The sequence below is a fragment of the Streptomyces sp. NPDC002577 genome, from assembly GCF_053594815.1.
This window is the reverse complement of record NZ_JBSFWK010000021.1, coordinates 1-56,886: the sequence shown is the minus strand read 5'-3', so window position 1 is coordinate 56,886 and position 56,886 is coordinate 1. Positions and strand designations below refer to the sequence as shown.

The following is a 56,886-nucleotide window of genomic DNA, read 5'->3' as shown; positions in this document are numbered from 1 at the left end:
GTCCCGCTTGATCATCGACTCGCCGAGGTCGCCCAGCGTGGCGCTCGCCGCGACCGCGAGGCCGAGCAGCAGGCCCTGCCACCAGGTGCCGTCGTCGATCAGGAACTCCATGCACAGCGCGCCGGCCGCCATCGCGAACGTCACCGCGCCGATCAGGCCCTCGCGGGTCTTGCCGGGGCTGATGCGCGGCGCGAGCTTGTGCTTGCCGAAGCGCCAGCCGATCGCATAGGCCCCGGTGTCGCTGACCACGGTCAGCAGCAGGAACGTCAGCACGCGCCACGGCCCGTCGTCCGCGGTGAGCATCATCGACACGAACGTGGCGAGGAACGGCACGTAGAAGGCGGCGAAGGCACCCGCCGTGACATCCCTGAGGTAGCCGTCGGGCGGCTCCGTCATGCGCCATACGAGGATGGCGAGCGCGGTGAGCGCCATCGCGACCCAGGCGCCCTCGGCGCCCCGGAGGTATCCGGCGACGACCATCGCCGCGCCGCCGACCGCGAGCGGGACCAGGGGCGCCTTGATGCCCTTGCGCTCCTGAAGCCGCTTGGTGAGCTCCCACAGGCCGACGACGACGGCGATCGCTATGACGCCGACGAAGACGGCCTTGACGATGAACAGCGAAGCGAGGATCACCACGCCGAGGCCGACACCGACTCCTATGGCCGCGCCCAGATCGCGACCCGCGCTCTTCTTCTGCGGTGCGGGGACGGGCTGTGGGGCGCTGGGCATGGGCTCCTGCGGCTTCTGCGGCTGTTGCGGCTGCGTGTTCGTGTGTGGCGTCGGCGCCGCCACCTCGTCGCGGAACAGGGGGCCGCTCAGCCGCGCGGCCCCCCGGTCGTCATCCTGGTGGTCTCCGCCGCTCGCGGATACGTCGGGCACGATGGACATGGGCTGGGTTTCCAGCGGCTGGTGGACGCCATACGCATCGTACGCGGGCCCCGCCGGGGCGGCGCCCGGGACAGGCCCCCGGCCGGAAGGCCCCCCGTATCCGGCTTGTGGTGGCGGCGCTCCCCAGGAAGAGTCGTTCATCAGACCTCGAGCAGCTCTGCTTCCTTGTGCTTGAGCAGCTCGTCCACCTGAGCGACGTACTTCGCGGTGGTGTCGTCGAGCTCCTTCTCCGCACGGCGGCCCTCGTCCTCGCCGACCTCGCCGTCCTTGATCAGCTTGTCGATGGCGTCCTTGGCCTTGCGGCGGACCGAGCGGATCGACACCTTGGCGTCCTCGCCCTTGGTCTTGGCGACCTTGATGAACTCCTTGCGGCGCTCCTGGGTGAGCTCCGGGAAGACCACTCGGATGATGCTGCCGTCGTTGCTCGGGTTGACTCCCAGGTCGGAGTCGCGGATGGCCTGCTCGATGTTGCGCAGGGCGCTCTTGTCGAACGGGGTCACCACGGCCATCCGCGGCTCGGGCACAGAGAACGAGGCCAGCTGGTTGATCGGCGTCAGCGCGCCGTAGTAGTCGGCCACGATCTTGTTGAACATCGCCGGGTGCGCACGGCCCGTGCGGATCGCGGCGAAGTCCTCCTTGGCGACCACGACGGCCTTCTCCATCTTCTCCTCGGCCTCGAGGAGGGTCTCTTCGATCACCACTTGCTCCTGCGTGTCTTGAGTGGGCCCGGCATCCAGTGGGCGGCCGGCTGCGTCGCGTCTCTTTCCTGCACGGTGTCCGACCGGCAGGTCTTTGTCCATCCCCTCACGGGGTCGTCCGGGGATCAAGCCCGGACGCGTACCGGGTTCGGACCCCGGCGCGTCCGGGGTTCAGGCCCGGGCGTCTCCCGATCAGGCCCTGGCGCCCTGGTCGCCCACGAGCGTGCCGATCTTCTCACCCTTGACGGCCCTCGCGATATTGCCCTCCGTGAGGAGTTCGAAGACGAGGATGGGCAGCTTGTTGTCCCGGCACAGGGTGATGGCGGTGGCATCGGCGACCTTCAGGTCGCGGGTGATGACCTCGCCGTAGCCGAGGGCGTCGAACTTCACCGCGTCCGGGTTGGTCTTCGGGTCCGAGTCGTAGACCCCGTCCACACCGTTCTTACCCATCAGCAGCGCCTCCGCGTCGATCTCGAGGGCACGTTGGGCGGCGGTGGTGTCCGTGGAGAAGTACGGCATGCCCATACCGGCGCCGAAGATGACCACGCGGCCCTTCTCCAGGTGGCGCACGGCGCGCAGCGGGATGTAGGGCTCCGCGACCTGGCCCATGGTGATGGCGGTCTGGACGCGGGACTGGATGCCTTCCTTCTCCAGGAAGTCCTGCAGGGCGAGGCAGTTCATGACTGTGCCGAGCATGCCCATGTAGTCGGAGCGGGCCCGGTCCATGCCGCGCTGCTGCAGTTCGGCGCCGCGGAAGAAGTTGCCACCGCCGATGACGACGGCGATCTGGGCGCCGTCACGGACCACGGCCGCGATCTCCCGGGCGATCTTGTGCACCACATCGGGGTCGACGCCCAGTCCCCCTCCGCCGGAGAACGCCTCACCGGAAAGCTTCAGCAGAAATCGGCCGGGCACTTTGCCGTCGTCGCTCGTCTCGCCCTTGTCGGCCCTGGTGGTCATGGAGATCTCCTCATGGTGCACATACCAAGAAGGCCATTGCCGGTGGGGTGTTCGCATCCCATGCTCGGCAATGGCCTCCTCGTCAGCTCTGCTGTCGCCCGTCGCGCACGCGCGCGTGGCGTACGCGGACGACTGCTGTCGACCCTAGCGGGGTCTTCCGTCGATCGCGGTACGGACTCAGATGCCGACCTTGATGCGCGAGAAGCGCTTCAGGGTGACACCGGCCTCGTTCAGGACCTGCTGGACGGACTTCTTGTTGTCGAGCGCGTACGGCTGGCCCAGGAGGGTGGCCTCCTTGAAGAAGCCGTTCACGCGGCCCTCGACGATCTTCGGGATCGCGGCCTCGGGCTTGCCCTCGTTGCGCGTGGTCTCCTCGGCGACGCGGCGCTCGGCCTCGACGACCTCGGCCGGGACGTCCTCCTTGGCGAGGTACTTCGGCGCGAAGGCGGCGATGTGCTGGGCGATGCCCTTGGCGACCTCGGCGTTCTCCTTGTCGAGCTCGACGAGGACGCCGATCTGCGGCGGGAGGTCCGGCATCGTGCGGTGCATGTACGCCAGGACGTAACCGTCGGAGAACTGCGCGAAGCGGTCCAGGACGATCTTCTCGCCCAGGTTGGCGTTGGCCTCGTCGACGAACGCCTGGACGGTCTTGCCGGGCTCGATCTCGGAGGCGAGCAGCGCCTCGATGTCGGCCGGGGAGGTCTTGGCGACGTGGGCGGCCAGGGCGTTCGCGACGGCCTGGAACTTCTCGCCCTTGGCGACGAAGTCGGTCTCGCACTTCAGCTCGACGAGGACACCCGAGGTGTTGTCGTCGGCGATCAGGGAGACGACGGCGCCGTTCTCGGCGGAGCGGCCCTCGCGCTTGGCGACGCCCTTCTGGCCCTTGACGCGGAGAAGCTCGACGGCCTTGTCGACGTTGCCCTCGGCCTCGTCCAGCGCCTTCTTGCAGTCCATCATGCCGGCGCCGGTGAGCTCACGAAGCTTCTTGACGTCGGCGGCGGTGTAGTTCGCCATGAGTCTGTGAATCTTTCTCGAAGTCTGGAAGATCGAAGATCTGCGGGTTCTACGGGGTTCTACGGTGCCGGGATCTCCCTGCGTGTGCAGATCCGTGACTCGCCGCTGATCTACAGGTGAACGGCGGGGGCGATGGGGGTGCCTCCCATGCCCGTGGGGCCATGGGAGAGCTGTTCACCGCTCCCGCCGTCATCAACCCGACGTGGGTCAGGCCTGCTCGGCGTCCGCGGCCGGAGCCTCGGCAGCGGCCTCGACCGGCTGCTCAGCCTCGGCGGCCGGAGCGTCGGCCGGCTTCTCGGCCTCGGCGGCCGGAGCGTCGGCCGGCTTCTCGGCCTCGGCGGCCGGAGCCTCGTCGGCCTTCTTCTCGCCCTCGAGGAGGTCGCGCTCCCACTCGGCGAGCGGCTCGCCCGCGGCCTTCTCGCCCTTGGCCTCGGCGGCGACACCGGAGCGGGCGATGAGGCCCTCGGCGACGGCGTCGGCGATCACGCGGGTGAGCAGGGTGACGGAGCGGATCGCGTCGTCGTTGCCCGGGATCTTGTAGTCGACCTCGTCCGGGTCGCAGTTGGTGTCGAGGATGGCGACGACCGGGATGTTGAGCTTCCGGGCCTCACCGACCGCGATGTGCTCCTTCTTGGTGTCCACGATCCAGACGGCGCTGGGCACCTTCTGCATCTCGCGGATACCACCGAGGGTCTTCTCCAGCTTGGCCTTCTCGCGGGAGAGGACCAGGAGCTCCTTCTTGGTCAGACCGGAGGCCGCGACGTCCTCGAAGTCGATCTGCTCGAGCTCCTTGAGGCGCTGCAGACGCTTGTAGACGGTCGAGAAGTTGGTGAGCATGCCGCCCAGCCAGCGCTGGTTGACGTAGGGCATGCCGACGCGGGTGGCCTGCTCGGCGATGGCCTCCTGCGCCTGCTTCTTCGTGCCGACGAACATGACCGTGCCGCCGTGGGCGACGGTCTCCTTGACGAACTCGTAGGCGCGGTCGATGTACGACAGCGACTGGAGCAGGTCGATGATGTAGATGCCGTTGCGCTCGGTGAAGATGAAGCGCTTCATCTTCGGGTTCCAACGGCGGGTCTGGTGACCGAAGTGGACGCCGCTCTCCAGCAGCTCCCGCATCGTGACGACGGCCATGGCCGTACTCCTTGAGGTTCTCGGTTGTGCCGCGTGTGCCGGACGGCACTCGCGCCTGACGCCCGCTGTGCGCCGTGCCACGAGGGACCGAGGGGCGCTGACACCGGCTTCCTCTTTTGACGGAGGCGCTTGGTGTCGGGGCGTGCGAAGTCGACCCGGTGACCCGGATCGCCACCAGAAGTGTACGGGACCTTGGAGGCACCGGGTGACGCCGCTGTCCACAACCGGCCGGTAGTCCACAGATCCAGGCCATGATCCCCGGGATCCGCAGGGGTGCGACACGGTTCCCGCATGGGATGGACAAGCAGATTGTGGATGGCCGTGGCGGTGGTGCTGGCGGCTGCGGTGGCGGGCTTGCCGACCGCCGCGGCAGGGCCCGCCGCGGCGGTGAGAGGGGTTCAGCGAGCGGCTCCGGGGCCGGGGGGTGCGGCGGCTCAGGGTCGGGCCGGCCCCGCCGACCCGGTACCCGCTGTGGCGGCCCTGTGGCCGGTGGGCGTGCGCCCTGTGGTGGTACGCGGCTGGGAGCCCCCGGCGACGGAGTACGGCCCGGGCCACAGGGGCGTGGACCTGGCCGCTGCCGCCGGGGCACCGGTGCGGGCCGTCGCGCCCGGCCGGGTCTCCTTCGCGGGCCGGGTGGCGGGCCGGGGAGTGATTGCCGTGGAGCTGGACGGCACCGGCGACCCGCCGCTGCGCACGACCTACGAACCCGTACGGGCGCAGGTCGAGAAGGGCGACGAGGTGGCGGCCGGCCAGATCATCGGCACCGTGGAGGCGGGCGGCTCCCACTGCCCGGGCACGGCGTGCCTCCACTGGGGTCTGAGGAGAGGCGACCTCTACCTGAACCCTCTGTCGCTGCTGCCGCCGTGGCTGCTGCACAGGGGGCCGTCACGGCTGCTGCCGGTGGCGGGGGTCCCGCTGCCCGCGGGGGCGCGGTGGGCGGGCCTCCGCGGGCAGCGGCGCCTGCGTCGTACGCCCGAACACCCGCGCCCGGCACTCGGCAGACAGCAGACGGCAGACGGCAGACGGCAGACGGCAGACGGCAGACGGCAGACGGTGGTCAGCCTTGGACACCGCCGTGTACGCCGCGCAGGGCCATCCCCACCGCCGCCTCGGTGATCGCAGCGGGGCTCTCCGCCACGCCCAGCTCGATCCGGCGTACCGCGGCGTCGACGATCCCTTGAAGCAGCATCGCGGCCAGTCGCGGCTCCGCGTGCCCCATGTCGCCCAGTGCCTCCACGATCATGGCGACGAGCCCTCCGTGTGCGGCACGGATCTTCTCGCGGGCCCCCGCGTCGAGTTCGCTCGCGGAGATGGCGACGACGGCCCGGTGGCGCCGGTCGCCGACCAGGGCGAGCTGCCTGCGCACATAGGCCTCGACCTTGCCCTCGGGCGTGTCGGCCTGCCTCATCGCGGACTCGACCTCGGCCGCCCACACGGGGAAGTCGACCTCGCAGAGCTCTTCGACGACGGCGGCGCGGGAGCGGAAGTACTCGTAGACGGAGGACCTCGCCAGGCCTGTGCGCTCGGCGAGGGCGGGGAAGGTCAGAGCCTCCGTACCGCCCTCGGACAGAAGGGAGCGCGCGGCGTCCAGCAGGGCGCTGCGCTGCATCGACCGGTGCTCGGCCACAGAGGCCGCTCGAATCCTTGGCACCCGTCCACTGTACGGACGCCGCGCAAGGCAGGGGAGGCAGCGGTACACAGACGCCGCAGACGTGGCCTCGGGACGATCGGGCGCCCTCCGCACCGCGCCGTCACCGGCCGAAACTGGCCAGTTTCGCTCTCAGCTGGAGGACGGATTTCGTGTGGATCTGGCTCACCCGGCTCTCCGTCACACCGAGCACATTGCCGATCTCGGCCAGTGTGAGGCCCTCGTAGTAGTAGAGGGTCACCACGGTCTTCTCGCGCTCCGGCAGTGTGTTGATGGCCCGGGCGAGGAATCTCCGCAGCTCACGGTCCTCGGCCACCTCCACCGGATTGTCGGCCGCGGTGTCCTCGAGCGTGTCCATGAGGCTCAGGCGGTCCCCGCTCTCGCCGCCCACGTGCAGCAGCTCTTCCAGGGCCACCACGTTCGCCAGAGACAATTGACTGAAAACCGCGTGCAGTTCCTCCACGGCGATGCCCATCTCGGCGGCCACCTCGGCCTCCGACGGCGTCCGCCGCAGTTGCGCCTCGAGCGTGGCGTAGGCCCGCTCCACGTTCCGCGCCTTCTGCCGGACGGACCGCGGAATCCAGTCCAGCGCCCGCAGCTCGTCGATCATGGCCCCGCGGATGCGCGTGATCGCATATGTCTCGAACTTGATCTCGCGGTCGATGTCGAACTTCTCGATCGCGTCGATCAGGCCGAACACCCCGGACGAGACGAAGTCCGCCTGCTCCACGTTGGGCGGCAGCCCTACGCTCACCCTGCCCGCGACATACTTCACCAGCGGCGAGTAGTGCAGGATCAGCTGCTCCCGCAACCGCTCGTCACCCGTCGCCTTGTACGACCTCCACAGCTCGTCGAGCGACGAGGGAGCGGGAGGCCGCACGCTGCCGCGGGCAGCGGTCGGAACTGCCGCCCGGTCAGACCCGGAGGTGTGCTGGGGCATTCGTCGCCTTGTGCCGTTCTGCCGTGAACTGTGGGCCGGGCTGTGCCGGCCCGATTCTCAAGTAAGCATCTGAATCGGAGTCCTGAGCCGGAATCCTCGTGAGCGTAGCGTGACTGTGGTGTCGCGGTGCGCGAAGGCCAAGAGATCCCCCGCACGCAGGAACGTTCCGCCGCGCGTCCCGCAGAGTCACGCCCGTCGCAGTGCGTGACTGCCACAGAACGCCAACTGCGGTAAATCCCAAGGACATCCAGTGGACACAAGGCGAGCGGGGCACACTCCGTCACGAAAAACTGGGATTCGGAGAGACCGGCACGACCGCCTGGCGTGTCAACTGCCAGCCATCGCCGTGTCGTTCGACGAACCCCAGTGACCTGAGTTCGTACAACCTGGCGACTGCGTCATCCACGCTCGTGCCCGCCCCGCGGGCGATGTCTCCCACGGCCGCGGCCTGCCGGGCCGGCAGCGCGGACAGCACCCGTGCCGCGCCGGGATCGAGCAGGTCGCGCGGCAGAACCGGGCCGCGACGCTCCGGAGCAAGCTCACCGATGTCCCCGACGAGCTCGATCACTTCTGCGGCGTCCGTGACAAGGACCGCCTCCCCGCGGAGCAGCTCATGCACCCCGGAGGAGAGCCCGCTGGTGGCGGGACCCGGCACCCCCATCGTCGGGCGGCTCATGCGCTGCGCACTGCGTGCGGTGACGAGCGCACCGCTGCGGTACGCCGCCTCCACGACGACGGTGCCCCGGGTGAGCGCGGCGATCACCCTGTTGCGGAGGATGAACCTGCTGGGCGTGGGATGGTCGCCGGGCGGCAACTCGCCCACGACCAGTCCCTGTTCCGCGATGCGCCCGATCAACTGGGTGTGGCCACGTGGATAGGGCCGGTCGACCCCGCACGCCAGCACCGCGACGGTCGCCCCGCCGGCCCCGAGCGCCCCGCGGTGCGCTGCGCCGTCCACTCCGTAGGCACCGCCGGACACCACGACCCAGCCGCGCTCGGCGAGCCCGGCGCTCAGGTTCGCGGCCATGTGCGCGCCGTACTCGGTGCAGGCGCGCGCTCCCACGACCGCGACGGAACGCAGCGCCCATATCCGCAGCGAGGGCCGGCCGCGCACCCACAACCCGACGGGCCGGGTGTCCCCCAGGTCGTCCAGCTGCGCCGGCCACTCCACATCCCCGGGGCAGACGAACCGTGCGCCCGCTTCCCGCGCCACGGCCAGGTCCCGCTCCGGACACGCATGGGCGGCCCGCGACCGCAGCCCCGCCCAGCGCTTCAGGGACACACCGGGCAGCGGCTCCCCGCCGCCGACGATGCACCGCACCACAGACACGGCCCCGAACTCCCGCAGCCACCTGCCGCCTGCCTCGTCCCCGGGCTCGATGATCCGGGTGAGGGCGACTCTGGCCAGCCGCTCGTCGTCCGTCACGGCGCCGCCGCCCCCGCTCATCGCGAAACGCCGATCGCCATCGGTACCCCTCGTTGAATCCCGGTGCGCAGCTGCAGCGCCAGCGCCACGTCGCCGGCATCAGGACGGTCGTGTCCGGCCAGGTCCGCGATGGTCCACGCGACCCTGAGGACCCGGTCGAGTCCGCGGGCCGTCAGCAGACCGCGCTCGAGATCGCGCTCGGCCTCGGCCATTGCCCCGGGCAGGGCCCGCCATCTGCTGCGCAGCTCGTGCCCCGGCACCTCGCCGTTCGTTCGCCACGGAGTGCCCGCGAGTCTCGCGGCCGAGCGCTCCCGTGCCGCGCGCACCCGCTCTGCGACGGTGCGGGTCGACTCGCCCTGTGCCCCGGCCGCCGTCAGCTCGGAGCGGGTCACGCGCTCGACCGGCACTCTCAGGTCCACCCGGTCGAGCAGGGGGCCGGAGAGCCGGGCCTGATAGCGGCGGATGACGGAGGGAGGGCAGTCGCACCCGTCCCCCGCCACCGTGAACCTGCCGCACGGACAGGGGTTGGCGGCCAGAACCATCAGGAACTTGGCCGGCAGCCGCACCACGCCCGCGCTGCGCGCGATCACCACATGACCCGATTCGAGAGGCTGACGCAGGGCGTCGAGGGCGTGGCTGCTGAATTCAGGGGCTTCGTCCAGAAACAGCACGCCTCGATGGGCGAGCGACACGGCGCCGGGCCGGGCCACTCCCTGGCCGCCGCCGACCAGTGACTGCATGGTCGCCGAGTGGTGCGGGGCGCAGTAGGGCGGGCTGTCCACCATCGGCTTTCCCGGCGGCAGCATGCCGGCGACCGAGTGGACCGCCGTCACCTCCAGGGACTCCTCCCTGGTCAGCCTCGGCAGGATGGCCGGCATCCGCTCCGCAAGCATCGTCTTGCCGGCTCCCGGAGGCCCTTGCAGGAACACATGGTGCCCGCCGGCTGCGGCGACTTCCATCGCCGTACGTGCCGACAGCTGGCCCACGACGTCCGCGAGATCGTGACCGTGCTCCTGGTCGACGGCCCCGATGCCGCTCAGGCCCGTCCCCAGGCCCGCGCCGGGCATGCACAGACCCGCGAGCAGCGGATCGGGGCGGCCCTCCTCGTCCGGCTCCTCCTCGGGCACCGGCTCGTCCGTCAGCACCGCGATGAGCTGCCGCAGGCTCCGCACACCCAGCACCGAAAGCCCGGGAACCAGCATGGCCTCAGCCGCCGTGCACTCCGGGACCACCACCTGTTCGTAACCCGCGTCCGCCGCAGCCAGCACGGCCGGCAGGACGCCCCGCACAGGGCGGACCCGGCCGTCCAGACCCAGTTCTCCGATCATGACGATGTCGGAGAGCACCTGTGGATCGATCCGCTCGGCGGCCCCGAGGACGGCGCAGGCGACGGCCAGATCGAAGCCGCTGCCGCCCTTGGGCACCGAGGCGGGGCTGAGGCCCACCGTGAGTTTCTTCTGCGGCCACTCCGCGCCCGAGTTGACCACCGCGGCCCTGACCCGGTCCCGGCTCTCGGAGAGGCTCTTGTCGGGCAGGCCCACCAGCGTGAACGCGGCCACGCCAGGTTCCAGGTCCGCCTGCACCTCGACGACCACGCCCTCGACGCCCACCAGCGCCACCGAGCACGTACGCGCGAACCCCATCAGGCCGCCCCCCGCACATGCTCGACCACCGCGGCGCCCCGGCCGGGCAGCACGACCCCCACGAGATCGATGCGCACCCCTCCGGGCGGCGCGCCCCCATGGGCGTGGATCCATCGCTCGGCGAGGCCGCGCAGCCGCTCGGCCTTCACCGGCGTGACAGCCGCCATCGGATGCTCGAAGCACCCCGCTCTGCGAGTCTTCACCTCGCAGACGACCAGGACGTCACCGTCCCTGGCCACGATGTCGATCTCGCCCGTTCTGCCGCAGCGCCAGTTGCGCTCCAGGACCGTCATCCCGGCCTCGGACAACCGCCGTGCTGCCAGGTCCTCGCCGTACCTGCCGAGTGCGCTTCGTGCGTTCATGTCGGCACCACCTCCGGCGCCAACCGTCACGCATCCGCCTCCACCTATTGGATCTTGGTGGACAACCCGGCGGTTGTGGATAACTCCGTCACCCGCCCGAGGGGTTCTCCTCGGTCCGCATCACCGGCAGCGGCGGCACGAGCGGCATCCGCAGCATGAGCGGACTCACCCGCCCGGGAGCTCCAGGTCGCTCTTGTTCAGCTCTTCGATGTTCACGTCCTTGAACGTCAGGACCCGTACCTGCTTGACGAACCGGGCAGGCCGGTACATGTCCCACACCCAGGCGTCCGCCATGGACACCTCGAAGAACACCTCGCCCTGGACCGAGTGCACCTGCATCTCGTAGTCGTTGGTGAGGTAGAAGCGCCGTTCGGTCTCGATCACGTATTTGAACAGACCGACGACGTCGCGGTACTCCCGGTAGAGCTTCAGCTCCATCTCGGTCTCGTACTTCTCGAGGTCCTCGGCGCTCATGGCATGTTCCCCTTCAGCCGTGCGTCCCCCTATTGTCCACCAGCCCCGCGGGCCCCTAGACGATTTCGGTGTCAAGAACCTCGGGCCGGTCAGGAGGACCCTCGTCGAGCAGTCTGCGAAGCAGCCCGGCGAGCTTGGTCGGATACACCGTCTCATGTGCCTCGGTCAGTTCCTGGCACGTCCACCAACGGGCTCCGGCAACGCTGCGCCGCTCCAGCTCCGTGAGCCCGGCCGCCGTGGTCGCCGTCTGCGCCGTACGGCCCAGGTAGTACCACTCGTCCTGGTTCCAGCGCTGCCCGGCGAAGGGGAAGGAGCAGGTCCGCTGCCACAGCACCGGCCCCAGCTCGACCTCCGTGATGCCAGTCTCCTCCGCGAGCTCACGCCGTGCCGCCTGCTCGCGGGTCTCGTCGCCCTCCACGCCGCCACCGGGCGTGAACCACCAGTCGTCCGCAGGGTCGCCCGGCTCGTGACCGTGCAGCAGCAGGATGCGGTCCTGCGGGTCGAGCAGCACGACGCGTGCCACCTTCCGCAACGGCCCCGGCTCCCCACGCCCGGCATCGCCGGCCATGTCCGGCTCGCCCTTGCCCGATCCGGCCCTCACCTCAGCGGACACGCACAGGCTCCCTCCGCCCGGCACCACTGCGACCACGGCTGCGCCCCAGACGCGCGGCCAGCGACCCGAACGCGGCGCCGCCCAGCACGAGCACGGCCCCCGCCGCCACCGCGGCGAGCATGAGCCGCAGCGGTCCCTGCTGGGAGATACCGCCGGGCAGCGCCTCGAAACCCGTGGGCCGGGGCAGCATGCCGCCGACCGGCCAGGCCACCGCCTCGACGCGGGCGGCCACGGCGCTGCGCGGCACGGATCCGCTGCCCACCTCCTGGAGGTGGGCGGTCGAGTCCAGCGAGCCGCTGCGCTCGTCGCCCAGCAGGAAGAGCCGCCCCTTCGGCACGGTGATGGCCGGAATCCCGTTCAGTTCGGCCGCGGTGCCCTTGGCGAGATACGGCTCGTCGATCTCCTTGCCGTTGACCGTCAGCTTGCCGTCGGTGCAGCAGGCGATCTTGTCGCCGCCCACCGCCACCACCCGCTTGACCATGGGCAGGTCGCTCCAGGAGGCCTGGTTGAAGACGACGACGTCACCGCGCCGGACCTCGCTGCCGTCGATGCGCTGCGCCAGGACACGGTCGCCGGCGTTGATCGTCGGGGTCATCGAGTCGGTCGGCACGGTGTACGGCTGGTACACGATCGCGCCCCAGGCGAACCCTCCGAGGAAGAGCACACAGCCGAGGGCCACGGCCAGCCCCGACAGCACGCTGCCGAGCCGGCCGTGGCCCTCGCCTGTACGACTTGTCCTGCTCATCCCAGTGCTCCCCCAGGTCGGAGACTCGACCTCGCGGCACGGCGTCCGGACCGCGGAAGATCGGTGATCTGGGACGGCACCCTACCCGGCGGTACGCGCGCCAGAAACCCCGGAGTTACCGAAGGCAACCCGCCTGCGCCGCCACACCACGAGCGGCACGGCGCCCGCCAGCCCCAGAGCCCCCGGAGTCGCCCCCAGGGCGGCGCTCAGGCCCGGCTGATCGAAGGTGTCGGGAACCGGCAGAGTCGCCCAGCGGGTGGGCGGCCAGGCGATCACGACGGCACGGCCCACGACGTTGTCCACGGGGACGGCTCCGCCGCCGGAGTCGTTCTGGTGATAGCGGGAGTCCAGCGAGTTCTGCCGGTGGTCGCCCATGACCCAGATTTTGCCCTTGGGTACCGTGATCTTGAACTGGCCGCCCTGGTCGTCCACGCTGCACGGGGTGTTTCCCGCGTAGACGTACGGCTCGTTCAGCGCCTTGCCGTTGACCTTGAGCGGGCCCGTGCCCTCGCACTCGACGGTGTCGCCGCCCACGGCGATGACCCGCTTGATGAGGTCCTTCTCCTCGGCGGACGGCATCAGACCGATCCAGCCGAGGAACTTCTGCACCGGGTTCGGCGTGGGGGTCGGCTCGCCCGCCAGCCAGTTGTCCGGGTCGTGGAAGACGACGACCTCGCCGCGCTCCGGCTCCGAACCGAACCACGGGGTCAGCTTGTCGACCAGCACCCGGTCGCCCCGCTGCAGAGTGTTCTGCATGGAGTCCGAGGGGATCGAGAACGCCTGCACAAGGAAGGTCTTGATCAGCAGCGCGAGGACCAGCGCGATGCCGATGAGCAGCGGAAGCTCCTTCCAGAAGGAGCGCGGCTTCTTCGGCTGCCCGCCATGGCGGCCCGAGCCGCCGGGACGACCGCCGCCTCCGCCCTCGCCGCCGTTCCCGTCGTCGCCGTCACCACCGCCGCCGCCGGTCTCACTCCCGGGGATCACGCCGTCTGCCGCACCCGGTCGACCGGGACGACCTGGCTGATCCTCCGGGCCGTCGTGTCCGGACCGTGCGCCGACCGCCAAATCCCCCACATCCACTCCTCACTCCGTGCCGCAGCCTGCGTCCCATGCGACGCAGGCCCACCACTCCCATAACGAGCGGGAGTTCCGCAGGGCTCGGGAGCGGGATCAATCCGTTGAGATCCGCGGACGCCAGCCTATGCGACGGCCCGAGCGCGGTGGTCGATCCGCTGCTCGCGTCGGGCACGGATGCGTACGTCTCCGGCTCTTCCAGTCTGCGCCAGTGGTTCACGGGCCACGCGATGACGAGGGCCCGGCCGACCACCTCGTCCTCGGAGACGGTTCCGCTGAATGCCTCGTCCTGGTGGTACCGGGAGTCCGCGGAGTTCCCCCGGTGGTCGCCCATCACCCAGAGCCGCCCCTTGGGGACCTGCACCTCGAACTCCAGCGCCGACGGCTTGTCGCCCGGGTTGATGTACGGCTCGCTCAGCGGCACGCCGTTGACGGTGACCCGCCCCTGCGCGTCACAGCACTTCACCGTGTCTCCACCGACCGCGATGACACGCTTGATCAGGTCCCGGTCGTCGGCGGAGGGCAGCAGGCCGATGAAGGTCAGCCCCTGCTTGATCTGCTTGACCACCACGGGATCGTCCGTCTGCTGGCTCTGCTCCCCCTTGAGCCACTCACCGGGGTCCTTGAAGACGACGACGTCGCCACGCTGCGGCTTCGCGCCGAACCACGGGGTCAGCTTGTCCACGAGCACCCGGTCGCCGATCTTGATCGTCTGCTCCATGGAGCCCGACGGGATCACGAAGGCCTGCACGAGGAACGTCTTCAGGACGAGGGCTATCAGCAGGGCGACACCGACGAGGAGCGGGATCTCCTTCAGCGCGGAGCGTTGCCGGCGCCGCTTGACCTTGCGTGCGAGCTTGCGCCGTTCGGCACGGCCGGGCAGTACGGGGCCGCTGGTGGGCCGGGACCCGGTGGGCAGCCTGGTGTCGCCGCGGTGGTCGGCGCGCGGACGTCCGCGGCTACCCATGCGCACCGCCGGGAGCGGGCACGCGCGCGAAGACGTCCGGATGCCGCAGAGAGGTCCATCGGTCGAACGGCCAGCCGATCCAGTCGGCTCGTCCGATCACGTCGTCGACGGGGATCATGCCGCCGCCGGGCGATCCGAGGTGGTCGCGGGAGTCACTGGAGTCGCTGCGGTGGTCGCCGAGCACGAAGAGTCTTCCTTCGGGTACGACGACATCGAATTCGACCTGCGAGGGGGTGTCTCCCGGGTAGAGGTACGTCTCGTCCACCGACCGGTCGTTCACCTCGATCCTCCCCTGCTTGTCGCAGCAGACCACATGGTCTCCCCCTACGCCCACGACCCGCTTGATGTAGTCGGCGTCGCCGAAGTACCCGGTGCCGTCGAAGACCACGACGTCACCGCGGAGCGGCTCAGCACCGAAACGGTACGCCAACTTGTTGACGAGTACGCGGTCCCCCACCCGGAACGCGGGCTGCATGGAGCCGCTCGGGATCTGGAACGGCTGCATCACAAACCGGCTGAGAAGCAGCAGAAAGACCAGGCAGAGCAGCACGGTCAGAGTGAAGCGTCCGCCGGGCAGCCACTGCGTGATCCTGCCCACCAGCGCGGTGGGCCCCGTCGCGGTGGGCCCCAACGCAGAGCGCGACCGGCCCTCCGGCCCCTCGGGATCCGAGATCTCCTCGGACTGGGAAGGGCGGGAGGAGCGGTCGCGCTCCGTCGGCTGTTCTGCGGTGTCCATCGGGGCCAGATGGTATCCGGCCCCGCTGTGACGTCCGCTTACGCCTTGTTCGCGGGAGCTCAGCTCTCGCGCTTCTCCTTGATCTTCGCCGCCTTGCCGCGCAGGTCGCGCAGGTAGTACAGCTTGGCGCGGCGCACGTCACCGCGGGTGACGAGCTCGATCTTCTCGACGATCGGGGTGTGCACCGGGAAGGTGCGCTCGACGCCTACGGAGAAGGAGACCTTGCGGACCGTGAAGGTCTCACGGACACCGGAGCCCTGGCGACGGATCACAACGCCCTTGAACTGCTGCACACGGGAGCGGTTGCCCTCGATGACGCGGACGTGGACGTTGACGGTGTCACCCGGGCGGAAGGCCGGGATGTCGCTGCGCAGCGACGCGCTGTCGACGGAGTCGAGCAGGTGAGACATGATCGTCTGCTTTCTTCGCTGATGCCACAGGTCATCAACGGGATGTCGTTGATGGGAGTACGAGTGCCGCGGCCGTCGGGGCGGGCGTCGTGTCCCCCTGTGGCAGGGGCGCACGCCGGACGGCGCACAACAGCGGCCTATTCTTCCACGGCCTCTGGCCTGCGCCAAAATCGCCCGTGCGGCGCCCCCTCGGGGTCCGGTGCCCACCCCAGGATGGAGAGCATTTCGCGGTCCTTCTTGTCGAAGGCCGACGGGTCGCAGCGCTCGATCAGGTCGGGCCGGTTGCGCGTCGTACGCCGCAGCGCCTCGTCCCTGCGCCATCGCGCGATCTTGCCGTGGTGCCCGCTGAGCAGGACGTCCGGGATGCCGCGGCCGCGCCACTGGGGCGGCTTGGTGTAGACGGACCCCTCAAGGAGGTTGGCCATGGCGCCCGGAGCGAAGGAGTCGTCGCGGTGGGACTCGGCGTTGCCGAGCACGCCGGGCAGCAGCCGGGCCACGGCCTCCGTGACGACCAGGACGGCAGCCTCGCCGCCGGCCAGCACGTAGTCGCCGATGGACACCTCGTAGACGGGCATCCGGGTGGCGTACTCGTCGATGACGCGGCGGTCGATGCCCTCGTACCGCGCGGGCGTGAAGATCAGCCAGGGACGCTCGGAGAGCTCGACGGCGAGTTCCTGGGTGAAAGGGCGTCCGCTGGGGGTGGGGACGACGAGGACGGGTCCGCGGGAGTCCGTCTCGTAGCCGTCGGCGAGTATCTCGTCGAGTGCGTCGCCCCACGGCTCGGTCTTCATGACCATGCCCGGGCCGCCGCCGTACGGCGTGTCGTCGACCGTGTTGTGCCGGTCGTACGTCCACTGCCTGAGGTCGTGCACGCGGACGTCGAGCTGCCCACGCGCGCGTGCCTTGCCGACCAGGGAGACGTTCAGCGGTTCCAGGTACTCGGGGAAGATCGTGACGACGTCGAGCCGCATTACGCCTCTTCCCGAGACGAGGCGCTGTGCCCATCAGCGACTTCGTTGCGGTCCGCCTGGTCGTCGATCAGGCCGGGCGGCGGGTCGATGACCGCGCGCTGTTCCTCGAGGTCGATCTCGGTGACGATCTCCTCGACGAACGGGACGAAGACCTCGCTGCCGTCCGGGCGCTCCACGACGAAGAGGTCCTGCGAGGGCAGGTGCGAGATCTCAGTGATCCGGCCGACCTCCACGCCGTCCTTGGTGACCACGTCCAGATCGATCAGCTGGTGGTCGTAGTACTCGTCCTCGCCCTCGGGCAGTTCCTCCGGGTCGACCTCGGCGATCAGGAGTGTGTTGCGCAGCGCCTCGGCGGCGTTGCGGTCGGCCACACCCTCGAAGCGCAGCAGGAGGCGGCCGCTGTGGACGCGGCCCGTCTCGATGGTGAGCGGTCCGGTGGCGGCCGGGTCGGTGGCCAGGACGGCGCCGGGCGCGAGCCGCAGTTCCGGCTCGTCGGTACGTACCTCGACGGTGACCTCGCCCTTGATGCCGTGGGCGCGGCCGATCCGTGCGACTACCAGCTGCACTGTGCTTGATCTCCTGTCGGAACGACTGCGAGCCGAAGACGGCTCATACGGCTACGGGCCGGGGACGGCCCAGTGGCCCTCCCCGGCCCGAGCCGGTGCTGCGTTCTGCGTCAGCGGACGTTGTCGACGTCGACCAGGTCGACGCGGACGCCGCGGCCGCCGATGGCGCCCACGACGGTGCGCAGGGCGCGCGCGGTACGGCCGTTGCGACCGATCACCTTGCCGAGGTCGTCGGGGTGGACCCGGACCTCGAGCACGCGCCCGCGGCGCAGGTTGCGCGAGGCCACCTGCACATCGTCAGGGTTGTCGACGATGCCCTTCACGAGGTGCTCGAGAGCCTCCTCGAGCATGCTCAGGCCTCGGTCGACTCGGACTCGGCCGCAGCCTCGTCCTTCTTCTCAGCCTTCTTCTTCTGGGTGATGGCCTCACCCTTGCCCTCGTCCTCGCCGCCCAGGGCGTCGAACGACGGGCGCGTGGCCTTCGCCTCGGCAACGAGCAGCGGCGCCGGGGCGGGCTCGCCCTTGAACTTCTGCCAGTCGCCGGTCTTCTTCAGAATGGCCAGAACGGGCTCGGTCGGCTGCGCGCCGACACCCAGCCAGTACGCCACGCGCTCGGCGTCGACCTCGATGCGCGACGGGTTCTGCACCGGGTGGTACAGACCGATCTCCTCGATGGCCCGGCCGTCACGGCGGGTACGGGAGTCGGCGACGACGATGCGGTAGTGAGGCGAACGGATCTTGCCCAGACGCTTCAGCTTGATCTTGACTGCCACGGGAGTGGATTCTCCTGGTTTGACGTGGTTGGGCACAACGAGATGCCGCGTGGGGTTGCGGTACCCGATCGGCCCGATGGACGCGTCAGCCGGAGGAGAGAGGGGTCCTATGCGACTGTCGAGTACAGCTGACCATTGTGCCATACGCCAAGGACACGGCCGAACCGGGACCGGCGCCGCCATCAGGGCAGCCCGCATGGCGCCCGGACCCGGCGCCGTGCGGGCTCCGGAGCGGTTCAGCTCGCGATCGCGGCGACCGCCTCGGGGATGCGGAACGGCTTGCCGCAGCCCCCGCAGACGATCGGCGCCTGGGCCAGGACGGACGGGACGACCCGCACATTGCGCCCGCAGTCGCACACCGCCTTGACGCGGACGCCGCCCCCGGAGGAGCCGTGCCGGGCGGCCGGGCCCCGGAAGCTGCGCGCCGTGTCTCCCGCGGTCGCGGCGGAGTGCGCCTTCAGGGCGCGCTGCAGCCGCTCGATCGTGGGGCGGTAGCGCTTCTTCGCCTCGGGGTTGAGCGTGACCAGGGAGAAACCGCTGCTGGGGTGCGGCTCGTCCGGGTGGTCCAGGCCCATCTCCTCGGCGATCGCGAGGAATCTGCGGTTGTGGTAGCGGCCGGCGCGCGAGGTGTCGCGGATTCCGCGCGCGGCGGCGATGCCGTGGACTGCCTCATGGAGCAGTCGCTCGAAGGAGAGCTCGTGCCCGCAGGCGGACGACGACTCCCCGATCAGGGATTCGGGCTCGGCAAGATCCGGCAGCTCGGGGTGGTACCGCTGAATGTCGGCCCACGCCTGCGCCAGCTCTGCGGCGAGAACAGGTGGTGTCGTGCTCACGTCGTGAGAACGAGCCGGAGTGCCTCAGTGTTCCTATTCCGGGGCATCCCAAATAATTTGCACGTACCCGTCAGTCGTCGCTCATGCGTCCGGACGAGGGCGGGTGCGCTGATCTGCGGAGAAGTTTCACAGCTCACGCCAAGGTGGTACGTAGTGGCGCGTACGCCCCGGGGCGTAGGCACGGTAATCGCGCCGGGAAACCAGTAACCGTCCGGTGCGCAAGTGACGTTTCGGCCGGTGTTCGCGCGCTCCTGTGGGGACTCAGTATGCCTCCGCCGCTGTCGCGGCCGTACCCAGGGTTCGCGTCCGTCTCCGGCGCCGCCCGCTCGTCGGTGACCAGACAGCGTACGGTCACCCTTCTGCACGGTGAGCCCGGCCTCGCCGTCGGGCGCTCACCAGCGGCAGTCCGACGGCGCACGGGGGCGCACAGCGGTGGCACGCAAGCATTGGCCCGTAACCCCTGGACGCCGTGGCGGAAGCGGAGTTTTCTGGCATACGGGGGGTGCGGGTGCACTGCACGGGGAGCGGCGGAGCAGGCCACGGCAGTAACTCTCGGCGGATTGGGGCCACTTAATGACATCTACGCTCGTGCGACAAAATCAGCCCCACTCGGAATCGACGCCCCCTCTGGACCTGTGTGCACGCGCGCGTGACTGGGCGGAGATCCAGGAGCGGATGCTGGTTCCGCTCTACGAAGCGGTGTACGAGCGACTCGGGACCGGCTCGGGCACCCGGCTGCTCGGCCTCGGCTGCGGATCGGGACTCGCCCTCCTGATGGCGGCGCGGCGGGGGGCATCCGTCACCGGTGTCGATTCTTCGTCTCCCGAGCGGCTGGCCCTCGCCCGGCAGCGGATGCTGCCCGACGGTGCGCCGGGCACGTACGCGTGCGCCGGCGTCCGGATCGTCGACGGAGATCCCATGGACACGGCCGTCTCGGGCGGCCCCGCGTACAACCTCGTCACCGCGTTCCAGCCGATCGGCTGCCTGGCGGGAGACTCCGAAGGGCTCGTTGAGCTGCTTGCGGCCGCGGCTCCACTGGCCGAGCGCGGTGCCCAGGTCGTACTGGCGGGATGGGGGCCTCCGGAGCGCTGCACGACGTCCTCCGTGCTGCGCGTCGCCACCAAGCTCGCGGATCCACTGCACAGCACGGGCAGCTGGCGCTCCGCCGGGCGGGACGACCTGGAGGAGGTCGCCCAGCGCGCGGGGCTGAGGCCCGACGGTTCCGGACGGGTGGCCTGCCCCTTCGGATACGCCGACATGGAGAGTGCCGTGCGGGGGCTGCTGTCCACGGGACTGTTCGACGCGGCGGCCGAGGCGACGGACCACGTTCAGGTCGACAAGGAGCTCACAGAAGCGCTGCATCCGCATCAGCGGCCGGACGGCACCGTGTGGATGCCGAACGTCTTCCGCTACCTCATCGCGCGTACGGCCTAGCAGGCAACGGCCCGCGGACGGCGGCGCAGCAAGAAGTACGAGCCCCCGCCGACAGTCCCGCACCACCACTCCCGCGCCAACGGGTAAGGGGCGTCCGCCATTGCGGACGCCCCTTACGGCGAACGGACGGGACCGGCCGCCTCAGCCCATGAACTTCTTGAACTCGTCCGGCAGCTCGAAGTCCTGAGCTGCCTGCTGCCCGGCCGGCAGGCCGAAGGCGCCGCCCTGAGCCGCGGTCTGCTCGCGCCGCGTGGCCTCGTCCAGCTCCTGCTGCCTGCGCTTCATCGGGTTGCCCGAGCGCTGCTTGCCCTTGGCCTTCTTGGGCTGCTTCTTCTGCCGGCCGGGGCCGCCACCCATGCCCGGGATCCCGGGCATGCCCGGCATACCGCCGCCCTGGGCCATGCGGGACATCATCTTGCGCGCCTCGAAGAACCGCTCGACCAGGTTCTTGACCGCGCTGACCTCGACACCGGAACCCTTGGCGATACGGGCGCGCCGGGAACCGTTGATGATCGTCGGGTCCTGCCGCTCGCCCGGCGTCATCGACTTGATGATCGCGGCGGTGCGGTCCACGTCCCGCTCGTCGAGGTTGTTGATCTGGTCCTTGATCTGGTTCATCCCCGGCAGCATGCCGAGCAGCTTGGAGATGGAGCCCATCTTCCTGACCTGCTCCATCTGCGCCAGGAAGTCGTCGAGCGTGAAGTCCTTGCCCTTGGCGGACGCCAGCTTGGAGGCCATCTTCTCGGCCTCTTGCTGCGAGAAGGTCTGCTCGGCCTTCTCGATCAGCGTGAGCACGTCGCCCATGCCGAGGATGCGGGACGCCATCCGGTCCGGGTGGAACGCGTCGAAGTCGTCCAGCTTCTCGCCGTTGGAGGCGAACATGATCTGGCGGCCGGTGACATGCGCGATCGAGAGCGCCGCACCACCGCGGGCGTCACCGTCGAGCTTGGAGAGCACCACGCCGTCGAAGCCGACGCCGTCCCGGAAGGCCTCCGCGGTGTTGACCGCGTCCTGACCGATCATCGCGTCGACGACGAACAGGACCTCGTCCGGCGAGACCGCGTCACGGATGTCCGCGGCCTGCTGCATCATCTCCTGGTCGATACCGAGGCGGCCCGCAGTGTCGACGACCACGACGTCGTACTGCTTGGTGCGCGCGTACTCGATGGAGTCCTTGGCGACCTGGACCGGGTCGCCGACGCCGTTGCCCGGCTCCGGAGCGTAGATGCCGACGCCGGCGCGCTCGGCGACGACCGCGAGCTGGTTGACGGCGTTCGGGCGCTGCAGGTCACAGGCCACGAGCAGCGGCGCGTGCCCCTGCGCCTTCAGCCAGTGGCCGAGCTTTCCGGCGAGCGTCGTCTTACCGGCACCCTGCAGACCCGCCAGCATGATCACGGTCGGCGGCTGCTTGGCGAACCGCAGACGGCGGGTCTCGCCGCCGAGGATGCCGATCAGCTCCTCGTTGACGATCTTGATGACCTGCTGGGCGGGGTTCAGGGCCTGGGAGACCTCGGCGCCGGCCGCACGCTCTTTGACCTGCTTGATGAAGGAGCGGACGACGGGCAGGGCCACGTCCGCCTCGAGCAGCGCGATACGGATTTCGCGCGCCGTGGCGTCGATATCCGCCTCACTGAGGCGCCCCTTGCCGCGGAGGTTCTTGAATGTCGCTGCGAGGCGATCGGAAAGAGTATCGAACACGGCGGTCGTGGATCCTCGGGTCGGGTGCGGGAGCAGGTCGCCCTCCAGGGTATCCGCCCGGGCAAGCTGGTCACCCTCACCCGTCGTCAATACATGGGTGGGATGCCCCGATACCCGGGCAAGACGTCCCTGCACTGGGAGACGTCGGGGTCACTGAGGGACCTGCGGTCGCTGAGGCGCGTCCAGCACCGGAAGCACCTCAGCCGCAGGCACGTCCTCAGCCCCGCAACGTCTCCTCCAAGGTCCGGGCCACCGAAGCCGCCTCCTCCCCCGGCAGCGGCGCGCCCTCGGGTCCGGTCACGTAGAACGCGTCCACGGCGTTGGCGCCCAGCGTGCTGACATGCGCGCTGCGCACGCGTACACGGGCGTCCTCCAGGGCGCGCCCGATGCGGTGCAGCAGCCCGGGCGCGTCCTTGGCGCGTACCTCGATCACGGTCGCGAGCCGGGACGCCGCCGGGGCGACCGTGACCCGCGGCGGAGGCGCCACCGTTCCGCGCCGCCGCGGATAGGCGGCATCGCGTTCGGCGAGGCGGGCCGGGATGTCGAGGGACCCGTCGAGCGCACGTACCAGGTCGGCGCGCAGGCGGGCGGCCTGCGGCAGCGAGCCGTACTCGGCGGCCACGCGCCAGTCGAGCAGCAGCACCGAGTCGTACGCCTCGTCGTTCACCCCGTCGGGCAGCGGCAGCGCCCGCAGCTCGGCGGTGCGCACCGTCAGCCGGTGCATGGCCAGCACGCCTGCCACCGCGGGCAGCACTCCGGGCTGGTCGGGCACCGCGATGAGCAGCTCCACGCCCAGTGGCTCCGGATCGGCGGAGGGCTTGTCGGGGTCGGAGGCGGCGGACGTCTCGAGTTGCGGCTCGGTCTGCGCCCGCAGGGCGAGGACGGGTCCGCCGGTGCGGAACGCCTCGACGGCGAGTCGTTCCTGCTCCGCCGTGGGCGCCGCGGGCTCGGGCTCATCGGGGGCGTCGCCGGCGAGTACCGCCGAGACGCGTTTGACGAGGTCGGCCACCAGCGAACCGCGCCATGACGACCAGGCGGCCGGCCCGGTGGCCAGCGCGTCGGCCTCGGTGAGCGCGTGCAGGAGTTCGAGAGTGCTCTGGGAGCCGACCGCCTCGGCGACGGACCGGACCGTCGCCGGATCCTCCAGGTCGCGCCGGGTGGCGGTCTCGATGAGCAGCAGGTGGTGGCGTACCAGTGCGGCGAGTACGACGACGTCCGTGCGGTCGAAGCCGATCCGTGCGGCCACGTCGCGGGCGATGATCTCGCCGGCCACCGAGTGGTCGCCGGGCCAGCCCTTGCCGATGTCGTGCAGCAGCGCGGCGACCAGCAGGAGGTCGGGACGCCCGACGCGGCGGGTCAGCGCGGCGGCGCGCACGGCCGTCTCGACCAGGTGCCGGTCGACGGTCCAGGTGTGCACGGGATTGCGCTGGGGACGGCAGCGCACCCGCTCCCAGTCGGGCAGCAGCCTGGTGATCAGGCCTTCCGCCTCCAGGGCCTCCCACACCTCGACGGTGGGCCTTCCGGCGCCGAGCAAAGTCACGAGCTGCTCGCGCGCCTCGGCGGGCCAGGGGGTGGGCAGTGGCCGGGCGGCGCTCGCCAGTCGCCGTACCGCGTGCAGGGACATCGGCAGACCGGCCTGCGCGGCCGCCGCAGCGGCGCGCAAGGGGAGCACGGGGTCGCGTTCGGGGCGCGCGGTGCGCGCGAGCACAACCTCGCCGTCCTGCTCGACGACGCCCTCGGCGAGCGGGGACCTTTCGGGCGCCGGCTTGCTGCCGCCGCCCAGCATGGCGCGCAGCCGGGGCCGGGCGCCGCGCGACCGCAGCACACGCCCCACCTCACGCCATGTGACGTCACTTGCATACGAAACGGTGCGTGCCGCCTCGTACACCTGGCGGAGCAATGTGTCGGCGTCCAGGAGGCCGAGTTCCGCGGCGACCTGGTCCTGCTCCTGGAGGGAGAGGCGGTCGGTGGCGCGTCCGGTGGTCAGGTGCAGGGCGTCGCGTACGTCGAGCAGACGGCGGCGGGCGTCGGCGAGCCCCTCGCGCGGGGCGTCGGCGAGCCAGGAGGCGGCGACGGCGCGCAGGGCGGTGGCGTCGCGCAGACCGCCGCGGGCCTCCTTGAGGTCGGGTTCGAGGAGGTACTGCAGCTCGCCCTGGCGTTCGGCGCGCTCGGCGCAGAGCTCCTGGAGTTCAGGGAGGCGCTTGGGCGCCTGATTGCGCCAGTCGGCGAGGACGGCGGTGCGCAGGCCCGCGGTGAGGCCGAGGTCGCCCGCGATGTGGCGGGCGTCGAGCAGTCCCAGCTGGACCTTGAGGTCCTCGCCCGCGGTCTTGCGGGCCTCGCTCGGCGTACGGACGGAGTGGTCGAGGGCGAGGCCCAGGTCCCACACGGGGTACCAGATCCGGTCGGCCAGTGAGGCCACCGCACCCGAGTCCGCGCCGCCGTCGTGCAGGAGCAGCAGGTCGAGGTCGCTGCGCGGGGAGAGTTCGCCGCGTCCGTAGCCGCCGACGGCGACGAGGGACGCGCCCTTCACGTCTGCGGCTGCCGCCGTGAACAGCCCGCTCAGCCAGTCGTCGGTGAGGTCTGCCAGGGCGGTACGGCGCGGCGGCCCGGACTGCGACTCCTCCTGGAGGAGCTGCAGCCGGGCCGCCGCGTAGCCGCTGGGTCCCGAGTCTTCCGCTTCCGTCTTCACGTCCACACTCGTCACCCAGCGACTCCTGTTCTTCTTCTCGGTCAGAGCGCGTCTCGGTCAGAGCGCGTCGGGACCGCGCTCGCCAGTCCGCACCCGTACGGCCGTCTCGACCGGGATGCTCCAGACCTTGCCATCACCGATCTTGCCGGTGCGGGCGGCCTTCACGACGACGTCGATCAGCTGCTCCGCGTCGTCGTCCTCGACCAGCACCTCGATACGGATCTTCGGGACCAGGTCGACCGTGTACTCGGCGCCGCGGTACACCTCGGTGTGCCCGCGCTGACGACCGTAGCCGCTGGCCTCGGTGACCGTCAGCCCGTGGACCCCGAAGGCCTGGAGGGCTTCCTTGATCTCGTCGAGCCGGTGGGGCTTGACGACTGCCGTGATGAGCTTCATGCGTCCACCTTCTTGCTCTCCGCCGCAGCCGGGGCGGGCGTCGCCGTGCGAGAAGCCGCGCCGCCGCCGGCGCCGCTGAAGTCGTACGCGGTCTCGGCGTGCTCGACCTGGTCGATGCCGGCGACCTCTTCGTCCTCGCTGACCCGCATGCCCATCGTCTTGTCGATGAGGAAGGCGAGGACCGCGGAGGCGATGAGCGAGTAGGCGAGGATCGCACCGACACCGGCGCACTGCTTCCACAGCTGGGTCAGGCCGCCGCCGTAGAAGAGACCCGCGGCGTCGGACTGGCCGCCACCGGTGGCGAAGAAGCCGATGAGCAGGGAGCCGATCACACCACCGACGAGGTGGACACCGACGACGTCGAGCGAGTCGTCGTAGCCGAACTTGTACTTCAGGCCGACGGCCATGGCGCAGAGCAGACCGGCGATGGCACCGACGGCGATCGCGCCGAGCGGGGAGACCGCACCACCGGACGGGGTGATCGCGACCAGACCCGCGACCGCACCGGAGGCGGCACCCAGCGTGGTGAACGCGCCGTGGCGGATCTTCTCGTAGAGCAGCCAGGCGAGCATGGCGGCGGCGGTGGCGATCTGCGTGTTGATGAACATCAGCGCGCCGACGCCGTCGTCGTTGCCCAGCCACGAGCCGGCATTGAATCCGAACCAGCCGAACCACAGCAGACCGGCGCCGAGCATGACGAGCGGCAGGCTGTGCGGCCGCATCGGGTCCTTCTTGAAGCCGACGCGCTTGCCGATGACCAGGATCACGCCGAGCGCCGCGGCACCGGCGTTGATGTGGACCGCCGTACCACCGGCGAAGTCGATGACGCCGAGGTCGAAGGCCCAGCCGCCGGTCCCCCATACCCAGTGGGCCACGGGGAAGTAGACGACGATGGCCCAGAGCGTGATGAAGAGGGACCACGCCGTGAACTTCACACGGTCCGCGAGCGCACCGCTGATCAGAGCGGGCGTGATGATCGCGAACATCAGCTGGAAGACGGCGAAGACATAGATCGGGATGGTGTAACCGGGCCAGAGCTCGGTCTTTCCGATGCCGCTGAGCCCGATGAAGTCACCGGACCAGCCGATAAGGCTGCCGTGGTCGGTGCCGAACGCCATCGAGAAGCCGAAGAGCACCCAGAGAATGGTGATGATCCCCAGGCTGATGAAGCTCATCATCAGCATGTTGAGGGTGCTCTTGACGCGGACCATGCCTCCGTAGAAGAAGGCCAGGCCCGGTGTCATGAGCATCACCAGGGCAGAAGACAGAAGCATGAATCCGGTGTTAGCGGCAGACAGCGTTGGAGCGTCTGCGGCAAGCGTGATGGCTGATGCCATCGGCGTCTCCTCGTCGTAGTACGGCCCCGTGCGGGCGAAGCCTGATCGGGCGGAGGGGTGGGCCGGTTATGCGCCAGAGGTTTTCGCAGCGCCGTTTCGACGGAAGCCACTCGATGTTTCGCGGCAGTGACGAAGGCGATGTGGGTGTTACGGATACATGAACTGCCGGATCTCGGGCCGCGCGATCGTTATCGTGGCGCAACCTTCCAGCAGAAGGACGTAAAACTCGCCCGCTGCGGCAGCAGCCATCGCGAAGAAACCCCACAGCCGATCGAGAAACGCCCATGGCGCCCCAGCCCGGCCCGCGCCGGCCCCGGTGGAGGGAACGATCCGGCCGCGGCGCGGTCGTCCCGGGGACCTGGCGTGGGGGTGCCGAGTCGGGCGGATCGGGACGGCCGGCCGCGGCCGGGGTCTTCCAGGGGGCCTCGGGTACGGGGCGCGGGCTTCTAGACGGCCTCTGCGTTCTCGGGCAGGTGGACGGCGAGCTGCTCGGTCAGATCGACCACCTCGGCGACGTCCCCGAAGTCACGCACGGCCGTGTCCACGGTCTTGCGGATACGGGTGTTCACCCGCTCCGAGCGGACCTTCTTGGCGATGGTCATGGCCGTCCCGGCCATGGCGGCGCTCTCCTCGGGCTCCCTGCGCAGCAGGTGCACCGTGGCCATGCCGATCAGGTTCAGTGCGTACGACCGCTGGTGCTCGGTGTCCTGGCCGAACAGCTCCACGGCCCTGGCCATGTGGGGTTCGGCGAGCGACGCGTACGCGGGACTGCGACCGGCCACATAGGCGAGGTCCCGGTAGGAGTGGGCGTTCTCGCCGTTGAGCTCGGCCTCGGAGAAGAACCGGATCCAGTCGGGCTCGGGCTCGTCGAACTCGAGGGCGTCGGCGAAGGTGTCCTCGGCCATACGGACGGCTCGCTTGCACTTGCCGGGCTGGCCCATGTTCGCGTAGGCGCGCGCCTCCATCGCATACAGCATCGCCTGGGTGCGCGGTGACGCACAGTCACGACTTCCGTACTGCGCGAGATGGATGAGCTCCAGGGCGTCGTCCGGGCGGCCGAGGTGGATCATCTGGCGGCTCATGCTGGAGAGGACGAACGATCCGAAGGGCTTGTCGCCCGCTTCCTTGGCGGCGTGCAGGGCGAGGACGAAGTACTTCTGCGCGGTGGGCTGCAGGCCCACGTCGTAGCTCATCCAGCCGGCCAGCTCGGCGAGCTCGGCGGCGACCTTGAACAGCCGCTTGGCGGTGGCCGCCGGCTGGGGCTCCTGGAGCAGGTCCGTCACCTCGTGAAGCTGGCCGACGACCGCCTTGCGGCGCAGACCTCCGCCGCACTGGGCGTCCCACTGGCGGAACATGACGGTGGTGGACTCGAGGAGGTCGAGCTCCGGCCCGGAGAGCCGGTTGCCGCGACGGGAGGACGACGCCGACGACGACGTCTCGGGTTCGCCCAGCTGCGTGGCGGGCGCGGGCACCAGCCAGCGCTGCAGGGGCTCGACGAGGGAGGGGCCCGCGGACAGGGCCAGCGAGGTCCCGAGGAAGCCGCGCCGCGCCAGCATCAGGTCGCTGCGCGAGAACTCGCTGATCAGCGCCACCGTCCCCGGGCCCGTCCAGGGCAGGTCCACGCCGGACACGGAGGGCGACTGGTGCGCGGCGCGCAGACCCAGGTCCTCGACGGCGACCACGCAGCCGAAACGCTCCGAGAAGAGCTCGGAGAGGATGCGCGGGATCGGCTCGCGCGGATTCTCGCCGTCCAGCCAGCGGCGCACCCGCGAGGTGTCGGTGGAGATGTGGTTGGCGCCCAGCTGGCGGGCGCGCCGGTTCACCTGGCGCGCAAGCTCGCCCTTCGACCAGCCGCTGCGCACGAACCACGAGCTCAGCAGCTCGTTCGGGCGCTTCTCAGCGTTCGCACCGGTTCCACCGTTGCCGCCCACTGGAACGCCCCCATCCTTCAAGCAACTTGTGTCCGCGGGTATGCCGCAAGCCCCCAGGATGCCGTGCGCCGCGGTCGCACGTCCGGTGATTGTCACCCGCCGTACAGGAACCGACTTGCCTCCGGCATACCCACAAGCGCGCACATCCCCAGGACTCGTGTACTCAAAGTAATCCTACGATCACCCCTCCGGCGAGGCCCTTCCAGGAATCGCCACCATTCGCCACCCCTTCGAATGAACTCCGTAGCGGTTGCAGACGGTTGACTTGACGTCAGGCGAGCGGAAATGTCGTAGCGATGCGTGTTGGGGCGCACGGAACCTGGCGCGCCACCCGCTGTGCAGCCGGACGCCGCCATGACCGGAGAGTCACGGAGGCCGAGAGCGGAGAGTCACGGATGACGACCTCCTCGTAACCACCCGCCGACCGGACCCGTTGGAGGGGGCATGGGCTTCACAATCGGCAGCAGCCGGGCGATGCGCGAGATCCGGCCCGGCTCACGGCGTCGCGGCCGGGCGTCCGAGTGCACCGCGGTGGCGGAGTTCACCGGCCTGTGGGGATGGGACGTCGCCCCCGGGGCGCGAGCTGCCGACGGCACCTGCTCATGCGGCAGGGCCGGCTGCCCGGCTCCCGGCGCTCATCCCCTGGATTTCGCTTCCACCGTCCCGGCGGGGGCCACCCTCGGCGAGGTCACCGAGGCCTGGGGCGAGTATCCCGGCGCCGCGGTGATGCTCCCGGTGGGGCGTGCCTTCGACGTGCTCGAGGTGAGTGAGGCGGCCGGCCGGCGCGCGCTCGTGCGGCTGGAGCGCATGGGGATTCCGGTCGGCCCGGTGACGGCCACGCCGGACGGCCGGGCGCACTTCTTCGTCGCTCCGGGCACCACGGCGGAGCTTCCGGCGCTTCTCTACCGGACGGGCTGGGACGACGCGACGCTCGACCTGCGTGGGCTGGGCCCCGGTGATCACATCACGGCCCCGCCCTCCGACCGCGGCGGCCTCGGCCCGGTCCGCTGGCTGCGCTCCCCCGCGCTCGACTCGGCCGACGATCCACCCCAGGCGCGACTACTACTGGGGACGCTGGCGTATGTGGCGCACCGTCTCTGCGCCTGAGGCACGCGCCTGAGGCACAGAACCTTGCGCCTGACGCACATACGTACGAACTTTGCGTCTGTGGCATGCACGAGGGGCTCACCGCGGTTCAGTACCGCGGTGAGCCCCTCGTCTGCGCAGGTGACTCCGTAACCCGCTCATTCCCCGATGAGCGCGTCCACGAACGCCTCGGGCTCGAAGGGGGCCAGGTCGTCGGCGCCCTCGCCGAGGCCTACGAGCTTGACCGGCACGCCCAGCTCCCGCTGGACCGCGACGACGATGCCGCCCTTCGCCGTGCCGTCGAGCTTGGTCAGCACGATCCCGGTGATGTCGACGACCTCGGCGAAGACACGCGCCTGGACCAGGCCGTTCTGGCCGGTGGTGGCGTCCAGGACGAGCAGGACCTCGTCGAGCGGCGCGTGCTTCTCGACGACGCGCTTGACCTTGCCGAGCTCGTCCATCAGTCCGGTCTTGGTATGCAGCCGGCCCGCGGTGTCGATCAGGACGACGTCGGCGCCCTCCTCGATGCCCTCCTTCACCGCGTCGAAGGCAATGGACGCCGGGTCGCCGCCCTCGGGACCGCGCACGGTACGGGCACCGACGCGCTCGCCCCACGTCTGCAGCTGGTCGGCCGCGGCCGCACGGAAGGTGTCCGCGGCGCCGAGCACGACGGACTTGCGGTCGGCGACGAGCACGCGCGCGAGCTTGCCGGTGGTCGTGGTCTTGCCGGTGCCGTTGACCCCGACGACCATGACGATGCCGGGCGTGTCCAGGGCGGACTCGGTGTTGACCGTGCGGTCGAAGTCGGTGCCGATGAGCTTCAGCAGCTCATCGCGCAGCAGACCGCGCAGCTCGTCGGGCGTACGGGTGCCGAGCACCTTGACGCGCTCGCGCAGCCGCTCGACGAGCTCCTGGGTGGGCGCGACGCCGACGTCGGCGGTGAGGAGGGTGTCCTCGATCTCCTCCCAGGTGTCGTCGTCGAGATGCTCGCGCGAGAGCAGCGTGAGCAGTCCCTTGCCGAGCGCGTTCTGCGAGCGGGAGAGCCGGGCGCGCAGGCGCACCAGCCGTCCCGCGGTCGGCTCCGGGATCTCGATCTCGGGGGCGGCCGGGGCCTCGGGCTCCTCGACCACGACGGGGGCGGACGCTCCCGGCTCGACGAGCGGGAGGTCGACCTCCTCGATCGTGCGGCGGGTTTCGTCGCGCGGTGTCTCGGCCTCTTCGCCGACATGCGGCTCGGCCGGAGGGGCGGTGATCTCGGGCGCGGTGGGCGGCGGGGGCAGCTGCTTCCTTCTGCGGCTGCCGACCACGAGCCCGCCGAGCGCGCCGATCACGACCACGGCGATGACTACAGCAAGGATGACGATGTCCATAACGCGTCCAGTATGCGTGACCTCCCCCTCGGACTGTTCGCTCGTTGAACAGGGCAGCGTGCCGTACGGGCCGGGCCGGTCCGCCGCCTGGTCACTCTGATCGCCTTCGTCGCCGGTACGTTCCTGATCAGCGGCCTGGGCCGCAAGGTGCCGCACGGCTGCAGCACCTGGTCGACATATCTCTTCGCCTCGCCAGGCCCTTCGGATCCACGGCGATGATCGTCGTCGGCATCGGCAGCCGACGAGGCCGAGCCCCCGGTGTCCGAACCCGGTCCGGCACTCGCCTGACCCTGTTCATCTGACGCTCCGTCAGCTACCGTCCCCTTCGCCCGCCCATGGTGAAGGGGGACGTCGTCATGCCCGTCACGGTCGTACGTTTCAATCTCGTCGATCCCGCCGCCACACCCGCGTCGCTGAGCGCCCGCTATCGCGCCGCGGTGGAGATGGCCGCGTATGCCGACGGCCGCGGTGTCACCACGGTGCAGACCGAGGAGCACCACGGCGTCGCGAACAACTGGCTGCCGTCGCCCTTCGCCTTCGCGGGGGCCGTCTTCGGCGCGACCCGGCACATCGCCGTCACGGTGTCCGCGGTCATCGGCCCGCTGCACGACCCGCTGCGGCTCGCGGAGGACATCGCCGTACTGGACCTGCTCAGCGGCGGGCGGCTGGTGACCGTGGTGGGGATCGGCTACCGGCCCGAGGAGTACGCGGCCTTCGACGTCGAGTGGAAGCGGCGCGGCCGGCTGCAGGACGAGCTGCTCGAGACGCTGCTCAAGGCATGGACGGGCGAGCCCTTCGAGTTCCGCGGCCGCACGGTCCGGGTCACCCCGCGCCCGTACAACGAGCCGCATCCGCTGCTGCTGGTCGGCGGCTCCTCGCGGGCCGCCGCGCGCAGGGCCGCACGCCTCGGGCTGCCGTTCTTCCCCAGCGCGCATCTGCCGGAGCTGGAGGCGTACTACCAGGAGCGGTGCGCCGAATACGGCACCGAGGGGTTCTGCATGATGCCCGCCGCCGAGACTCCGCTGTTGCACATAGCCGAGGACCCGGACCGGGTGTGGGCGGAGTACGGACAGCACTTCCTGCACGAGGCGCGCACCTACGCGTCCTGGCAGTCACCGGACATCAAGTCCGCCGTGCGCTCGGCGGCGACGACGGTGGACGAACTGCGCGACGAGGGCGTCTACCGCGTCCTCACCCCGGACGAGTGCGTGAGCCTGGGCGTGGACAACCACGTGCTGCATCCGCTCTGCGGCGGCATGCCGGTCGACGAGGGGTGGCGCAGCCTGCACCTCTTCGCCGAGCAGGTGCTTCCGCGGCTGAAGGACTGAGCGGCGACCGTCGTCCCGCCGTGGACGCGCCGCCCCGGCCCGGGCAGAGGCCGGGCCGGGGCGGCGCAGGTTCGAGGAGAGGGGCAGCGGGGACTCAGCCCATCTCCTCCAACGCCTTGCCCTTGGTCTCCTTCACGAACTTGAGTACGAAGGGGATCGAGAGCGCGGCGAAGATCGTGTAGATGATGTACGTCGCGGAGAGGTTCCAGTCCGCAAGGGACGGGAAGGTCGCGGTGATCAGCCAGTTGGCGATCCACTGGGCGGAGGCGGCCACGCCGAGCGCCGCGGCACGGATCTTGTTCGGGAACATCTCGCCGAGCAGGACCCAGACGACCACACCCCAGGAGAGAGCGAAGAAGAGGACGAAGATGTGGGCCGCGATCAGGGCCACCCAGCCCTGGGTGGCCGGCAGCTTGCCGTCCACGAGGTCGTAACTGAAGGCCCAGGCCTCCAGTGCGAGACCGACGACCATGCCCGCGGAACCGATGAGCGCGAGCGGCTTACGGCCGATCCTGTCGACGAAGATCATGGCGATCACGGTGCCGACGATGTTGATGATCGACGTGGTGAACGAGTACAGGAACGAATCCGCCGGGTTCACACCGACCGACTGCCAGAGGGTCGCCGAGTAGTAGAACGCCACGTTGATGCCGACGAACTGCTGGAAGACCGACAGCCCGATGCCGATCCAGACGATCGGCTTGAAGAAGTAGCTGCCGCCGAGCAGGTCCTTGAAGGTCGGCTTCTCCTGCCGGCGCATGGCGTGCTTGATCTCCCCCATGCGGGCATCGAGATCGACACCCTTGCCCTCGACCTCTTCGAGCACCTTACGGGCGCGTGCGTCGTGGCCGGCTTCGATCAGATAGCGGGGCGACTCGGGGATGGCGAAGGAGAGCAGGCCGTAGAGGACGGCCGGGATGACCATGACGCCGAGCATGACCTGCCAGGCCTCCAGGCCGATCACCTGGCCGCGCTGGTTGCCGCCCGCGGCGGTCAGGATGGCGTAGTTCACCAGCTGTGAGATGGCGATGCCGATGACGATCGCGGCCTGCTGGAAGGAGCCGAGCCGTCCGCGGTACGCGGCCGGGGCGACCTCGGCGATATAGGCGGGGCCGATGACGGAGGCCATACCGATGGCGAAGCCGCCGACGATCCGCCAGAAGGCCAGGTCCCACAGGGCGAAGGGCAGGGCGGAACCGATGGCGCTGATGGTGAAGAGGACGGAAGCGATCTGCATACACCGGATGCGGCCGATGCGGTCGGCGATCCGTCCCGCCGTCGCGGCACCGATGGCGCAACCGATCAGCGCGATCGCGATCACCTGGGCGAGGGTCGCGGATCCGATGGCGTAGCGATCCCGGATGGCCTCGACGGCGCCGTTGATCACGGCACTGTCGTAGCCGAAGAGGAAGCCACCCATCGCGGCGGCGGCCGCGATGAAGACGACATGGGCTAGATGCTCCGGATGAGCTTCCCTTGCTCCGGATGTCGGAGCCTTCTCTGTGCTGGTCACGTGAGTACTCCTAGGGCCACCGGCAGCGTTGCCGGGGGTGGTGCAGGCCCTTCCAGTGGGGCACAACTTCGCGCGGCCCACCACCTGAATGTAAAAGCAACGCTGCAGAGAGTGTGCATTCAAGTTTTGAAGTCAAACGCGGAGTCGGCACGGCCTAGCCCGCACAGACAATGAATGCATCTTCAAGGATTGAAGAATGCCGGGCGGCGACCCCAGCAGACCCAAGATCTCGCAGGTCAGCAGTGGGTCGGCAGTGTCCCTCCGCGGTCAGCGAAGCCGCTGGCTGATCACCTTCGAGACGCCGTCGCCCTGCATCGACACGCCGTAGAGCGCGTCCGCGACCTCCATCGTCCGCTTCTGGTGCGTGATCACGATCAGCTGCGAACTCTCCTGCAGCTCCTGCATGATCCGGATCAGCCGCTGCAGGTTGGTGTCGTCGAGTGCGGCCTCGACCTCGTCCATCACGTAGAACGGGCTCGGTCGCGCCTTGAAGATCGACACCAGCAGCGCCACCGCGGTCAACGACCGCTCGCCTCCGGACAGCAGGGACAGGCGCTTGACCTTCTTCCCCGGAGGCCGTGCCTCCACGTCGACGCCCGTGGTGAGCATGTTCTCCGGATCGGTCAGGATCAACCGGCCCTCACCGCCCGGGAACAGACGTGAGAACACTCCTTCGAACTCCCGGGCCGTGTCCCGGTACGCCTCGGTGAAGACCTGCTCGACGCGCTCGTCGACCTCCTTCACCACCTGCAGGAGATCGGCGCGCGTCTTCTTCAGGTCCTCGAGCTGCTCGGAGAGGAACTTGTGGCGCTCCTCGAGCGCGGCGAACTCCTCGAGCGCCAGCGGATTGACCTTTCCCAACTGCTGGTACGCCCGTTCGGCTGACTTGAGCCGCTTCTCCTGCTCGGCGCGTGCGAAGGGCCGGGGCTGGTTGCGCGGGTGCTCGGGGTCGTCGGGCAGTTCCTCGCCCTCGGCGGGGGGCGAGGGCGGCACGAGCTGGTCGGGGCCGTACTCGGCGACAAGACCGGCCGGTTCCACACCGAGCTCCTCCAGCGCCTTGGCCTCCAGCTGCTCGATCCGCAGCCGCTTCTCCGCGCCGAGTACCTCGCCGCGGTGCACTGAATCCGTCAACTTGTCGAGTTCGGCCTTGAGATCGCGGCCCGTGTTGCGGGCGGCGGTCAGCTCCTGCTCCCGGTCGGCCTTGGCGCGCTCGGCGAGGGCGCGTTCCGCCTCGGCCCGCGCGAGGGACACCTCGACATGGGCGAGCAGCTGGCGCGCGCCGGAGCCCACGGCCTCGGCCACCGCGGCCTCGTGGCGCAGCCGGGCCCGCCGCTGTTCGGCACGCGCGCGTGCCTCCCGTTCCGCGCGGGCGGCACGGTCGAGGGAATCGGCCCGCCCGGCAAGCCCTTTGACCCGCTCCTCGTGCGTACGGACCTGGAGGCGGGCCTCCATCTCGGTCTGCCGGGCGTTGGCCCCGTCCGCCGCGAGCCGGTCGCGTACGTATGTGTCGGGCTCCTCCTCGACCGGCATCTCCTCGGCGACGGCCAGCCGTTCGGCGAGCTCCTCGGCCTCCGCGACGGCCTTCTCCAACGCCTCCTGGGCCCTTGCGGCAGCGGCGGCGCTCCGCTCGGCCTCGCCGGCGGCCCCGCGCGCCTGCCCGGCGAGCCGTCCGAGCTGCTGCGCGACGGACGACTTCTCGCGGTCGGCGGCCCGCCGCCGTTCGCCGAGCTCCTCGACGAGCGCGGCGCACTCCGTGCGCCGTTCGGTGGCCCGATGCTGCTCGTCGGCCAGCTCTTCGCAGCGGACGGCGAGCTCCTCCAGCTCGGCCGCGGCCTCGTCGACCTGTGCCTGCACCTCCAACAGGCTGGGTGCGCCCGCCGAACCTCCGTGCGCGAAGTGCGCGCCCAGCACGTCGCCTTCGGCGGTGACGGCGATCAGCTCCGGGTGTGCGTAGACGAGATCCTCGGCGTCGTCGAGGGTGCCGACGACGACCATGTCCCGCACGAGCCGCCGCACGGCGGGCAGCAGGTCACCGGGGCCGCGGATCAGTTCGGCGACGGTGACCAGGGGCGCACCGCTGGGTCCGCCCGCCCATGATTCGTCCGTCGGCGCCCCGCCCGCCGTCGCTCCGGGCCGGGCCGACTCGGTACCGGGCGTTCCCGTCCCCTGTGCCGTAGCACCTATGTCCGCCGACGGCCCGGCCGCCGCCCACGTGGTCCCGTCCCGCGCCGCCGAGGCCGCCGACGTCGCGTCGGCCTGGGCTCCTCGGTCCGTCGGTGCCTCCGTACCATCACTCCCTCGGGCATCGGCCGCCGCGGCCGATGCCCCGTACGTCGACAGGCCCCCGTCACCGCCGACGCGTCCGCCGGATCCCTGCGGCTCCGAGCCCACGGCGCCCGCGGGCGCGCCGCCACGCGTGCGTGCCGCAGCCGGGGCCACCGGCTCCGGCGCCCCGCCCAGCAGCATCGCCGCACGGCCCGCGTCCTGCTTGCGCAGCAGGCGGATCGCTTCTGCTGCTGTCGACGGATTGGCGACGGCCACCGCGTTCGCGGCCGCACCGAGAGCGGCCGCCACCGGCACCTCGAACCCGGTGGACACCGACAGCAGTTCCGCTGCAGGGCCCAGCAGCCCCGTCAGGCGGTCCTTCGCCCCGAGCAGCGCGCCCGTACCGTCCTTGCGCCGCAGCCCCAGCGCCAGGGCCTCGTGCCGGGCGGCAAGGGCGGCGCGCTTGCGTTCGGCGGCGGTGGCCGCCTCGCGCGCGGCGGTCAGCGCGGCCTCCGCGTCGGCGAGCGCCCGACGGGCTGCGTCGTGCTGCTCGGCGAGAGCCGCGTCGCCCTCGTCGAGCCCGTCGACCTCGGCCTTGAGCTGCTCGTACTCCTCCTGGGCTGCGACCGCACGTTCCTGGGCCCCGTCGCGGGCCGCGGCCAGCCGGTCGATCTCGGACTGGGCGGCTGCGGCGCGCGAACGGGCCGCGTTGACCTGACCGTTCAATCGGGCGAGGCCCTCACGCCGGTCGGCGATCGACCGCGCCACGTCCTTGAGGCGCCGCTCCTCGACGGCCAACTCGCGCTCGAGCTCCGCCCGGTGGGCGACCGTGTCCTCGAGCGCCCGTTCGGCCGCCTCCAACGCGGCTTCGAGCTCCGCTTCCTGCTCACGGATCCGGGCGGCCTCGCGCTCCATGTCCTCGGGGTCCCTGCCGCGGCGCTCCTCCGCGGGCACGGATGTGGCGCTCTTGACCCGGGCGTCGGCCAGCGAGATCGTGCCGCGCACCCGCTCGGCCAGCTGCGACAGCTCGTACCACGTCTGCTGGGCCTGCTGCAGACGCGGCGTCAGGCGGCGTACCTCGTCCTCCAGGTGCGCCTCCCTGGTGAGCGCGGCCTTCAGCTCGGCCTCGGCCGCCTCCTTGCGCTCCTTGAGCGCCGCCTCGTCGGCGACCTCGGTCTGCAGCGCCGTGCGCAGGCGCACGAGATCGTCGGCGAGCAGCCGCAGCCGGGCGTCACGGAGATCGGCCTGGATGACGGCGGCCCGGCGGGCGACGGCGGCCTGCCGTCCGAGTGGCTTGAGCTGGCGGCGCAGTTCGTCGGTCAGGTCCTGGACGCGGGCGAGGTTGGCCTGCATCGCGTCCAGCTTCCGCAGCGCCTTCTCCTTGCGCTTGCGGTGCTTGAGGACACCGGCGGCCTCCTCGATGAACGCGCGGCGGCCCATCGGGTCGGCGTGCAGGACGGAGTCGAGCTGGCCCTGCCCGACGATGACGTGCATCTCGCGGCCGATACCGGAGTCGGACAGCAGTTCCTGGATGTCGAGCAGTCGGCAGGTGTCGCCGTTGATCTGGTACTCGCTGCCGCCGTTGCGGAACATGATCCGCGTGATGGTGACCTCGGCGTACTCGATGGGGAGTGCGCCGTCGGAGTTGTCGATGGTCAGGGACACCTCGGCGCGGCCGAGCGGGGGCCGCCCGGTAGTGCCGGCGAAGATGACGTCCTCCATCTTGCCGCCGCGCAGCGACTTGGCGCCCTGCTCACCCATGACCCAGCTGAGCGCGTCCACGACATTGGACTTGCCGGAGCCGTTGGGGCCGACGACACAGGTGATGCCGGGCTCAAATCGCAGCGTGGTCGCCGAGGCGAACGATTTGAACCCGCGGAGGGTCAGGGCCTTGAGGTGCACGCCGCTGGACTCTACCTCTCTCCTGCCTCGCGACACCGCTCTTGCACCAGGTCGCTCCGCCAGGCACTCGTGTGCGGCGACACCGCGTGCCCGGACCCGCTCAGCGCATCACCCTCCGCGATCGCACCGTCTCACTCCATGAACTTGCATGAACTTGCGGTTTCATCGATGAAGGTGCAGGGCAATCAGACGTTAAGAATGCCGTCGGATGTGCGGGGGACATCCGTACGAACAGTACGAAGGGACGCCGAAGCGTCCCTTGAGGTTTGACAAGCGGTTGACACGGACACCCTGACCAGCTTGCTCATCAGGTGTGGTCAGGTGAGCGCAGGCTCCGCCTGGGGTACGTCGATGCTCTCCAGAAGATCGTCGCCGTGGTGGTGAGAAGCGGCAGCCGCAAGCGAGTCGTTCTCCGCCTGGATCCGTACGAGCTCGGACTCCAGGTCCTGGACGCGCTGCTGAAGCCGTCGCATCTCGGCGAGAAGTCGCGGGTCAGAGCCGCCGACGTAACCGAGAAGCGCCTTTGCCATGATGGATGGTCCTCCACACTGAGTGACCGACCGAAACGGTGTGGGTCGATGGGTCGTGAGGGATTCGCACCCGCGGTGCTTGACACTTTTCAGTTCAATGCTGCCGTTCTTACATGCCAAACAGCTGAGGTGCGCGGGGCTTCCAGCGTCTCACCAAAAAGTTTGACGGTCAACACGATCACGCCCGTATCGGCGGGCAGCCCGGGGGCACACGGCCGTAGGGCTTACGGCACTGCCTCACTGCGGGGCCCTGGGGGCGTGCAGATCATCCTTGCCTGCGGAGCGTTCCATCGCAAGCGATTCTTGGCAACCACCAGGTCATTTCTGTCCGGCGGGGGCGCCGGGAACATGTCACGCGACGCCGGTCCGAGGTTCCGCCTCAGCGCACGGCGAAGCTGTCGTAGCCGCCGCGCGGCGTGTCCCAGATCTCAGTGACCCCGTCGACCCTCCCGGGTGTGTCGCCGTTCCTCAGCCAGTCGAGGAGTTGCTCGCAGTCGGCCCGGCGGCCCTCGGCGACGACCTGGACCCGTCCGTCGCCCAGATTGAGGGCAAAGCCGCTCAGGCCGCCGATCTCCAGCGCCTTGGCCCGCGTGAACCAGCGGAAACCCACTCCTTGCACTCGCCCGCGTACCCATGCGGTGAGCCGGACATCTTCGTTCATGGGTGCACGCTAACCGGGCAATTGCTCAGGAGGCACTTCGCCCTCTCATCTCTTCCGGTAGCGTCCCGACCCGTTGAACCTCACCCGTTCGGGTGATCACGTTGACCGCGAGCACGAGGAAGGCCAGGGCATGGGACGCCACCGACGCTCCGCCGCCGGCCGCGCCGCCACGGGCCGCGCACCAGCGGGCACCAGTCTGTACGCGGACGCATACGCCGACACGGCAGCCGACACCACGCGCGACCGCTCCGGCGGACGGTCGCACCGCCGCAGGAAGCGGGCCGCGGCCCCGGTCCGCACCGGGCTGCTCGGCATCTCCGCGGCCGTCGCCGTGGGCGCCGTCGCGGTGGCCTCCGGCGTACTGCCCGGCGGCGACAACTTCCGGCTCGGCGGGGGCGGCTCCGACAAGGTGGAGGCCGCCGAATCCCCGTCGGAACTGGCGCCGCAGGGCGGCGAGAGCGTGAGCGCCGACGACCGCGAGACGGGCAACACGGGCCGCGGCACCGAGCGCTCCACCTCGCCGTCACCGTCACCGTCGAGGTCGTCGGCGAGACCCTCCACGACACCGTCCGAGAAGCCGTCGGCCGCGAAGACCGGCGCGGGCTCGACGGCGACCGCGGCCCCGACGCGTACCGCGAGCGCCGGGGCCGGGGCCGGGACAGGGACAGGGCAGGCTTCCTCGGGCTCCGGCGAGCAGTCCGCCGAGACCGCCGCCGAGGCCGAGGTGCTGACACTGGTCAACAAGGAGCGGGCCGAGGCCGGGTGCAGCCCGGTGCGCGCGGACAGTGCGCTGGCCACGCTCGCCGAGGACTTCAGCGAGGACATGGCCGAGCGCGACTTCTTCTCGCACACCGACCCGGACGGGGACACACCCTGGGACCGTGCCGAGGCGGCCGGCATCTCCGACCTCGGCGGCGAGAACATAGCCCGCGGCCAGGCCAACGCCCAGTCCGTGATGGACGCCTGGATGAACAGCCCCGGCCACCGCGCCAACATCCTCAACTGCGCGTACAAGACGATGGGCGTCGGCACTGTTTTCGGCTCGGACGGCCCGTGGTGGACGCAGGACTTCGGCTTTTGAGATTTCCGCAGGTCAGAGCCCTATGAGCTCTCCTGGGCCGTGCCTGGGCCGTCATCCGTAGCCCCTTCGTTCCCGAAGACCGCATCCACGGCGGCCCGCGTACGGGTCTCGCTCGACGGCATCAGGTGCGTGTAGGTCCGCAGCGTGAAGCCAGGATCATGGTGGCCGAGGTACTCACTTAGGGCCTTGATGCTCTCCCCCGCGTCGAGGAGTACGGACGCGTAGAAGTGCCGTAGGGCGTGCATGCCGTTGTCCCTGCCGGTGGGCACACCAGCAGCGCGGAGAGCGGGGCGCCACTGTCGATCATTGAACCGGTTGCGGTTCAGCGATAGCCCCTCAGGACTCCGGAAGATCAGAGTCGCCGTGACGGGCGGACCGTCCAGAGTTTTCCAGGGCAACGTCACCTCAGCCGCCGGGAAGTGCGTCAGGTGGCCAGCGAGCGCGAAGGCGATCGACTCAGGTAGGGGAACATCCCGCTCCTTGCCTCCCTTCGGCGGTGCGAAGACGGGCCGGTTCCGCAGCAGCTTCACTTGCCGGACCACATGCACCACGCCGACGAGGAAGTCCACATCCTCCACGGCCAGGCCGAAGACCTCACCCTGACGGAGTCCACATCCGGCGGCCGGGTCGACCAGCGCTCGATAGCGGTCGGGCAGGGCAGCACGTACCGCCTTCACGCGCGTGGCAGGCCACGGCTTGATCTTGCGCGGATCGAGGCGAGGAGCCTTGACCGAGCGAGCGCTACAGGGGTTGGCCCTGATGATCCGGTCTTCCACCGCGGCCGTGAAGACGGTCGAGACGTGCGCGAAGATGCCGCGCCGGTAGGCAGCCGACAGCCCCGCGTCCTCCAGGGTTCGCATCCAGAGGCGCAGGTGCGTGGGAGTGAACGAGCCCATCGGCCGCTTGCCAAGGTGCGGGATCGCGTGCAGCCGGAGCCGCATCTCGACGGATTCCCGCGTGGCCGGGTCCGTCATCTGAGTCAGGGCAGAGGCCGGGCCGGATGCCAGCGGGCCGGTTAACCGAGACGAGATCAACGCCATCCACTCCGAGATTCGACAACTTGCCGCTCGAGTGGCCGAGTTGGAGAAGCGCGCTGAGTCCCCGAGCGGTGCCTGACTGGTGATCCACCATGCGTGTCCATGCCACGGAGGCACTAGGGACAGGCGTGGTGTCACCTGGGGACAGCCTTGGTGCCAGCCCCTTGTCACCCCCCGTGTCACCAGCTCCCTGAATGTCAGACTCGAAGCAAGCACCCGACGGGAGGGCAGCACATGAGCGACGAACGTCCGGCTTGGGCGCGACGGCTTGCTTCCGAGCGCGAGGCCCGGCAAGGTCACAGGCAGAAGTAGTGGCCGCGCTGCGCGCACACGCGCCGAAGCCGCTGCCCGAAGGCTCGAGCATGGTGCGCCAGTGGAAGCGCTGGGAGTCCGGCGAGGTCATGCCGAGCGACTTCTACCAACCGATCATCGCGGCCACCTTCGGCACCGTGACTCATGCGATCTTCCCGGTTGCCGGGCAGCGGGACGGGAACGCCGAGATCGCAGCCGTCAGCGGCATGGAGACGCTGGACATCATCAGCCGTTTGCAGGCATCCGACGTCGACAATGCCACGCTCGATGCCCTGCGGATCACCACCGATCGGCTGTGCTCGGAGTACCCGTATCTCCCGAGTGCCCAGCTCGCCGCCGAGGGCAGGCAATGGCTCAAGCGGGTCGCCGGACTGCAGTCCCAGCGGCTCACGCTCGCCCAGCACCGCGAAGTGCTCGCCCTGTCCGGGTGGCTGGCCCTCTTGATCGGATGCGTCGAGTACGACATGGGCGACCGCGCCGCAGCCGAGAGCACCCGGAAGGCTGCCCTGTCTTTAGCGCGTGAGGCCGACAACTCGGAGATCTCCGGATGGGCCCACGAGATGCGAGCGTGGTTCGCCTGACGACAGGGGACTACCGCGGAATCCTCACGGCCTCGCAGGCCGGAACCGAGTCCGCACCCGCACACGGCGTGGCAGTACAGCTTGCCGCCCAGGAGGCGAAGGGGTGGGCACGGCTGGGCGACCGGCGTCAGACGGAAGTGGCGCTGGACCGAGGGCGCAAGCTGCTTGAAGGGATGCCGTACCCCGAGAACCTCGATCACCACTTCATGGTGGACCCGGCGAAGTTCGATTTCTACGCCATGGACTGCTACCGGCTGCTCGGAGAGGACCGCTTCGCCGAGAACCTCGCCAAGGAGGTCATCCGAGCGGGCACGGACTTCGACGGCTCCGAGCGATCCCCGATGCGCATGGCTGAAGCCCGCATCACCCTGGCCGTGGTCGCAGCCCGGCAAGGCGACTTGGACCAGGCCGTGAACTACGGCGAGTGGGCGCTGCAAGGCGACCGGCAGTCTCTGCCGTCCCTGCTCATGGTCAGCCGCGAGCTTGCGGCCATCGTCAACCGGGACTTCGCCAACGTGGCGGCAGGCCGCGAATACCTGGATCACCTGACCGCGCTCAGCCGCGCCAGCTAGAGCCTGTTACAGGTTTCTCTACCTCATCAAGGCCCGCGCACGGCGCGGGCGCGCGCCGCCATTCCGGCGCGGACGGCCTCCTGTCTTCGCCCCGCCGGCCGCGCCCGGCGGCGCGCTACGTGCAGCGGTCGGAGGAGGGAAACCCGCTGTGGCTGGGGCGGTCGGCTCCACGACTTTAGCCAGCCACTTTGGCGCGAGCCTCGAAGATCATGGCCCCAACGTCGTGCTTTAGCGGGCAGGTCAACAGACTGCCCGACGCGCCGGAAGCTTACGGGGCCATGATCACTCGCGCCAAAGCAGCTCCCGGCCAAAGTCGTTCCGCCGACCGCGTGGTCCAACGACAGAAGCGATGTCGCGCAGGGAGCGACTATTCGCCAGGGTGCGCCAGGGTGCGCCACTTGCATGCCACTTTCGCCACCCCCCAAGCTGAGGTGCATTGAAGCCCGCCAGCCCTGTGGGCCGTTAACTCCTGAGCTGGCGGGCGGGTGACGATCCCGAAGGAGCATCTGTATGAGTCTGACTCCCCTACCCCGTCGAGTGCCAGCCGCTTGGCCACCAGTCTGGGTCGTGGTGGTCATCGTTCTGGCTTTGGTCGTGGATCCGTCCAGCGAAGCAGTCACCGCAGCAGTGACTGCTCTCACATCGCTAGCGGTTTCATCGCCGAGCTTCGACATCATCGTGTGGCAGCACTCTGCATCGCCGTGACATGCGGAAGGGCGACGCGCTGCTGTACAGCAGCGAAGTACAGCAACGCTGGCAACCACAAGTGACTGTCCCGTGCTGCTAGCGTCCCTGTGACCAGGTCGGGAGACCTCTGTGACCCTCGTGCCCGTAGTTCGCATCGAGGGGCGCACACCACAGCACCCCCGCTCGGGCCGTCCCTGGGCCGTGCGGGGGTGCTCAACGGCGACCAACGCTGACAACCGTTGACGGCCCAGCCACAGGTCACAGCGTTGATCGGTTAGGCGACCGCAGGTCAGACACCCGGCGGGTCACTTCTTCGGCTTCTGAGCGACGCCTGAGTCGCTAACTTTTTGATAGCGCACGCCTCTGGCCAGCGCTGTGCGGGAGTATGGTGGCTTCATGGAACCCATCGCGCAGGCCGAGTGCGCTGTGGACGGCCGGGACCTGGCGTACGACGTGTTCTCCAGGCAGTGCCCCTCGCGCGGCACGCTCGAGCATGTCACCGGTCGCTGGGGAGGGCTCACCCTCAGTGCCCTGCACGAGGGCAGCTTCCGCTTCAACGAGCTGCGCCGCCGCGTGGACGGCGTCAGCGAGAAGATGCTGTCGCAGACACTGCAGGCACTGGAGCGGGACGGCCTGGTGCACCGCGAGGCGCAGCCCACCAATCCGCCGCGTGTGGACTACGAGCTGACGCCGCTGGGCCGCGAGGTGGCCGACCGCCTGATGGCTCTCATCCACTTCGTCGAGGGCCGGATGGACGAGGTGCTCGGGGCGCGCACGTCCTACGACAGCAAGCGCGGCGCGGACGCCCGTAGCGCCTAGGAAAGACGCCGCCTGGCGACGGGCAGGCGCTGGCAGCGCGGGCAGAAGTAGCTGGAGCGGTTCATCCAGGGGCGCCGGCGCATGACGGTGCCGCAGCGCCGGCACGGCTCGCCCTCCCGCCCGTATGCGTCCAGGGACCGGTCGAAGTAGCCGGACTCGCCGTTCACATTGACGTAGAGGCTGTCGAAGCTGGTGCCTCCGACGGCCAGAGCCGCGTTCATGACGTCGCGGACATGGCCGAGGAGCTCGGTGGTGCGGGGCCGGGTGAAGGTCGCGGTGGGGCGGTCGTAGTGCAGTCTGGCCCGCCACAGCGCCTCGTCGGCGTAGATGTTGCCGACTCCGCTGATCAGTGACTGGTCGAGCAGGGCGCGCTTGATCGTCGTACGGCGGCGGCGCAGCGCGGTGTGGAACGCGGCCTCGTCGAACTCGGGGTCCAGGGGATCGCGCGCGATGTGGGCGATGACGTCCGGGAGACCGGAGGGGGTGTTCTCGTGCAGCGAGAGCCCGCCGAAGGTGCGCTGGTCGACGAAGCGCAGTTCGGTGCCCAGGTCGTCCGCGAACCGGATGCGGATCCGCAGATGCTTCTCGTCCGGGGCCTCCGAGGGCTGGACGAGCAGCTGTCCGCTCATGCCGAGATGGGCGAGTACGGAGGTGTTCGTGTCGCCGAGCGGGAGCCACAGGTACTTGCCGCGGCGGCTCGGGGTGCCCATGCGGTGGCCCTTGAGGCGGTGCGTGAAGTCGTCCGCGCCGCCTATGTGGCGTCGTACGGATCGGGGGTGCAGGACCTCGGCGTCGGCGATGGTGCGGTGGGCCGTCCAGCGGGCCAGTCCGCGCCGTACGACCTCTACTTCGGGCAACTCTGGCACGGGTCTCCTCCGGAGGGGCTTGCCGACGAGTGGGGCGCCGGCCCGCGTTTCGGCGCACCGTACGTCGTGGGTTGTGCTCACCCGCCCACAACGGTGGGGAGGGTGCAGCGACACACGGTCGCGGCACCCTGCCCGTCAGGCCGACGTGACCTCGGGGGCCCCTTCGGGGCCGGTCGTCGCCTCGGCCTTGGCTCGCTCGTCCGCCGCCGCGCGAATCGCGCGCCACGCGGACTCCGCGGCCTGCTGCTCCGCTTCCTTCTTGCTGCGGCCGGTGCCGGTGCCGTACGAGACGCCCCCGACGCGGGCGGCAGCAGTGAAGGTCTTCTCGTGATCGGGGCCGGTCTCCGTGACCAGGTACTCGGGTACGCCGAGGCCTTCGGTCGCGGTGAGCTCCTGGAGACTGGTCTTCCAGTCCAGGCCGGCTCCGAGGTTCGAGGACTTCTCGATCAGCGGATCGAAGAGGCGGTGCACGAGCTCCGCCGCCACGTCCAGACCCTGGTCGAGATAGACCGCGCCGATCACCGCTTCGAGCGTGTCGGCGAGGATCGATGCCTTGTCCCGGCCGCCCGTGCCTTCCTCGCCCCGGCCAAGCCGGATGAAGGCACCGAGGTCGAGCCCGCGACCCACCTCCGCCAGCGCACGAGAGTTGACCACCGCGGCCCGCAACTTGGCCAGCTGGCCTTCGGGCAGGTCGGGGTGGGTTCGGTACAGCGTGTCCGTGACGACGAGCCCGAGCACCGAGTCCCCGAGGAACTCGAGCCGCTCGTTCGTCGGCAGACCGCCGTTCTCGTACGCGTAGGAACGGTGGGTCAGCGCGCGCACCAGAAGGGCGGACTCGAGCTTGTATCCGAGCCGCCCTTCCAGAAGCGTGTGGGACGAGGCCGTGTTGTCCGCCGGGACGCCCCCGTCGGCACGGGAACCGTTCTTCCTGGCGTCATCCGCATTCTTGGGGATGGACACAGCGCCTCTCACCAGCCGCTCAGACCTCGAGGACCTGGCGCTTGTTGTAGGTGCCGCAAGCCGGGCACGCGATGTGCTGCTGCTTGGGCTCGTGGCAGCGCTCGCACGCAACCAGGGTGGGGACCGCAGCCTTCCACTGCGACCGGCGGTGGCGCGTGTTGCTGCGCGACATCTTCCGCTTCGGAACAGCCACGGCTACTTCTCCTGCTTCTCGTCGACGCCCGCTTCGGCGCCGCTCATCTCGTCCTTCTCGCCGCCCTGAACGGTCTCGGCGAGTCCCTGCAGTGCCGCCCAACGGATGTCGACGGCGTCGTGGTGGTGGTCCGGGTCGTCCGCGAGCCGCTCTCCACACTCGGAGCACAGGCCCGGGCAGTCTTCCTGGCACACCGGCTGCATCGGCAGTGCGAGCACCACCGCATCACGCAGCACAGGCTCGAGGTCGAACAGGCCGTCCTCGAGAAAGAGCCTGTCCTCGTCGTCCTCGGCGTCGTCGCCCGGTTCCGCGATCACGCGGCCCCGGTCGTCGGCGTCAGGGTACGAGAACATCTCCTGGAAGTCCGCGTCGAGCTCCAGCTCGAGCGGCTCCAGACACCTTACGCACTCCCCCTCGGCGCGCGCACGGGCGGTCCCCGTGACGAGCACCCCTTCCATGACCGACTCCAGCCGGAGCTCGAGCTCCACCGGGGCGCCCTCGGGCACTCCGATGACGTCCTGGAGACCGAAGTCCTTGGGAGCATCGATCGTGCGGGTCAGACGCTGAAGCGCACCAGGACGTCGCCCCAGCTCGTGCGTGTCGAACACGAGGGGGTTGCGGTGGTCGAGGCGGGCGTTCAGAGCCGTTCCTGCTTTCGATCGTCGAAGGTCGGGGGTGAGCCACTCCGTCGCGGCCTCATCGGAATGAGAGCCGACATACGAGCAGCCTGGATCACGGGCGCTCTGCGAAATCAGCGCAGCGGATGCCCGGCCGAAGAGCCAGGATACTGGACCTTTCGCTTTCGGCCCAATCCGCGGCGGATGCCCTGTCCGCGCCGGGCAGCAACCGTACGACATGCACCGCTGTGCACGAGCGTCCGCCCGCGACCGCACAGCCGCCGCTAGCGCCCCTGTTCGTACTGGCGCAGCTGTTCCGCGCTGATCATGCTCGTGTCGAAGAGGCTGGTCTCGTCGAGTGCGGCGGCCCCGCCCTGCGGCCGCCCGTAGCCGTACGCCTGCTCGTCGCCCTGTCCCGGGTCGTACGCCTGCTGCGGCTGCTGCCCGGTCTGGTCGTAGCCCTGCTGGTAGCCGTACGGGTCCTGCTGCCCGTAGGACTGCTGGTACGCGTACGGATCGGCCTGCTGGTACCCGTACGGGTCCTGCTGCTGGTACGCGTACGCCTCCTGCTGCCCGTAGGGCTGCTGGGCCGGGATGTGGGCGTCGGCCGCCGGCCCGGACTCCACGGGGGCGGAGCGGGGGGACGGGAACGCGTCCTGCTCGGCCGGGTCTGCCAGCTGTGCGAGGTCCGCCAGGTACTCGGCGTCGCTGGTGTGCTGGTGCGCCATGCCGTCCGGGCCGAGCGCGCCCAGCTCGTCGGTGGCGATCCGGCCGTGGAGCTTCTGCCGGCCGCGGCCGACGGCCTCCAGGGTCTTGGCGAGCACAGCCTCGAAGGCACCCAGCTTCACGTCGACGTACTCATCGGCGGTGCGACGCAGGGTCTCGGGGTCGTGGCTGCGCTCGGGGGCGTCCTCGTCCTCGTAGCCCTGCTCGTCGACGCCCGGTCCGGTGCCCAGCAGCTTCTCGCGACCGCGGCCGACGGAGCCGAGGGTCTTGGTCAGCACCACCTCGAAGTTGGCGAGCTTGGAGTCGACGTAGTCGTCGGCCTCGGCGCGGACCTCCTCGGCCGCCTTGCGGGCCTCGTCGAGGATGCGCTCGGCCTCGGCCTGCGAGCGCTGGGCGATCTCCGTGCCGGAGATCAGCGAACCACGCTCGGCGTGCGCGCCCTCGATGATCCGCTCGGCCTCCTGGCGGGCCTGCTCGACCATCTGCTCGCGGTCGCCGATGAGCTCCTGCGCCTGGGCGAGGGAGCCGGGCAGCGCCTGACGTACTTCCTCGAGCATCGAGAGCAGCTCGGCGCGGTTGATCACGCACGAGGCCGACATGGGCATGGAGCGGGCGCTGCCGACCGCCGCGACGATCTCATCGAGCTTCTTCTGCACGTCCACCGGGCGCTCGCCACTCTCTACAGCTGTGTTGAAGACGGACAAGGTGACTGTACGGGCAGTCCCCCGCGGCCCGACACCGGGTGACGGACTGTCAGGAACTCAGTCCTTGCCGAGGCGCTTCTTGAGGGCCTCCAGGACCACCGGCGGCACCAGGTGGGAGACGTCGCCGCCCCAGGTCGCGACCTCCTTGACGAGCGAGGAGGACAGGAAGCTGTAGGTGGGGTTGGTGGGGACGAAGAGCGTCTCGACGCCGGTGAGGCCGTTGTTCATCTGGGCCATCTGCAGCTCGTAGTCGAAGTCGCTGACGGCTCGCAGGCCCTTGACGATGGCCGGGATGTCGCGCTGCTTGCAGAAGTCGACGAGGAGGCCGTGGAAGGACTCGACCTCGACGTTGCCGTATTCGGCGGTGACCTCGCGGATCATCTCGATCCGCTCCCCGATGGTGAACAGGCCCTGCTTGGACTGATTGATCATCACCGCGACGTGCACCACGTCGTAGAGCTTGGAGGCTCGGGCGATGATGTCGAGGTGTCCGTTGGTGATGGGGTCGAACGACCCCGGACAGACGGCGCGGCGCAACTGAATTCCCTCGCTCTCCGGTCCGGTCATGGTGCGTCTTCGCACGTAGAGGCGGCGCGACCGTACCAAAAGGTCCCCTCGCCGTAACGACGGGCCCTGATCGCTTCAAAACCGTCCGGCCACCTGAATTCACCGCCCCTGGTGCTGCGCTCCACGGTGACGACGGCATCGGCGGCGAGCCAGCCCCCGGTACGGAGTGTGAGCAGGATCTCGCGAAGATCGTCGTCCGAGACGGCGTACGGCGGGTCGAGAAAGACCAGGTCGTAGGGGTCGGCCGGGGCCGGACCCGCGATGATCTGGGCGGCTTTTCCGGTACGCACGTCTGCTCCCGGAAGTCCCAGAGTGCGCACGTTCTCGCGGACGGTGCGGGCGGCCCGGCCGTCGGCCTCGACGAGGAGGGCGTGCGCGGCTCCGCGGGACAGCGCCTCGAGGCCGACCGCCCCCGACCCGGCGTACAGATCGGCTATCCGGACGCCGTCGAGCGGGCCGAGGAGGGCCTCCCAGGTGGAGAAGAGGCCCTCGCGCGCGCGGTCGGATGTGGGGCGGGTGCCGTTGCCCGGCGGTACGGCAAGGCGGCGTCCGCCGGCCAGGCCGCCGATCACGCGGGTCATCTCTGTCCTTGTCGGAGTACGTGCGCGTTGGTCACGCCTTCAGTTTCCCAGCCCCCGTGCCTCCATTCTGTCAGCCGCCGCCCGGGTGCGGCTCCGTCAGCCCTTGTCCAGGTACTGCTCGCGCTCCTCGTCCAGCAGTGCGTCCAGGGCCGTCCGCAGGCCGGGGAGGTGCTCGAGCTCCGGGTCCCCGGCGACGACGGCTGCCGCCTCCTCGCGGGCCTCGGCGATGATCTCCTCGTCGTCGATGACCGTGAGCACCCGCAGGGACGAGCGGACGCCGGACTGGGCCTGGCCGAGGACGTCGCCCTCGCGGCGCTGCTCCAGGTCGATACGGGAGAGCTCGAAGCCGTCCAGCGTCGCAGCGACGGCGCCCAGGCGAGCCCTGGCCGCGCTGGCCTCGGGCATCTCGGAGACCAGCAGGCACAGGCCCGGGGCCGAGCCGCGGCCGACACGGCCGCGCAGCTGGTGGAGCTGGGAGACGCCGAAACGGTCGGCGTCCATGATCACCATCGCGGTGGCGTTCGGGACGTTCACGCCGACCTCGATGACCGTCGTCGCGACCAGGACGTCCGTCTCACCGGCGGCGAAGCGGCGCATCACGGCGTCCTTGTCGTCGGGAGGCATACGGCCGTGCAGGATCTCCACCTTGAGGCCCTTCAGGGGGCCCTGCGCGAGCTGCTCGGCCACGTCCAGGACGGCGAGCGGCGGGCGCTTCTCCGCCTCGTCCTCGGCCGATTTCTTCTTGCCCTTGGCCTCGGACTCCTCGTCGCCGATGCGCGGGCACACCACGTACGCCTGGTGACCCTGGCCCACCTCCTCACGCACGCGTTCCCAGGCACGCGCCAGGAAGTGCGGCTTGTCCTGGGCCGGTACGACATGGCTGGCGATCGGCGAGCGTCCGGCGGGGAGCTGGTCCAGGACCGAGGTCTCCAGGTCGCCGAAGACCGTCATCGCGACCGTGCGCGGGATGGGTGTGGCGGTCATGACGAGGAGGTGCGGCGTCCGCCTTTCCCCCTGGGAGTGCCCCTTGCCTCGAAGGGCGTCGCGCTGCTCCACGCCGAAGCGGTGCTGCTCGTCGACCACGACCAGGCCGAGGTCGTGGAACTGCACCTTGTCCTCGATCAGGGCGTGTGTGCCGATGACGATCCCGGCCTCACCGGTGATCAGGTCGAGCAGGGCCTGGCGGCGGGCCGCGGCGCCCATGGAACCGGTGAGCAAGATCACTTTGGTGGCCTGCTCCGCGCCGCCGAGCATCCCTCCCTCGGCGAGCTCACCCATCATCTCGGTGATCGACCGGTGGTGCTGCTGGGCCAGCACCTCCGTGGGCGCGAGCATGGCCGCCTGGCCGCCGGCGTCGACGACGGCGAGCATCGCGCGGAGGGCGACCAGGGTCTTTCCTGAACCGACCTCGCCCTGCAGCAGGCGGTGCATCGGGTGCTCGGTGGCCAGGTCGTCGAAGATCTCCTTGGAGACCTTCTGCTGACCCTCGGTGAGCGTGAAGGGCAGCCGGGCGTCGAAGGCGGTGAGCAGGCCGTCCGGGCTGGGCCTGCGGGGCACGGCGGGGAGCTGGGTGTCCGCGAACCGCCGCCGGGCCAGGGCGACCTGGAGCACGAACGCCTCGTCCCACTTCAGACGCGCGCGGGCGTCCGCGATGTCCGCCTTGGTGGACGGCCGGTGGATCTTGAGCAGGGCTTCGGGGAGCGGGACGAGTCCGCGCCCCTCGCGCAGGGCGGGCGGCAGCGGATCGACGGCCTCCTGCGCGCTGGGCAGCACCGTGTCCACCGACTTGGCGATCTTCCAGGACTCCAGCTTCGCCGTGGCCGGGTAGATCGGGATGAGCGCTCCCGCCCACGAGTCCACGGTCTCGTCGTCCTCACCGCCGCGCAGCAGCTGGTACGCGGGGTGGGCGAGCTGCAGCTTGCGGTTGAAGACGGAGACCTTGCCCGCGAACATCGCGCGTGTGCCGGGCAGCAGGTCCTTGTGCGGCTTGTGGACGCCCTTGCCGAAGAAGACCAGCTGCAGCTGGCCGCTGCCGTCGGTGATGACCACCTCGAGCCGCTGGCCGCTGCCGCCTCTGAACGTGAGGATCCGGGCGCTCGCGACCTGCGCGACCACCGTCACGTGCTCGTCCAGCGGGAGGTCGGCGAGGCGCGTCAGCTCACCCCGCTCGGCATACCGCCGGGGGTAGTGGTGCAGCAGGTCGCCGACCGTGTGCAGGCCGAGGTGCTCGGCCATCACCTTCGCTGTGGCGGGGCCGATCACTTTCTTCAGGGGTTCTTCGAGCACGGGCACGAGATCCATTGCACACCACGGCACTGACAATGCCGAAGAGGTCCGGGGAATCGGGCCTGCTCGGCGCTTGCTCCCTACTCGATGCCTACTCGACGCCGATCAGCATCAGAGCCGACTGCCGGCCGCCTCGGTACACGACCGTGTCGACGGCCAGGTGGTGGTCGCGTACGTGCTGTTCGAGGCCGTCGGCCGTGGCGTCGGGCACGCCGTCGCCGAGGACGAGCGTGACCATCTCGCCTCCCGCGGCCAGCATGCGGTCGAGGACCGTCTCCGCGACGGCCGCGACCTCGGAGCCGATGACGGCGACATCGCCGTCGATGAGGCCGAGCACGTCGCCGGCCTGGCAGATGCCGGCCATGGTCCACGACTGCCGCTCGGCGACGGCGACCTCGGCGTACCGGGTCGCCCCGGCGGCCGAGGTCATGGCGACGACGTCCTCGTCGAAGCGGCGTTCCGGCTCGTGCACGGCGAGTGCGGCGATGCCCTGGACGGCGGAGCGCGTGGGGATCAGCGCGACGCGCATGCCCTCCGAGCGGGCCTGCTCCGCTGCCGCCGCCGCGGTGTGACGCAACTCGGCGTCGTTGGGCAGCAGCACCACCTCGCGCGCGTGGGCGTGCCGGATCGCGTCGACGAGTTCCCCGCTCGCGGGCAGCTCCCCCGGGCGCACCGGCACCGTCATCGCGCCGCAGTCGGCGTACAGGTCCCGCAGGCCCTCTCCCGGCACGACGGCCACGACGGCGCGCTGCACCCGCTCCCGGGACGGCTGCGCGGCAAAGGCCACGGACGCCGAGTGCGCGTCCTCGGCGCCGAAGTGCGTGATGCGGATCCGGTGCGGCCGCCCGGCCTCGACACCGGCCTCGACGGCGGCGCCCGCGTCGTCGACGTGCACGTGGACGTTCCACAGGCCGTCGCCGCCGACGACGACGAGCGAGTCCCCGAGGGCGTCGAGCCGGGTGCGCAGCGTGGCCACGGCCGCGTCGCCGGCCTCCAGCAGATAGATCACCTCGAACGCCGGGCCGCCCCCATTGCCGGGTCCCTCCGAACATGCCCCTGTCGAGGACAGGCCGCCCACGCGCGCGTGCAGCGCGTCGGCAGGCGTCGGCGGCTCCCCGGTGAAGGTCTGGACGAGTGCGCCGAGGACCTCCACGAGCCCCCGCCCGCCCGCATCGACCACGCCCGCCCGCCCGAGCACCGCCAGCTGCCCGGGGGTGGCGTCGAGCGCCGCCAGCGCCCCCTTGTAGGCGGCTCGCGCCACCGTCGTGCAGTCGCCGTCGGCACCGTCGGCCGCGTCCGCCGCCGCCGACGCCACCGTCAGCACGGTGCCCTCGACGGGGTGTGCCACGGCCTCGTACGCGGACTCCGCCGCCCGCCGCAGCGCGAGCCGCAGGCCGGAGCCGTCGGCGTGAGACGCCTCACTTCTTGCGGCCCCTGCAAGCTGGCCGCCCGCGGCCAGCACCTGGGCCATTCCGCGCAGCAGCTGCGCCATGATCGTGCCGGAGTTGCCGCGGGCCCCGAGCAGCGCACCGTGGGCCATCGCGCGCATCGCCTCGGCCGTGGAGGGCTGCTGCGGTTCGAGGCCCCTGAACGCCGCTTCGACGGCCTGGGCGGCCGACTCGACGGTCAGATACAGGTTCGTGCCGGTGTCACCGTCCGCGACCGGATAGACGTTGATCGCGTCGATCTCCTCGCGGGCCCGTCCGAGGGCCTCCAGGGCCAGACTGCACCAGGCGCGCACAGCGACAGCGTCGAACCTCTGCGGCACCTGCGGCACCTACGCCTCCTCGTCGAGCAGCGGGAATGGGACGCAGCGTAGACCCCGGACGGCCCCCTTCCGGAAGAGGGCGTGGGCCGGGGGGCCTGGGACGGAGACCCGGCCGGCCATGGTAGTTTCGTTGTACCGAGGCAGCCGTTGTATGCTGCTCAGGTTGCCCGATACGTATCGGGCCATTACCCCTGGCAACGCCACTCAGATCACTGATCCCGGCATGCCGGGTTTCAACCGTAAGTGCATCTGAAGTCTTTGGAGTGACCCGTGGCTGCCAACTGCGACGTCTGCGGCAAGGGGCCGGGCTTCGGCAACAACATCTCCCACTCGCACCGCCGTACGTCCCGTCGCTGGAACCCCAACATCCAGCGCGTGCGTGCCGTGGTCGGTCGGACGCCGAAGCGGCTCAACGTCTGCACCTCGTGCATCAAGGCCGGCAAGGTCTCGCGCTGACGTTAGTGCTAGCGCGGCCACCTCGCTGGTTGCTGCGAAGCCGGTTCCACCTTCTGGTGGGACCGGCTCTTTGCATGCCCGCGCACAGCTCGGCCGTCCGCTTCGGGCCCGAGCTTCGGGCGCGAACTCACCGGCAGCGCGTACCGGTTGGCCATCGCGTACCGGTCGGCTGGGCCCTGAACCGCCAGCCGTGATCCACGGGCCCGATCCCGCGCCCCAGCGCGAACCCGGCGGCGATCGCCCCGGTGACGTACTCCTTGGCCGCCGCGACCGCTTCCGGTACCGGCTGTCCTTTCGCGAGTCCCGACGCGATCGCGCTGGCAAGGGTGCAGCCCGTGCCGTGCGTATGCCGGTTGTCGAGCCGCGGGGCGCGCAGCCAGTGCTCCTCCGAGCCGTCCGTCAGCAGGTCCACCGCGTCCGCCGGCTCACCGGTGAGATGGCCGCCCTTGATCAGCACCCAGCGCGGTCCGTACGCGAGAACCGCGGCCGCCGCGCGCCGCATGTCGTCCTCCGATCCGACGCGCACTCCGGTGAGTTGGGTCACCTCGTCGAGGTTCGGGGTGGCCACGGTCGCGGCCGGCAGCAGCTTCGTACGCACCGAGTCGAGCGCGGATTCGGCCAGCAGCGGGTCGCCGTGCTTGGAGATGCCGACGGGGTCGACGACCACCGGGGCGTCCGTGTCGTTAAGGAGTTCGGCGACGGTCTCCACGAGCTCGGCCGACGACAGCATGCCGGTCTTGACGGCCTGGACGCCGATGTCGTCGACGACGCTGCGGTACTGGGCGCGCACGGCCGCGGCGGGCAGCTCCCAAGAGCCCTGGACGCCGAGGGAGTTCTGCGCCGTCACGGCGGTGACCACGCTCATACCGTGCACACCGTGGGCGAGCATCGTCTTCAGGTCCGCCTGGATGCCCGCCCCGCCACCGGAGTCGGACCCGGCGACGGTGAGCACCCGAGGAAGCGCCCGGGGTGGTGTGTCCATGGGACGAACGCTACCGGCCGCCCTCGATGTCCCCGAAGTGGTCCCAGCCTCCCGTGCTGGTCCAGGGCGCCCCGTCCACCGTCACATGGGGCATGGCCGACGGGCCCCGCACCTCGCCGATCACCTTCCAGCGGGCCGGCAGCTTCACGTCCGGGGGGAAGGTCGCCACGATGGCGTGGTCTTCGCCGCCGGTGAGCACCCACTGCAGCGGGTCGACGCCGACGGCCTGCCCGATGTCGTTCATCTGCGAGGGGATGTCGAGCGCGGCGGAGCGGACGTCGATGCGCACCTTGCCGGCCTCGGCGATGTGCCCGAGGTCGGCGATCAGGCCGTCGCTGACGTCGGTCATCGCGGTGGCGCCGAGCCCGGCGGCCGCCGGGCCCGCGTGGTACGGCGGCTCGGGGCGGCGATGGGCCTCGACGAAGGCGCGGGGCGAGCGGAAGCCGCGGGACAGCACGGCGTACCCGGCGGCGGACCAGCCGAGCCAGCCCGTCACGGCGACCACGTCACCGGGCTGCGCTCCGGCGCGGGTCACCGGCTCGTGGCCCCGCATGTCGCCGAGCGCGGTGATCGCGACGGTGATGGTGTCGCCGCGTACGACGTCGCCGCCCACCACGGCGGCGCCCGCGACCTGGCACTCGTCCCGCAGCCCGTCCATCAGCTCGACCGGCCAGGCGGCCGGGAGCTCGGCGGGGACGACCAGGCCGAGCAGCAGTGCGGTCGGTACGGCGCCCATGGCGGCGATGTCCGCGAGGTTCTGCGCCGCGGCCTTACGGCCGACGTCGTACGCGGTGGACCAGTCGCGGCGGAAGTGCCGTCCCTCCAGCAGGACGTCCGTACTCGCCACCACCCTGCGGTCCGGTGCCGCCACCACCGCCGCGTCGTCGCCCGGCCCGAGCCGCACTGCGGGGGTGGTGGTGAGCCGCGAGGTGAGCTCCCTGATGAGCCCGAACTCCCCCAGCTCGCCCACGGTTCCCTTCACCGTGTCTCACCTTGCCCTTTCATGCTGAAAGCCCCGTTCACTCCGAAAGCCCCGTCCCTGCGTTCCTGGTGCGGTCGCGGTCCGTCACCGCCCTGGGTACCGTCGACATGTCCGCCCACCTGTGCTGTCCGTGCACCACCGGTGTGCACGCCACAGCCTCCGCGGGTCTCGCCGCAGCGAGCAGCGACGCGATACCGTGGCGTCTCTTCTCTCCACATGATCCTCGTGGCCGCCCTGGAGGTTCCGTGGTACAGGCGTACATCCTGATCCAGACGGAGGTCGGCAAGGCCTCGACCGTCGCCGAAACGATCTCCAAGATCCCGGGGGTGATCCAGGCCGAGGACGTGACCGGACCGTACGACGTGATCGTGCGAGCGCAAGCAGACACAGTCGACGACCTCGGTCGCATGGTGGTCGCGAAGGTCCAGCAAGTGGACGGCATCACCCGCACCCTGACCTGCCCCGTCGTGCACCTCTAGCCCCCGTCTACCCTTGGCCGGTGAACATCTTCCGTCACCGGCCCCGCATCTTCATAGGACCGCCCGCTCTCGCACTGCTGATCGCCGCCGCGGGCTGCTCCTCAAGCGACGATGGCGCCCGCGCCACGGTTCCCCGCCCGGGTACGAAGGTCACCAAGCTGTGCCAGAACCTGGACAAGGCACTGCCGTCGAAGGTGGACGGTCAGAGCCGCAATGATCCCGAGCCCGCCTCCGCGCTGACCGCGGGCTGGGGAAGCCCGGCGATCATACTGCGCTGCGGTGTCGAGCAGCCTCCGAAGATGATCGATCCGAAGGTGGCAGAAGGCGGCGACCCGGATGCCGTCGCCGGCGGCGTCAACGGCGTCGACTGGCTGATGGAGAAGCAGGACGACGGGTCGTACCGCTTCACCACCGCCAATCGCAGCGCGTACGTCGAGGTCAGCGTGCCGACCGAGTGGGACACCTCCACGGTCCTCGTCGGCCTGGCTCCGGCCATCAAGAAGGCGATCCCCGAAGGGATCGCCTAGGAGGCCGATGAAGATCTTGCTCCGACCACCCGGCTCGCCCCGGATTGCCAGTAAATGTCAATCGTCATGAACCGATGCAAGCCGGGCGC

At 70.2% G+C, this 56,886-nt stretch carries 54 protein-coding genes and 1 pseudogene (1 of these 55 only partly in view); 11 read left to right on the top strand and 44 right to left on the bottom strand.

Annotated features, from left to right (window positions below; genetic code table 11):
• The 5 genes from ACWD4J_RS24785 to rpsB all read right to left on the bottom strand — a co-directional run.
• Positions 1-1,029, bottom strand: partial view of a phosphatidate cytidylyltransferase gene (locus ACWD4J_RS24785; RefSeq protein WP_451397612.1) — the 5' portion only. 126 nt of this gene lie to the left of the window's left edge; the window shows 1,029 of its 1,155 coding nt (coding positions 1-1,029); its start codon is at positions 1,027-1,029; the stop codon falls past the left edge of the window.
• Entirely contained in the window at positions 1,029-1,586 is a 558-nt protein-coding gene (frr, locus tag ACWD4J_RS24780; protein ID WP_451397611.1) for a ribosome recycling factor, read from the bottom strand. The genes ACWD4J_RS24785 and frr overlap by 1 nt, the downstream gene beginning before the upstream one ends.
• 192 nt (positions 1,587-1,778) lie before the next feature.
• Positions 1,779-2,546 carry a UMP kinase gene (gene pyrH, locus ACWD4J_RS24775; RefSeq protein WP_451397610.1) on the bottom strand — a complete coding sequence of 256 codons (768 nt, stop codon included), beginning with the start codon at positions 2,544-2,546 and terminating at the stop codon, positions 1,779-1,781.
• Positions 2,547-2,723: 177 nt separating this feature from the next.
• A complete protein-coding gene (gene tsf, locus ACWD4J_RS24770) occupies positions 2,724-3,560 on the bottom strand; it encodes a translation elongation factor Ts (protein WP_451397609.1) in 837 nt (278 codons plus the stop codon).
• A gap of 207 nt (positions 3,561-3,767) precedes the next feature.
• A complete protein-coding gene (gene rpsB / locus ACWD4J_RS24765) occupies positions 3,768-4,694 on the bottom strand; it encodes a 30S ribosomal protein S2 (RefSeq protein WP_451397608.1) in 927 nt (308 codons plus the stop codon).
• A gap of 291 nt (positions 4,695-4,985) precedes the next feature.
• Here rpsB and ACWD4J_RS24760 point away from each other — a divergent pair.
• Positions 4,986-5,615, top strand: a pseudogene (locus tag ACWD4J_RS24760) (peptidoglycan DD-metalloendopeptidase family protein); the annotation flags it as partial.
• A 136-nt stretch (positions 5,616-5,751) separates the two neighbouring features.
• Here the strand turns inward: ACWD4J_RS24760 and ACWD4J_RS24755 are convergent.
• From ACWD4J_RS24755 to ACWD4J_RS24675, 17 genes are all read right to left on the bottom strand, one after another.
• On the bottom strand, positions 5,752-6,321 hold the full coding sequence (locus ACWD4J_RS24755; protein ID WP_451397667.1) for a TetR/AcrR family transcriptional regulator: 570 nt from the start codon (positions 6,319-6,321) through the stop codon (positions 5,752-5,754).
• A 124-nt stretch (positions 6,322-6,445) separates the two neighbouring features.
• Complete coding sequence (gene whiG / locus ACWD4J_RS24750; protein WP_451397607.1) at positions 6,446-7,282, bottom strand: RNA polymerase sigma factor WhiG; 837 nt, start codon at positions 7,280-7,282, stop codon at positions 6,446-6,448.
• A gap of 280 nt (positions 7,283-7,562) precedes the next feature.
• Positions 7,563-8,729 (bottom strand): DNA-processing protein DprA, encoded by a 1,167-nt coding sequence (gene dprA, locus ACWD4J_RS24745; protein WP_451397606.1) that lies wholly within the window; start codon positions 8,727-8,729, stop codon positions 7,563-7,565.
• Positions 8,726-10,351: a YifB family Mg chelatase-like AAA ATPase gene (locus ACWD4J_RS24740; RefSeq protein WP_451397605.1), complete on the bottom strand. Its 1,626-nt coding sequence runs from the start codon at positions 10,349-10,351 to the stop codon at positions 8,726-8,728. The genes dprA and ACWD4J_RS24740 overlap by 4 nt, the downstream gene beginning before the upstream one ends.
• On the bottom strand, positions 10,351-10,713 hold the full coding sequence (locus ACWD4J_RS24735) for a YraN family protein (protein WP_451397604.1): 363 nt from the start codon (positions 10,711-10,713) through the stop codon (positions 10,351-10,353). The genes ACWD4J_RS24740 and ACWD4J_RS24735 overlap by 1 nt, the downstream gene beginning before the upstream one ends.
• Before the next feature lie 165 nt (positions 10,714-10,878).
• Positions 10,879-11,187, bottom strand: coding sequence for a DUF2469 domain-containing protein (locus tag ACWD4J_RS24730; RefSeq protein ID WP_003965949.1), 309 nt, complete (start codon positions 11,185-11,187; stop codon positions 10,879-10,881).
• A gap of 55 nt (positions 11,188-11,242) precedes the next feature.
• Positions 11,243-11,755 (bottom strand): NUDIX hydrolase, encoded by a 513-nt coding sequence (locus ACWD4J_RS24725; RefSeq protein WP_451397666.1) that lies wholly within the window; start codon positions 11,753-11,755, stop codon positions 11,243-11,245.
• A gap of 34 nt (positions 11,756-11,789) precedes the next feature.
• Positions 11,790-12,545: a signal peptidase I gene (lepB, locus tag ACWD4J_RS24720; protein ID WP_451397603.1), complete on the bottom strand. Its 756-nt coding sequence runs from the start codon at positions 12,543-12,545 to the stop codon at positions 11,790-11,792.
• An 81-nt stretch (positions 12,546-12,626) separates the two neighbouring features.
• Complete coding sequence (gene lepB / locus ACWD4J_RS24715) at positions 12,627-13,619, bottom strand: signal peptidase I (protein WP_451397602.1); 993 nt, start codon at positions 13,617-13,619, stop codon at positions 12,627-12,629.
• Positions 13,513-14,586, bottom strand: a complete 1,074-nt coding sequence (lepB, locus tag ACWD4J_RS24710) for a signal peptidase I (RefSeq protein WP_451397601.1) — start codon at positions 14,584-14,586, stop codon at positions 13,513-13,515. The genes lepB (ACWD4J_RS24715) and lepB (ACWD4J_RS24710) overlap by 107 nt, the downstream gene beginning before the upstream one ends.
• Positions 14,579-15,322, bottom strand: coding sequence for a signal peptidase I (gene lepB, locus ACWD4J_RS24705; RefSeq protein WP_451397600.1), 744 nt, complete (start codon positions 15,320-15,322; stop codon positions 14,579-14,581). Before lepB (ACWD4J_RS24705) ends, lepB (ACWD4J_RS24710) begins: the two co-directional genes overlap by 8 nt.
• Positions 15,323-15,381: 59 nt before the next feature.
• Entirely contained in the window at positions 15,382-15,732 is a 351-nt protein-coding gene (rplS, locus tag ACWD4J_RS24700; protein WP_069778487.1) for a 50S ribosomal protein L19, read from the bottom strand.
• A 137-nt stretch (positions 15,733-15,869) separates the two neighbouring features.
• Positions 15,870-16,703 carry a tRNA (guanosine(37)-N1)-methyltransferase TrmD gene (gene trmD / locus ACWD4J_RS24695; RefSeq protein WP_451397599.1) on the bottom strand — a complete coding sequence of 278 codons (834 nt, stop codon included), beginning with the start codon at positions 16,701-16,703 and terminating at the stop codon, positions 15,870-15,872.
• Positions 16,703-17,269, bottom strand: a complete 567-nt coding sequence (gene rimM, locus ACWD4J_RS24690; RefSeq protein ID WP_451397598.1) for a ribosome maturation factor RimM — start codon at positions 17,267-17,269, stop codon at positions 16,703-16,705. The genes trmD and rimM overlap by 1 nt, the downstream gene beginning before the upstream one ends.
• Positions 17,270-17,379: 110 nt before the next feature.
• On the bottom strand, positions 17,380-17,619 hold the full coding sequence (locus ACWD4J_RS24685; protein ID WP_029385578.1) for an RNA-binding protein: 240 nt from the start codon (positions 17,617-17,619) through the stop codon (positions 17,380-17,382).
• Between the two features lie 2 nt (positions 17,620-17,621).
• The gene (gene rpsP, locus ACWD4J_RS24680) at positions 17,622-18,041 is read right to left on the bottom strand and encodes a 30S ribosomal protein S16 (protein WP_451397597.1); all 420 of its coding nucleotides are present in this window, start codon (positions 18,039-18,041) and stop codon (positions 17,622-17,624) included.
• Between the two features lie 236 nt (positions 18,042-18,277).
• Positions 18,278-18,874 (bottom strand): hypothetical protein, encoded by a 597-nt coding sequence (locus ACWD4J_RS24675; protein ID WP_451397596.1) that lies wholly within the window; start codon positions 18,872-18,874, stop codon positions 18,278-18,280.
• 573 nt (positions 18,875-19,447) lie between these two features.
• Between ACWD4J_RS24675 and ACWD4J_RS24670 the strand changes: the two genes are divergently transcribed.
• Positions 19,448-20,308, top strand: coding sequence for a class I SAM-dependent methyltransferase (locus ACWD4J_RS24670; protein ID WP_451397595.1), 861 nt, complete (start codon positions 19,448-19,450; stop codon positions 20,306-20,308).
• 141 nt (positions 20,309-20,449) lie between these two features.
• On the opposite strand, the gene ffh is transcribed toward ACWD4J_RS24670, so the two are convergent.
• From ffh to nsdA, 5 genes are all read right to left on the bottom strand, one after another.
• A complete protein-coding gene (ffh, locus tag ACWD4J_RS24665; RefSeq protein ID WP_451397594.1) occupies positions 20,450-22,006 on the bottom strand; it encodes a signal recognition particle protein in 1,557 nt (518 codons plus the stop codon).
• 217 nt (positions 22,007-22,223) lie between these two features.
• Positions 22,224-24,710: a [protein-PII] uridylyltransferase gene (locus ACWD4J_RS24660; protein WP_451397593.1), complete on the bottom strand. Its 2,487-nt coding sequence runs from the start codon at positions 24,708-24,710 to the stop codon at positions 22,224-22,226.
• 42 nt (positions 24,711-24,752) lie between these two features.
• Positions 24,753-25,091: a P-II family nitrogen regulator gene (locus ACWD4J_RS24655; RefSeq protein WP_030231663.1), complete on the bottom strand. Its 339-nt coding sequence runs from the start codon at positions 25,089-25,091 to the stop codon at positions 24,753-24,755.
• The gene (locus tag ACWD4J_RS24650) at positions 25,088-26,428 is read right to left on the bottom strand and encodes an ammonium transporter (RefSeq protein ID WP_451397592.1); all 1,341 of its coding nucleotides are present in this window, start codon (positions 26,426-26,428) and stop codon (positions 25,088-25,090) included. Before ACWD4J_RS24650 ends, ACWD4J_RS24655 begins: the two co-directional genes overlap by 4 nt.
• Positions 26,429-26,874: 446 nt before the next feature.
• On the bottom strand, positions 26,875-28,359 hold the full coding sequence (nsdA, locus tag ACWD4J_RS24645; RefSeq protein WP_451397591.1) for a transcriptional repressor NsdA: 1,485 nt from the start codon (positions 28,357-28,359) through the stop codon (positions 26,875-26,877).
• A 444-nt stretch (positions 28,360-28,803) separates the two neighbouring features.
• Here nsdA and ACWD4J_RS24640 point away from each other — a divergent pair, with 444 nt between their 5' ends.
• A complete protein-coding gene (locus ACWD4J_RS24640; RefSeq protein ID WP_451397590.1) occupies positions 28,804-29,466 on the top strand; it encodes a bifunctional DNA primase/polymerase in 663 nt (220 codons plus the stop codon).
• Between the two features lie 137 nt (positions 29,467-29,603).
• Here the strand turns inward: ACWD4J_RS24640 and ftsY are convergent, their stop codons facing one another.
• Positions 29,604-30,815 (bottom strand): signal recognition particle-docking protein FtsY, encoded by a 1,212-nt coding sequence (ftsY, locus tag ACWD4J_RS24635; RefSeq protein WP_451397589.1) that lies wholly within the window; start codon positions 30,813-30,815, stop codon positions 29,604-29,606.
• A gap of 356 nt (positions 30,816-31,171) precedes the next feature.
• On the opposite strand from ftsY, the gene ACWD4J_RS24630 reads away from it, so the two are divergent.
• Positions 31,172-32,143, top strand: a complete 972-nt coding sequence (locus tag ACWD4J_RS24630) for an LLM class flavin-dependent oxidoreductase (RefSeq protein WP_451397588.1) — start codon at positions 31,172-31,174, stop codon at positions 32,141-32,143.
• Positions 32,144-32,237: 94 nt separating this feature from the next.
• Here ACWD4J_RS24630 and ACWD4J_RS24625 read toward each other — a convergent pair whose 3' ends face one another.
• The 4 genes from ACWD4J_RS24625 to ACWD4J_RS24610 form a co-directional block, all read right to left on the bottom strand.
• A complete protein-coding gene (locus tag ACWD4J_RS24625; protein WP_451397587.1) occupies positions 32,238-33,656 on the bottom strand; it encodes a sugar porter family MFS transporter in 1,419 nt (472 codons plus the stop codon).
• Positions 33,657-33,923: 267 nt separating this feature from the next.
• Positions 33,924-37,823, bottom strand: coding sequence for an AAA family ATPase (locus tag ACWD4J_RS24620; RefSeq protein ID WP_451397586.1), 3,900 nt, complete (start codon positions 37,821-37,823; stop codon positions 33,924-33,926).
• A gap of 317 nt (positions 37,824-38,140) precedes the next feature.
• The gene (locus tag ACWD4J_RS24615; RefSeq protein ID WP_451397585.1) at positions 38,141-38,353 is read right to left on the bottom strand and encodes a hypothetical protein; all 213 of its coding nucleotides are present in this window, start codon (positions 38,351-38,353) and stop codon (positions 38,141-38,143) included.
• Between the two features lie 379 nt (positions 38,354-38,732).
• Positions 38,733-39,014 carry an acylphosphatase gene (locus tag ACWD4J_RS24610; RefSeq protein WP_451397584.1) on the bottom strand — a complete coding sequence of 94 codons (282 nt, stop codon included), beginning with the start codon at positions 39,012-39,014 and terminating at the stop codon, positions 38,733-38,735.
• A gap of 130 nt (positions 39,015-39,144) precedes the next feature.
• Here ACWD4J_RS24610 and ACWD4J_RS24605 point away from each other — a divergent pair, with 130 nt between their 5' ends.
• Positions 39,145-40,095: a CAP domain-containing protein gene (locus ACWD4J_RS24605; protein WP_451397583.1), complete on the top strand. Its 951-nt coding sequence runs from the start codon at positions 39,145-39,147 to the stop codon at positions 40,093-40,095.
• A 20-nt stretch (positions 40,096-40,115) separates the two neighbouring features.
• Here the strand turns inward: ACWD4J_RS24605 and ACWD4J_RS24600 are convergent, their stop codons facing one another.
• Positions 40,116-41,069 carry a tyrosine-type recombinase/integrase gene (locus ACWD4J_RS24600; protein WP_451397582.1) on the bottom strand — a complete coding sequence of 318 codons (954 nt, stop codon included), beginning with the start codon at positions 41,067-41,069 and terminating at the stop codon, positions 40,116-40,118.
• 374 nt (positions 41,070-41,443) lie between these two features.
• On the opposite strand from ACWD4J_RS24600, the gene ACWD4J_RS24595 reads away from it, so the two are divergent.
• The 3 genes from ACWD4J_RS24595 to ACWD4J_RS24585 all read left to right on the top strand — a co-directional run bounded on the left by ACWD4J_RS24595 (position 41,444) and on the right by ACWD4J_RS24585 (position 44,103).
• Positions 41,444-42,025 (top strand): hypothetical protein, encoded by a 582-nt coding sequence (locus ACWD4J_RS24595; protein WP_451397581.1) that lies wholly within the window; start codon positions 41,444-41,446, stop codon positions 42,023-42,025.
• Entirely contained in the window at positions 42,013-42,597 is a 585-nt protein-coding gene (locus ACWD4J_RS24590) for a hypothetical protein (protein ID WP_451397580.1), read from the top strand. Before ACWD4J_RS24595 ends, ACWD4J_RS24590 begins: the two co-directional genes overlap by 13 nt.
• Before the next feature lie 1,083 nt (positions 42,598-43,680).
• On the top strand, positions 43,681-44,103 hold the full coding sequence (locus ACWD4J_RS24585; RefSeq protein WP_451397579.1) for a winged helix-turn-helix transcriptional regulator: 423 nt from the start codon (positions 43,681-43,683) through the stop codon (positions 44,101-44,103).
• Here ACWD4J_RS24585 and mutM read toward each other — a convergent pair.
• The 9 genes from mutM to ACWD4J_RS24540 all read right to left on the bottom strand — a co-directional run bounded on the left by mutM (position 44,100) and on the right by ACWD4J_RS24540 (position 53,380).
• The gene (gene mutM / locus ACWD4J_RS24580) at positions 44,100-44,969 is read right to left on the bottom strand and encodes a bifunctional DNA-formamidopyrimidine glycosylase/DNA-(apurinic or apyrimidinic site) lyase (RefSeq protein ID WP_451397578.1); all 870 of its coding nucleotides are present in this window, start codon (positions 44,967-44,969) and stop codon (positions 44,100-44,102) included. The genes ACWD4J_RS24585 and mutM overlap by 4 nt on opposite strands.
• Positions 44,970-45,104: 135 nt before the next feature.
• Positions 45,105-45,941: a ribonuclease III gene (gene rnc / locus ACWD4J_RS24575; protein ID WP_451397577.1), complete on the bottom strand. Its 837-nt coding sequence runs from the start codon at positions 45,939-45,941 to the stop codon at positions 45,105-45,107.
• A gap of 7 nt (positions 45,942-45,948) precedes the next feature.
• Positions 45,949-46,122: a 50S ribosomal protein L32 gene (gene rpmF, locus ACWD4J_RS24570; protein WP_028802425.1), complete on the bottom strand. Its 174-nt coding sequence runs from the start codon at positions 46,120-46,122 to the stop codon at positions 45,949-45,951.
• Between the two features lie 2 nt (positions 46,123-46,124).
• The gene (locus tag ACWD4J_RS24565) at positions 46,125-46,763 is read right to left on the bottom strand and encodes a YceD family protein (RefSeq protein WP_451397665.1); all 639 of its coding nucleotides are present in this window, start codon (positions 46,761-46,763) and stop codon (positions 46,125-46,127) included.
• A gap of 260 nt (positions 46,764-47,023) precedes the next feature.
• Positions 47,024-48,127, bottom strand: a complete 1,104-nt coding sequence (locus ACWD4J_RS24560; protein ID WP_451397664.1) for a cell division initiation protein — start codon at positions 48,125-48,127, stop codon at positions 47,024-47,026.
• A 99-nt stretch (positions 48,128-48,226) separates the two neighbouring features.
• A complete protein-coding gene (gene coaD, locus ACWD4J_RS24555; RefSeq protein ID WP_451397663.1) occupies positions 48,227-48,706 on the bottom strand; it encodes a pantetheine-phosphate adenylyltransferase in 480 nt (159 codons plus the stop codon).
• Positions 48,707-48,732: 26 nt separating this feature from the next.
• A complete protein-coding gene (gene rsmD, locus ACWD4J_RS24550; RefSeq protein ID WP_451397576.1) occupies positions 48,733-49,317 on the bottom strand; it encodes a 16S rRNA (guanine(966)-N(2))-methyltransferase RsmD in 585 nt (194 codons plus the stop codon).
• Positions 49,318-49,413: 96 nt separating this feature from the next.
• Positions 49,414-51,618: an ATP-dependent DNA helicase RecG gene (recG, locus tag ACWD4J_RS24545; RefSeq protein WP_451397575.1), complete on the bottom strand. Its 2,205-nt coding sequence runs from the start codon at positions 51,616-51,618 to the stop codon at positions 49,414-49,416.
• Positions 51,619-51,694: 76 nt separating this feature from the next.
• Positions 51,695-53,380 (bottom strand): DAK2 domain-containing protein, encoded by a 1,686-nt coding sequence (locus ACWD4J_RS24540; RefSeq protein WP_451397574.1) that lies wholly within the window; start codon positions 53,378-53,380, stop codon positions 51,695-51,697.
• Between the two features lie 261 nt (positions 53,381-53,641).
• On the opposite strand from ACWD4J_RS24540, the gene rpmB reads away from it, so the two are divergent.
• Positions 53,642-53,827, top strand: a complete 186-nt coding sequence (rpmB, locus tag ACWD4J_RS24535; RefSeq protein WP_003957616.1) for a 50S ribosomal protein L28 — start codon at positions 53,642-53,644, stop codon at positions 53,825-53,827.
• A 127-nt stretch (positions 53,828-53,954) separates the two neighbouring features.
• Here rpmB and thiD read toward each other — a convergent pair whose 3' ends face one another.
• On the bottom strand, positions 53,955-54,809 hold the full coding sequence (thiD, locus tag ACWD4J_RS24530) for a bifunctional hydroxymethylpyrimidine kinase/phosphomethylpyrimidine kinase (protein WP_451397573.1): 855 nt from the start codon (positions 54,807-54,809) through the stop codon (positions 53,955-53,957).
• A gap of 10 nt (positions 54,810-54,819) precedes the next feature.
• A complete protein-coding gene (locus ACWD4J_RS24525; RefSeq protein ID WP_451397572.1) occupies positions 54,820-55,791 on the bottom strand; it encodes a thiamine-phosphate kinase in 972 nt (323 codons plus the stop codon).
• 245 nt (positions 55,792-56,036) lie between these two features.
• On the opposite strand from ACWD4J_RS24525, the gene ACWD4J_RS24520 reads away from it, so the two are divergent.
• Together ACWD4J_RS24520 and ACWD4J_RS24515 are read left to right on the top strand one after the other, a co-directional pair.
• Positions 56,037-56,270 (top strand): Lrp/AsnC family transcriptional regulator, encoded by a 234-nt coding sequence (locus tag ACWD4J_RS24520; protein ID WP_003997603.1) that lies wholly within the window; start codon positions 56,037-56,039, stop codon positions 56,268-56,270.
• Between the two features lie 20 nt (positions 56,271-56,290).
• Complete coding sequence (locus ACWD4J_RS24515) at positions 56,291-56,797, top strand: DUF3515 domain-containing protein (protein ID WP_451397571.1); 507 nt, start codon at positions 56,291-56,293, stop codon at positions 56,795-56,797.
• The last annotated feature ends 89 nt before the right edge of the window (positions 56,798-56,886 follow it).

Coding starts and splice junctions, on each gene's coding strand:
- pyrH (WP_451397610.1), bottom strand. CDS start 2,546: ATGACCACCAGGGCCGACAAGGGCGAGACGAGCGACGACGGCAAAGTG.
- tsf (WP_451397609.1), bottom strand. CDS start 3,560: ATGGCGAACTACACCGCCGCCGACGTCAAGAAGCTTCGTGAGCTCACC.
- rpsB (WP_451397608.1), bottom strand. CDS start 4,694: ATGGCCGTCGTCACGATGCGGGAGCTGCTGGAGAGCGGCGTCCACTTC.
- whiG (WP_451397607.1), bottom strand. CDS start 7,282: ATGCCCCAGCACACCTCCGGGTCTGACCGGGCGGCAGTTCCGACCGCT.
- dprA (WP_451397606.1), bottom strand. CDS start 8,729: ATGAGCGGGGGCGGCGGCGCCGTGACGGACGACGAGCGGCTGGCCAGA.
- ACWD4J_RS24740 (WP_451397605.1), bottom strand. CDS start 10,351: ATGGGGTTCGCGCGTACGTGCTCGGTGGCGCTGGTGGGCGTCGAGGGC.
- ACWD4J_RS24735 (WP_451397604.1), bottom strand. CDS start 10,713: ATGAACGCACGAAGCGCACTCGGCAGGTACGGCGAGGACCTGGCAGCA.
- ACWD4J_RS24730 (WP_003965949.1), bottom strand. CDS start 11,187: ATGAGCGCCGAGGACCTCGAGAAGTACGAGACCGAGATGGAGCTGAAG.
- ACWD4J_RS24725 (WP_451397666.1), bottom strand. CDS start 11,755: ATGGCCGGCGATGCCGGGCGTGGGGAGCCGGGGCCGTTGCGGAAGGTG.
- lepB (WP_451397603.1), bottom strand. CDS start 12,545: ATGAGCAGGACAAGTCGTACAGGCGAGGGCCACGGCCGGCTCGGCAGC.
- lepB (WP_451397601.1), bottom strand. CDS start 14,586: ATGGGTAGCCGCGGACGTCCGCGCGCCGACCACCGCGGCGACACCAGG.
- lepB (WP_451397600.1), bottom strand. CDS start 15,322: ATGGACACCGCAGAACAGCCGACGGAGCGCGACCGCTCCTCCCGCCCT.
- rplS (WP_069778487.1), bottom strand. CDS start 15,732: ATGTCTCACCTGCTCGACTCCGTCGACAGCGCGTCGCTGCGCAGCGAC.
- trmD (WP_451397599.1), bottom strand. CDS start 16,703: ATGCGGCTCGACGTCGTCACGATCTTCCCCGAGTACCTGGAACCGCTG.
- ACWD4J_RS24685 (WP_029385578.1), bottom strand. CDS start 17,619: ATGCTCGAGGAGGCTCTCGAGCACCTCGTGAAGGGCATCGTCGACAAC.
- ACWD4J_RS24670 (WP_451397595.1), top strand. CDS start 19,448: ATGACATCTACGCTCGTGCGACAAAATCAGCCCCACTCGGAATCGACG.
- ACWD4J_RS24655 (WP_030231663.1), bottom strand. CDS start 25,091: ATGAAGCTCATCACGGCAGTCGTCAAGCCCCACCGGCTCGACGAGATC.
- ACWD4J_RS24650 (WP_451397592.1), bottom strand. CDS start 26,428: ATGGCATCAGCCATCACGCTTGCCGCAGACGCTCCAACGCTGTCTGCC.
- ACWD4J_RS24640 (WP_451397590.1), top strand. CDS start 28,804: ATGGGCTTCACAATCGGCAGCAGCCGGGCGATGCGCGAGATCCGGCCC.
- ftsY (WP_451397589.1), bottom strand. CDS start 30,815: ATGGACATCGTCATCCTTGCTGTAGTCATCGCCGTGGTCGTGATCGGC.
- ACWD4J_RS24630 (WP_451397588.1), top strand. CDS start 31,172: ATGCCCGTCACGGTCGTACGTTTCAATCTCGTCGATCCCGCCGCCACA.
- ACWD4J_RS24615 (WP_451397585.1), bottom strand. CDS start 38,353: ATGGCAAAGGCGCTTCTCGGTTACGTCGGCGGCTCTGACCCGCGACTT.
- ACWD4J_RS24610 (WP_451397584.1), bottom strand. CDS start 39,014: ATGAACGAAGATGTCCGGCTCACCGCATGGGTACGCGGGCGAGTGCAA.
- ACWD4J_RS24605 (WP_451397583.1), top strand. CDS start 39,145: ATGGGACGCCACCGACGCTCCGCCGCCGGCCGCGCCGCCACGGGCCGC.
- ACWD4J_RS24600 (WP_451397582.1), bottom strand. CDS start 41,069: ATGACGGACCCGGCCACGCGGGAATCCGTCGAGATGCGGCTCCGGCTG.
- ACWD4J_RS24585 (WP_451397579.1), top strand. CDS start 43,681: ATGGAACCCATCGCGCAGGCCGAGTGCGCTGTGGACGGCCGGGACCTG.
- rsmD (WP_451397576.1), bottom strand. CDS start 49,317: ATGACCCGCGTGATCGGCGGCCTGGCCGGCGGACGCCGCCTTGCCGTA.
- recG (WP_451397575.1), bottom strand. CDS start 51,618: ATGGATCTCGTGCCCGTGCTCGAAGAACCCCTGAAGAAAGTGATCGGC.
- thiD (WP_451397573.1), bottom strand. CDS start 54,809: ATGGACACACCACCCCGGGCGCTTCCTCGGGTGCTCACCGTCGCCGGG.